At 56.7% G+C, this 57671-nt stretch carries 47 protein-coding genes, 1 tRNA gene and 3 pseudogenes (2 of these 51 only partly in view); 24 read left to right on the plus strand and 27 right to left on the minus strand.

The genetic code is table 11. From position 1 onward, the window contains the following. From aprA to GF1_RS16615, 3 genes and pseudogenes are all read right to left on the minus strand, one after another. On the minus strand, nt 1-1043 hold the 5' portion of the coding sequence (gene aprA / locus GF1_RS11685) for an adenylyl-sulfate reductase subunit alpha (protein WP_267926732.1). The gene continues 973 nt to the left of window position 1, outside the view; 1043 of the gene's 2016 nt are visible here — the first part of the coding sequence; it begins with the start codon at nt 1041-1043; its stop codon lies off the left edge, out of view. A gap of 64 nt (nt 1044-1107) precedes the next feature. After that, nucleotides 1108-1533: an adenylyl-sulfate reductase subunit beta gene (gene aprB, locus GF1_RS11690; RefSeq protein WP_267926733.1), complete on the minus strand. Its 426-nt coding sequence runs from the start codon at nt 1531-1533 to the stop codon at nt 1108-1110. Between the two features lie 504 nt (nt 1534-2037). Next, nucleotides 2038-4220: pseudogene (locus GF1_RS16615) on the minus strand (FtsK/SpoIIIE family DNA translocase). A 589-nt stretch (nt 4221-4809) separates the two neighbouring features. Between GF1_RS16615 and GF1_RS11705 the strand changes: the two are divergent. Next, complete coding sequence (locus GF1_RS11705) at nt 4810-5073, plus strand: hypothetical protein (protein ID WP_267926735.1); 264 nt, start codon at nt 4810-4812, stop codon at nt 5071-5073. A gap of 210 nt (nt 5074-5283) precedes the next feature. Here the strand turns inward: GF1_RS11705 and nusB are convergent, their stop codons facing one another. The 8 genes from nusB to GF1_RS11745 all read right to left on the minus strand — a co-directional run bounded on the left by nusB (nt 5284) and on the right by GF1_RS11745 (nt 12654). Then, nucleotides 5284-6045: a transcription antitermination factor NusB gene (gene nusB, locus GF1_RS11710; RefSeq protein ID WP_267926737.1), complete on the minus strand. Its 762-nt coding sequence runs from the start codon at nt 6043-6045 to the stop codon at nt 5284-5286. Nucleotides 6046-6115: 70 nt separating this feature from the next. Further along, entirely contained in the window at nt 6116-6580 is a 465-nt protein-coding gene (ribH, locus tag GF1_RS11715) for a 6,7-dimethyl-8-ribityllumazine synthase (RefSeq protein ID WP_267926738.1), read from the minus strand. Between the two features lie 378 nt (nt 6581-6958). After that, a complete protein-coding gene (locus GF1_RS11720; RefSeq protein ID WP_267926739.1) occupies nt 6959-8179 on the minus strand; it encodes a bifunctional 3,4-dihydroxy-2-butanone-4-phosphate synthase/GTP cyclohydrolase II in 1221 nt (406 codons plus the stop codon). An 80-nt stretch (nt 8180-8259) separates the two neighbouring features. Further along, nucleotides 8260-8916, minus strand: coding sequence for a riboflavin synthase (locus GF1_RS11725; protein ID WP_267926740.1), 657 nt, complete (start codon nt 8914-8916; stop codon nt 8260-8262). A gap of 118 nt (nt 8917-9034) precedes the next feature. Continuing rightward, on the minus strand, nt 9035-9652 hold the full coding sequence (locus GF1_RS11730) for a tetratricopeptide repeat protein (RefSeq protein ID WP_267926741.1): 618 nt from the start codon (nt 9650-9652) through the stop codon (nt 9035-9037). 110 nt (nt 9653-9762) lie between these two features. Beyond that, nucleotides 9763-10896 carry a DVU0298 family protein gene (locus tag GF1_RS11735; protein WP_267926742.1) on the minus strand — a complete coding sequence of 378 codons (1134 nt, stop codon included), beginning with the start codon at nt 10894-10896 and terminating at the stop codon, nt 9763-9765. Next, nucleotides 10896-11531 carry a tetratricopeptide repeat protein gene (locus GF1_RS11740; RefSeq protein ID WP_267926743.1) on the minus strand — a complete coding sequence of 212 codons (636 nt, stop codon included), beginning with the start codon at nt 11529-11531 and terminating at the stop codon, nt 10896-10898. The genes GF1_RS11735 and GF1_RS11740 overlap by 1 nt, the downstream gene beginning before the upstream one ends. A 160-nt stretch (nt 11532-11691) precedes the next feature. After that, nucleotides 11692-12654 carry a bifunctional riboflavin kinase/FAD synthetase gene (locus tag GF1_RS11745; protein WP_267926744.1) on the minus strand — a complete coding sequence of 321 codons (963 nt, stop codon included), beginning with the start codon at nt 12652-12654 and terminating at the stop codon, nt 11692-11694. A 258-nt stretch (nt 12655-12912) separates the two neighbouring features. Here GF1_RS11745 and GF1_RS11750 point away from each other — a divergent pair. The 6 genes from GF1_RS11750 to hflC all read left to right on the plus strand — a co-directional run bounded on the left by GF1_RS11750 (nt 12913) and on the right by hflC (nt 17785). Continuing rightward, nucleotides 12913-12999: transfer RNA gene (locus GF1_RS11750), tRNA-Leu, on the plus strand. Between the two features lie 272 nt (nt 13000-13271). After that, a complete protein-coding gene (locus GF1_RS11755; RefSeq protein ID WP_267926745.1) occupies nt 13272-13481 on the plus strand; it encodes a hypothetical protein in 210 nt (69 codons plus the stop codon). A 282-nt stretch (nt 13482-13763) separates the two neighbouring features. Then, nucleotides 13764-14543 (plus strand): esterase/lipase family protein, encoded by a 780-nt coding sequence (locus GF1_RS11760; RefSeq protein WP_267926746.1) that lies wholly within the window; start codon nt 13764-13766, stop codon nt 14541-14543. Continuing rightward, nucleotides 14540-15493 carry a rhomboid family intramembrane serine protease gene (locus GF1_RS11765; RefSeq protein WP_267926747.1) on the plus strand — a complete coding sequence of 318 codons (954 nt, stop codon included), beginning with the start codon at nt 14540-14542 and terminating at the stop codon, nt 15491-15493. The genes GF1_RS11760 and GF1_RS11765 overlap by 4 nt, the downstream gene beginning before the upstream one ends. Nucleotides 15494-15629: 136 nt before the next feature. Beyond that, nucleotides 15630-16742, plus strand: coding sequence for an FtsH protease activity modulator HflK (gene hflK, locus GF1_RS11770; protein WP_267926748.1), 1113 nt, complete (start codon nt 15630-15632; stop codon nt 16740-16742). A gap of 95 nt (nt 16743-16837) precedes the next feature. Further along, a complete protein-coding gene (gene hflC / locus GF1_RS11775) occupies nt 16838-17785 on the plus strand; it encodes a protease modulator HflC (protein WP_267926749.1) in 948 nt (315 codons plus the stop codon). A gap of 381 nt (nt 17786-18166) precedes the next feature. Here the strand turns inward: hflC and GF1_RS11780 are convergent, their stop codons facing one another. Together GF1_RS11780 and thiE are read right to left on the minus strand one after the other, a co-directional pair. Beyond that, on the minus strand, nt 18167-18838 hold the full coding sequence (locus tag GF1_RS11780; protein WP_267926750.1) for a hypothetical protein: 672 nt from the start codon (nt 18836-18838) through the stop codon (nt 18167-18169). Further along, nucleotides 18831-19421 carry a thiamine phosphate synthase gene (gene thiE / locus GF1_RS11785; RefSeq protein WP_267926751.1) on the minus strand — a complete coding sequence of 197 codons (591 nt, stop codon included), beginning with the start codon at nt 19419-19421 and terminating at the stop codon, nt 18831-18833. Before thiE ends, GF1_RS11780 begins: the two co-directional genes overlap by 8 nt. Before the next feature lie 413 nt (nt 19422-19834). Between thiE and GF1_RS11790 the strand changes: the two genes are divergently transcribed. Then, complete coding sequence (locus GF1_RS11790; protein WP_267926752.1) at nt 19835-21139, plus strand: citrate synthase; 1305 nt, start codon at nt 19835-19837, stop codon at nt 21137-21139. A gap of 27 nt (nt 21140-21166) precedes the next feature. On the opposite strand, the gene GF1_RS11795 is transcribed toward GF1_RS11790, so the two are convergent. The 4 genes and pseudogenes from GF1_RS11795 to GF1_RS11805 all read right to left on the minus strand — a co-directional run bounded on the left by GF1_RS11795 (nt 21167) and on the right by GF1_RS11805 (nt 25459). After that, the gene (locus tag GF1_RS11795; protein ID WP_267926753.1) at nt 21167-21520 is read right to left on the minus strand and encodes a PilZ domain-containing protein; all 354 of its coding nucleotides are present in this window, start codon (nt 21518-21520) and stop codon (nt 21167-21169) included. Nucleotides 21521-21962: 442 nt separating this feature from the next. Next, nucleotides 21963-23354 carry a DNA polymerase I gene (polA, locus tag GF1_RS16240; RefSeq protein ID WP_326491554.1) on the minus strand — a complete coding sequence of 464 codons (1392 nt, stop codon included), beginning with the start codon at nt 23352-23354 and terminating at the stop codon, nt 21963-21965. 47 nt (nt 23355-23401) lie between these two features. Continuing rightward, nucleotides 23402-24799 (minus strand): annotated as a pseudogene (locus GF1_RS16245) (5'-3' exonuclease H3TH domain-containing protein); the annotation flags it as partial. 117 nt (nt 24800-24916) lie between these two features. Further along, nucleotides 24917-25459, minus strand: coding sequence for a cold-shock protein (locus GF1_RS11805; protein ID WP_267926754.1), 543 nt, complete (start codon nt 25457-25459; stop codon nt 24917-24919). Between the two features lie 333 nt (nt 25460-25792). Between GF1_RS11805 and hemH the strand changes: the two genes are divergently transcribed. Further along, the gene (gene hemH / locus GF1_RS11810; RefSeq protein WP_267926755.1) at nt 25793-26758 is read left to right on the plus strand and encodes a ferrochelatase; all 966 of its coding nucleotides are present in this window, start codon (nt 25793-25795) and stop codon (nt 26756-26758) included. Nucleotides 26759-27063: 305 nt separating this feature from the next. Here the strand turns inward: hemH and rodA are convergent, their stop codons facing one another. From rodA to GF1_RS11835, 5 genes are all read right to left on the minus strand, one after another. Next, the gene (gene rodA, locus GF1_RS11815; RefSeq protein WP_267926756.1) at nt 27064-28173 is read right to left on the minus strand and encodes a rod shape-determining protein RodA; all 1110 of its coding nucleotides are present in this window, start codon (nt 28171-28173) and stop codon (nt 27064-27066) included. 204 nt (nt 28174-28377) lie between these two features. Beyond that, the gene (mrdA, locus tag GF1_RS11820) at nt 28378-30360 is read right to left on the minus strand and encodes a penicillin-binding protein 2 (protein ID WP_267926757.1); all 1983 of its coding nucleotides are present in this window, start codon (nt 30358-30360) and stop codon (nt 28378-28380) included. 8 nt (nt 30361-30368) lie between these two features. After that, nucleotides 30369-30902, minus strand: a complete 534-nt coding sequence (locus GF1_RS11825; RefSeq protein ID WP_267926758.1) for a hypothetical protein — start codon at nt 30900-30902, stop codon at nt 30369-30371. After that, entirely contained in the window at nt 30899-31759 is an 861-nt protein-coding gene (gene mreC, locus GF1_RS11830) for a rod shape-determining protein MreC (protein ID WP_267926759.1), read from the minus strand. Before mreC ends, GF1_RS11825 begins: the two co-directional genes overlap by 4 nt. A 71-nt stretch (nt 31760-31830) precedes the next feature. Next, nucleotides 31831-32868 carry a rod shape-determining protein gene (locus tag GF1_RS11835; RefSeq protein ID WP_267926760.1) on the minus strand — a complete coding sequence of 346 codons (1038 nt, stop codon included), beginning with the start codon at nt 32866-32868 and terminating at the stop codon, nt 31831-31833. Nucleotides 32869-34001: 1133 nt separating this feature from the next. Here GF1_RS11835 and GF1_RS11840 point away from each other — a divergent pair. From GF1_RS11840 to GF1_RS11860, 5 genes and pseudogenes are all read left to right on the plus strand, one after another. Continuing rightward, a pseudogene (locus GF1_RS11840) lies at nt 34002-34385 on the plus strand (GAF domain-containing protein); the annotation flags it as partial. Between the two features lie 8 nt (nt 34386-34393). Continuing rightward, nucleotides 34394-36316, plus strand: a complete 1923-nt coding sequence (locus tag GF1_RS11845) for a sensor histidine kinase (RefSeq protein ID WP_337833067.1) — start codon at nt 34394-34396, stop codon at nt 36314-36316. Continuing rightward, nucleotides 36285-36647 carry a response regulator gene (locus GF1_RS11850; protein WP_267926762.1) on the plus strand — a complete coding sequence of 121 codons (363 nt, stop codon included), beginning with the start codon at nt 36285-36287 and terminating at the stop codon, nt 36645-36647. The genes GF1_RS11845 and GF1_RS11850 overlap by 32 nt, the downstream gene beginning before the upstream one ends. Nucleotides 36648-36663: 16 nt before the next feature. Further along, entirely contained in the window at nt 36664-38691 is a 2028-nt protein-coding gene (locus GF1_RS11855) for an ATP-binding response regulator (protein WP_267926763.1), read from the plus strand. Nucleotides 38692-38799: 108 nt separating this feature from the next. Continuing rightward, nucleotides 38800-38955 carry a hypothetical protein gene (locus GF1_RS11860; protein WP_267926764.1) on the plus strand — a complete coding sequence of 52 codons (156 nt, stop codon included), beginning with the start codon at nt 38800-38802 and terminating at the stop codon, nt 38953-38955. Nucleotides 38956-39004: 49 nt separating this feature from the next. On the opposite strand, the gene GF1_RS11865 is transcribed toward GF1_RS11860, so the two are convergent. After that, entirely contained in the window at nt 39005-40588 is a 1584-nt protein-coding gene (locus GF1_RS11865; RefSeq protein ID WP_267926765.1) for an AAA family ATPase, read from the minus strand. Between the two features lie 291 nt (nt 40589-40879). Between GF1_RS11865 and GF1_RS11870 the strand changes: the two genes are divergently transcribed. The 3 genes from GF1_RS11870 to aat all read left to right on the plus strand — a co-directional run bounded on the left by GF1_RS11870 (nt 40880) and on the right by aat (nt 43893). Next, on the plus strand, nt 40880-42520 hold the full coding sequence (locus GF1_RS11870; RefSeq protein WP_267926766.1) for an acetolactate synthase large subunit: 1641 nt from the start codon (nt 40880-40882) through the stop codon (nt 42518-42520). 145 nt (nt 42521-42665) lie between these two features. Further along, nucleotides 42666-43028 carry a PilZ domain-containing protein gene (locus GF1_RS11875; RefSeq protein WP_267926767.1) on the plus strand — a complete coding sequence of 121 codons (363 nt, stop codon included), beginning with the start codon at nt 42666-42668 and terminating at the stop codon, nt 43026-43028. 172 nt (nt 43029-43200) lie between these two features. Next, nucleotides 43201-43893, plus strand: coding sequence for a leucyl/phenylalanyl-tRNA--protein transferase (gene aat, locus GF1_RS11880; RefSeq protein ID WP_267926768.1), 693 nt, complete (start codon nt 43201-43203; stop codon nt 43891-43893). 293 nt (nt 43894-44186) lie between these two features. On the opposite strand, the gene GF1_RS11885 is transcribed toward aat, so the two are convergent. After that, nucleotides 44187-46292: a RelA/SpoT family protein gene (locus GF1_RS11885; protein ID WP_267926769.1), complete on the minus strand. Its 2106-nt coding sequence runs from the start codon at nt 46290-46292 to the stop codon at nt 44187-44189. A gap of 261 nt (nt 46293-46553) precedes the next feature. Here GF1_RS11885 and rnr point away from each other — a divergent pair, with 261 nt between their 5' ends. From rnr to GF1_RS11910, 5 genes are all read left to right on the plus strand, one after another. Further along, complete coding sequence (rnr, locus tag GF1_RS11890; protein ID WP_267926771.1) at nt 46554-48773, plus strand: ribonuclease R; 2220 nt, start codon at nt 46554-46556, stop codon at nt 48771-48773. A 31-nt stretch (nt 48774-48804) separates the two neighbouring features. Further along, complete coding sequence (locus GF1_RS11895) at nt 48805-49587, plus strand: metal ABC transporter ATP-binding protein (protein ID WP_267926772.1); 783 nt, start codon at nt 48805-48807, stop codon at nt 49585-49587. Further along, nucleotides 49572-50438, plus strand: coding sequence for a metal ABC transporter permease (locus GF1_RS11900; protein ID WP_267926773.1), 867 nt, complete (start codon nt 49572-49574; stop codon nt 50436-50438). The genes GF1_RS11895 and GF1_RS11900 overlap by 16 nt, the downstream gene beginning before the upstream one ends. A gap of 181 nt (nt 50439-50619) precedes the next feature. Then, nucleotides 50620-51141 carry a hypothetical protein gene (locus tag GF1_RS11905; protein WP_267926774.1) on the plus strand — a complete coding sequence of 174 codons (522 nt, stop codon included), beginning with the start codon at nt 50620-50622 and terminating at the stop codon, nt 51139-51141. A gap of 38 nt (nt 51142-51179) precedes the next feature. Continuing rightward, nucleotides 51180-51938, plus strand: coding sequence for an RNA methyltransferase (locus tag GF1_RS11910; protein WP_267926775.1), 759 nt, complete (start codon nt 51180-51182; stop codon nt 51936-51938). Nucleotides 51939-52009: 71 nt separating this feature from the next. Here the strand turns inward: GF1_RS11910 and GF1_RS11915 are convergent, their stop codons facing one another. Together GF1_RS11915 and GF1_RS11920 are read right to left on the minus strand one after the other, a co-directional pair. Beyond that, on the minus strand, nt 52010-52654 hold the full coding sequence (locus GF1_RS11915) for an endonuclease III domain-containing protein (RefSeq protein ID WP_267926776.1): 645 nt from the start codon (nt 52652-52654) through the stop codon (nt 52010-52012). Between the two features lie 28 nt (nt 52655-52682). After that, the gene (locus tag GF1_RS11920; RefSeq protein WP_267926777.1) at nt 52683-53768 is read right to left on the minus strand and encodes a 6-phosphofructokinase; all 1086 of its coding nucleotides are present in this window, start codon (nt 53766-53768) and stop codon (nt 52683-52685) included. A 304-nt stretch (nt 53769-54072) separates the two neighbouring features. On the opposite strand from GF1_RS11920, the gene GF1_RS11925 reads away from it, so the two are divergent. Continuing rightward, complete coding sequence (locus GF1_RS11925; protein WP_326491555.1) at nt 54073-54408, plus strand: IscA/HesB family protein; 336 nt, start codon at nt 54073-54075, stop codon at nt 54406-54408. A gap of 117 nt (nt 54409-54525) precedes the next feature. On the opposite strand, the gene ltrA is transcribed toward GF1_RS11925, so the two are convergent. Further along, nucleotides 54526-55794 carry a group II intron reverse transcriptase/maturase gene (gene ltrA / locus GF1_RS11930; RefSeq protein WP_267926063.1) on the minus strand — a complete coding sequence of 423 codons (1269 nt, stop codon included), beginning with the start codon at nt 55792-55794 and terminating at the stop codon, nt 54526-54528. A 1011-nt stretch (nt 55795-56805) separates the two neighbouring features. On the opposite strand from ltrA, the gene clpB reads away from it, so the two are divergent. Further along, nucleotides 56806-57671 carry the start of an ATP-dependent chaperone ClpB gene (gene clpB, locus GF1_RS11935; RefSeq protein WP_267926778.1) on the plus strand. The gene runs 1726 nt beyond the window's last position, so 866 of the gene's 2592 nt are visible here — the first part of the coding sequence; it begins with the start codon at nt 56806-56808; its stop codon lies beyond the right edge, outside the window.

Below are 57671 nucleotides of genomic sequence, written 5' to 3' on the forward strand. Positions count from 1 at the left end.
GTAGCCATGTAGATCGGACCACGACCAGCCTTCAGCTCATTGAGCATCAGGTGGTTACGCAGGCAGGTCGGGGTAACAGCGGACTCACCGTACGGCATGTACTTCTTGAGCTCTTCCTTGGCTGCATCGGAACCAGCGTAGAACTCGCCCAGACCGTTGGATACCTTGGCCTTGAACAGCAGGAACCATGCACCAACCGGTCCGTAACCATCCTTGAAGCGGGACGGGGTGAAGCGGTTTTCCATCATGGTCAGGGTAGCACCTACCTGAGCACACATGGTGTAGGTGGAACCAGCATTCCAAACCGGGTACCATGCACGACCCTTACCTTCACCGGTGGACCGCGGACGGAAGATGTTTACAGCGCCACCGCAGGCTACCAGAGCAGTCTTGCACTTGAAGACATGTACTTTGTTCTCACGGGTGGAGAAGCCGACAGCACCGGCGATGGTGTTCTCGCGGTTCTTGTCGAGCAGCATCTTCACGATGAAGACACGCTCCATGATGTTCTCCTCACCAAGGGCGGTCTTGGCCGGCTCGGCCACGATGCACTTGTAGGACTCACCGTTGATCATGATCTGCCACTTACCGGTACGTACCGGGGTACCACCCTCACGCAGGGAAGGAGCAGGCTTGGCGCCGTCCAGGTTGGATCCGTCCTCAGCTTTCTTCCAGATGGGCAGACCCCACTCCTCGAACAGCTTGACAGACTCGTCAACGTGACGGCCGAGATCGTAGATCAGGTCCTCACGAACAACACCCATCAGGTCGTTACGTACCATCTTGACATAGTCTTCGATGGCGTTCTCGCCGATGTAGGTGTTGATAGCGGACAGACCCTGGGCAACAGCACCAGACCGCTCGAGAGCAGCCTTGTCTACCAGAATGATCTTCATATCCTCGGGGGCCCACTTCTTGATTTCGAAAGCGGTACCACAGGCGGCCATACCACCACCAACGATAAGAACATCACACTCATGCTCTACAACTTCAGGATCCACTACGGCGGGCAGCTCGCCTTTCGGCTTATTCGGTAATGCCATATTTCTATCTCCTCTAATAGATATTCAGAATAGAATTTTTACAGGTATTCAATTACTGAAAAACTTATGCCAGCTTGGTCGGGCTCGGCAGTTCACCCTCGAGGAGCAGACGCTCGTCGTCCAGGTTCTCGCCCCTCTCGCCGACATAGGCATTGGCAGCACCCTCAGCCGTGGTCCGGATCGGGAATTTGAAACGTTTGATGTTACCATTACGGAACTTAACGGTCCACATAATGGAGTCAGAACTCCGCATGGGATGCACCTGACCGCCCATGGGTACGAAGTCATCGTAACCACGAACCATGATTGCACCCTGCGGGCAGATCTTCACGCAGGAGTAGCACTCCCAGCATGCGTCCGGCTCCTGATTGTACGCCTTCATCTCTTCCTTGTTCAGGACCATGAGATCGTTCGGACAGATGTACATGCAGGCCGTCTTGTCACCGCCCTTGCAACCATCGCATTTTGAAGGATCTACAAAACTTGGCATTAATCTACCTCCTCACTTTGATTTTCCTTTATGGCTGCGCCCCTGCGAAGCCAATTACCCCAGTTAACAGAACCAAACAGTACAGGTCCGGAATCCCTGCGAAATCCGCAAAAACACCCTCCCCGCAACTGCATGTGACCAAAAAGACAACTTATTCATCTTACTACCTTTTTTCGCCACTGCTCACTGAGGCGTAAAAAATGAATAATCACTCATTTTTAGTCGAATAACCTTATAATTTGTTGCCTACTCAATGTCAAGCAAAAAGGTTGCAACCCACCTGACTGAAATTTTGAATTATCTGATCAATTAAATTCTTTAAAACAGATCCCGGCTACCCTCTTTGCCGAGCCGGGAACTGCAGGTGCACATCCGTGACGACAAGAGGTCGGCGCAAAGGACTGGTGGTCAACGTTTTCAGCTTTTTTCACCCTGACAGGATGCGTCGATGAAACCAGGCATTTTACCTGGAAGGGAATTGATTCTAGAGTATTGCTTCCCCTGTCACTCCGAATAGGAATTTCTGACCAGTACCTCACGGGGCCTCGAACCATCGGCCGGCCCTACAATACCCTCCCGCTCCATCATTTCGATCATCCGCGCCGCCCGGTTGTACCCAACCCGTAGCCGCCGCTGAACCATGGAGATCGAGGCCTGACCGGTCTCGGTGACCACAGCCACAGCCTCGTCATACTTTTCATCATACTCTTCGGGAGAACCGTCTTGACCAGGCTCCTCTTCCTCCACCACCTTGAGCACGGATTCATCATACTCGGCACTACCCTGCCCCTTGAGATACTCGATGATCCGTTCGGTCTCCTCCTCGGAGATAAAGGCACCGTGGATCCGCTGTAGCTTAGCGGCCCCTGGCGGCAGGAAAAGCATGTCCCCGTTGCCGAGAAGATGTTCGGCCCCGGAACCGTCGAGAATGGTCCTGGAATCCACTTTGGAGGACACCTTGAAAGAAATCCGGGTGGGGAAGTTGGCCTTGATGAGCCCGGTCAGGACATCCACCGAAGGTCGCTGGGTGGCAAGGATGATATGCATGCCTGCGGCTCTCGCCATCTGGGCAAGGCGGGCAATGGAAGACTCCACGTCCTTGCTGGCCACCATCATCAGGTCGGCCAGCTCATCGACAATGATGATGATATAGGGCAGTTTCTCCTCGGCCACCTCGTTGTAGGTAAGGAAGGACTTGACCCGCTTTTCCTCCAGTAGCTTGTAGCGGCGCTCCATCTCGCGCACGGCCCAGATAAGGGCCCTGGAGGCCATTTTCGGCTCCACCACCACAGGATGGAGTAGATGGGGAATCCCTTCGTACACCGAGAGCTCGATACGCTTGGGATCCACCATCAGAAGCCGCACTTCTTCCGGGGTAGACTTGAAGAGAATCGAAGCGATAAAGGCATTGATGGCCACCGACTTGCCGGCACCGGTGGCCCCGGCGATGAGCAGATGGGGCATTCGGGCCAGATCAGCGACCACCGGCCTGCCGATCACGTCCACGCCCAGGGCGAGGCTCAGCTTGGAGGCCGATTGCCGGTAGGTCTCACTGAGAAGAATATCGCAGAGAAACACTGTTTTACGTTTGGGATTGGGAATCTCAATGCCAATGGCCGCCTTTCCGGGAATGGACCCGACGATACGGACCCGGTCCACCTTGAGAACCATGGCCAGGTCATCGGCCAGGGACACGATCTTGTTGATCTTGATCCCGGGGCCGGGGCAAACTCATAGGTGGTGACCACAGGACCGGGCGAGATGCCCTCCACCGAGCCCTGGACTCCGAAATCGCGCAGCTTGTCGGTGAGGATACGGCTGACCTTGTAGTAATGCTCCCGATCCACTTCCACCTCGCTGGGTTCATGCCGATCGAGCAGAGTCAGAGGAGGCAGATGGTATTCCCCGCCCTTGAGGGGCTGAAGTGCAAATTCCTCTTCCGGATCCGGCAGTTCTATCCGGGCCGGGGCATGCACGTCAGGCTTTTTCCCTTCCTGCAACTGCGGGGGTGCGTCGTCTTGAGGGACTTCCACTCTGACCACTGGCTCCTTTCTGGACCGTGCCGGCCTCTTTCCCTGCCCGCTCCGTCCTTTTTTCAGGGACAGACGGCGCAAAGCGCCACGCAAGGAACCACGCAGCCAGTTCCACAGACATTGTCCGGCTGCGGTCGGTGAAAATCGCACCGCGGCCATGAGAGAAAAGAGGAGCACCAGAAGGAGGATAAGAACCGACCCTACCGGGCCGGTAAACGTCCCCAGCAACCGCCAGACTATCTGGCCGAGATAGCCGCCCGGGGTAATGAAGCTGGCCGGAAAAAGAAGCTGATGCACGGTGGCCAGCAGGCCGGAGGTGGAAATGAGGATCCCGGTGATCCCGGCGACAATAGCGGGAATTCTATTGACGGTCTCGCCCGGCACAAAGGTGGCCACTGCGGTATAGAGCAGAATCGCCACCGGAAAAAACGCAGTCAGACCGAAAAAGGAAAAGAGGTAATGGGCCACATAGTAGCCAAAACTACCGCACCAGTTGGCAGATGGATCCTGCAGACCGGGCTCTTCCCCCAGCAGAGGGAGACTGTAACTCAGCAGACAGAGAAGCAGAAAAGCTGCCAGGAACAGGCTGACCAGGGCCGTGGCCTCCTCGCGGAACCGGTACCCTGTATTTTTTTTTGCGGCAGGAGATGCCATAATTTCCAGAGAGATACTGCCGAGCGGCGCATGAATTTCAGGTTGACGGGAAACAGGGCCTCACGGCGGCCACCACAGCCGCTCCCCCGACAAAAAAATACCTGGATGCCCGGAAAAGACCAGAAACGCTCAAACCCTGCTGCCCAAGGATTTAGCCAACTGTGCCAACTATGTACACCAGCCGGCGAGAAAAAGCAAAGCAGAGTATTTCCCTACCGTAACTTGACCACCCCACATCTCGTTGATACCATAGAATAAACCGGCAGTACAAACCAGCCCCTGAACCACCGGGATCATGACGATATCACCCGCCCCGCCAGAGGGCCTCCTGCCCGAATTTTCCGCGCTTCTGAAAAGCAAGGACATACCGGGTTATATCCAGCGACTCGCCCGCGAAGGCCCGGACTGGTACATGGACCTGCAGCTGCCAGTGCTGAGCATGCACCTGCAACCTGTCGCCAGCCTTCCTGGAACAAGTCTTCCACCCCGGATCCAGTAGTTGGTTCGCACTCCCGGTCACTACCGGATCCCGGTGTAATCCCAGGAGAATCTGACACCCGTACCTGGGCCATGACAAATACTGCTGAACATGACGAAAATTGGCGTCAATGGCCGGATCGTCGGACTATGGACTTTTTCCCTGCCAGGCGAAAACATAATGGAGCAAAACTGGCTCAGGCTCACAGCGGATGGAGCTTACCGAGTATCAGCTACCATGGAACTGGCATTTGGCGCCAATACAGCCACAGACAGCGGCGATCCCACCAGGGGGTCACCGTCAGATTCCACGCAAGCTTCTGAACAGGCAGATAAGACAAAAGAAATTCTGATTACCATCAATCTTCAGCATTGAAACCGGTGTCGACCTCATCCGTTTCACGGGACGCCATAAACCCGTCCCTGGGGGCTTGACTGTGGCCATCCAGGCCACAGACACCCGTGAAACAAGTGAGGCCGACACCTTCAGGCATCGGTGGCTGAATTTCAGTGGTAATCACAAAAGAAATTATGCTGGCACTGAATGTCGACAAAGAACTGACAACCCGTGGTTGCCGTGCGCTGGTTATTCCGCCGCGGCGGCGTCGAGAATGCCGTTGATGAAGGCGACCGAGTCGGGGTTGGAGTAGTGCTTGGCGATCTCCAGGGCCTCGTTGATGGCGACCCGGGTGGGGACATCGTCACTTGCGTTCATCTCCAGAAGGGCGATGCGAAGGATATTGCGATCGACGATGGACATGCGTTCAAGACGCCAGTTATGGGAGTGGGTGGTAATCTGCTGATCGAGATCCTCGAACTGGCGGCAGACCCCCTGACCAAGAAAGCGGACATAGGCAAAGAGCTGGGCCAGCGATTGCAGGCAACCCTGGAAATGGTCCAGGCCCTCCACCAGCTGCGCGACGTCAAAACCGCACTGGTCGAGCGCCGGAGAACTCAGTAGAACAAGGGCCTGGTGGCAGAAGGAGCGCAGCTCGTTTTTCATCTGCCGGCTGAGCCGGGTGCTTTCATCCAGCTCATGCAGACTGTAGTACTCACTGACCGTAACACAGAAGCGGCGCAGCTCACCATACAGGGGCTGGTCATCACCCTGCTTGTCGATGTCGGCATGGGCCTGCAGCCGCTGGACCAGGGTCCGCAGTTCAGGAACCAGAATTTCCGGTTCATTGCAGCAGCCGAAGATGCCCTGGGTCACCAGCCGCTCCAGGGACCAGGCGACAAACCGCTCCAGTTCCGTGTCGACCTGCTCAGCGGTTCGGGCAAGTCCCTGGAAATCGTGTTCAAAGAGAAACTGGAGCGCTATTTCCCTGGATTTACGTCGAAGACCCATAGAAATGTCGGGTAGTAGGAATTAGAATTCAAAAAAGAGACGATATTGCCTGAAGGCGGCCGGAGGTCGATCAGATGGCATCCATGAGGTCGATCATCTCCAGGGCGGCAATAGCCACCTCGGCTCCCTTGTTACCGGCCTTGGAACCGGCCCGTTCGATGGCCTGTTCAATGGTTTCGGTGGTCAGGACACCGAAAAGCACCGGGATACCGGCATCGAGCATGACCTGGGCCGTGCCCTTGGCCACCTCACCGGCCACGTAATCAAAATGCGGCGTTGCCCCGCGGATAACCACGCCCAGGGTAATCACGGCATCGTACTTGCCTGATTTCGCCATCTTCTGGGCGACCAGTGGAATCTCGAAGGCTCCGGGAACCCGGGCCACGTCGATATCGTTGTCGCTGACCCCGGAGCGAACCAGGGCATCAATGGCTCCTTCCAGCAGTTTTTCCGAGATAAACGAATTGAAGCGGGCAACTATAATACCAAGCTTCTTTCCATCGCCACGCAGGTTTCCTTCAAAATAATTGGCCATGAGTCACAGTTAGGCTGAGGTTATTCTTTTACCTGGATCCTGTAGTTATCCGGCATTCAAACGTCGATACAGGCACATCTGCGGCGTCGGCATCACCGGTTCCGTATTCGACGTACCGCAGGTAAGCGAAGACTCCGAGTACGCCTACGCTGGAATCGACTCGGAGGCTCGCAGGCTCGCTTACCTGCCTCCTTGCATCCGCACCTGTCTCGACGTTCTCGGTGCACGAACAGTGATGCGGCGAGACCGCATGACGACTGCAGGATTCAGGTTATATTATTTTTCTTCAGACAGGGTGAGAGCACCCTGCACCATTTGCCCCGGCAGAGACCGGAGTTCCGCGGCAGATCCTGCCCAGCAGGCTGCAGTCGCTCTTTTTCAGGACTGTTCGCCGTACAGCTCCAGGATATGCCCCATTTTGTCGCGCTTACAGCGGAGGTATTCCTTGTTTTCCGGTTCGCAGACCACCTCGATGGGCAACCGGCCGACTACTTCCAGGCCATACCCTTCCAGACCTACGATTTTTTTTGGATTGTTGGTCAGCAACCGCATCTTGCGGACCCCGAGATCACGGAGGATCTGGGCCCCGATACCGTAATCCCGCAGGTCCGGTTTGAAGCCGAGCTGGACATTGGCTTCCACCGTATCAAGTCCTTCCTCGTCCTGCAGATTGTAGGCCTTGATCTTGTTGACCAGGCCAATACCGCGCCCTTCCTGGCGCATGTACAGAATGACCCCCTTGCCTTCCTGGTCCACCATCCGCATGGCGGCGTGGAGTTGGGCTCCGCAGTCGCACCGGGCCGAACCGAACACGTCGCCGGTGAGACACTCGGAATGAACCCGGACCATGACCGGTTCGTCAGGAGAGATTTCTCCTTTGACCAGAGCCACATGCTCATGCTGGTCCACATCGTTTTTATAGGCTATAACCCGGAACTCGCCGGCATGATAGGTAGGCAGCCTGGCCTCGGCAGCCCGATGCACCAGGGTATCCTCACGCAGCCGGTAAGCAACCAGGTCTGCGATGGTGGCAATCTTGAGCCCGTGTTTCTCTGCAAACTTCTCCAGGTCCGGCATCCGGGCCATGGTGCCGTCTTCATTCATGATCTCGCAGATGATTCCCGCGGTCCGCATGCCGGCGAGCCGGGCCAGGTCTACCGAGCCCTCGGTCTGACCCGTCCGGACCAGGACCCCACCCTCACGGGCCCGCAGCGGAAAAATATGGCCAGGGCTGACTATATCGCTGGGCTTGGCGTCGGGATTAACCGCGGCCTGAATGGTACGGGCCCGATCGGCTGCGGAGATACCAGTGGTCACCCCGGTGCGGGCCTCGATGGAAATAGTGAACCCGGTGCCGTACTGGGACTGGTTGTTCTGCACCATCATGGGCAACTGGAGCTGTTCGATGATGTCCGGGCTCATGGCCAGACAGATCAGCCCGCGGCCGTAGGTGGCCATGAAATTGATGGCCTCCGGGGTCACCGCTTCGGCGGCCATGCAGAGATCGCCTTCGTTTTCCCGGTCTTCGTCATCAACCAGGATGATCATCTTGCCGGCTTTGATATCTTCAATTACTTCTTCAATGGGACTGACTGCCATTTTTCTGCTCACAGGTTGCGCTTTGCAGCATTCTTTTCTTTTTTACTGCTCCGACCGGTCCTCAAGACCCGGTCAGCAGATTATCGTAAAAATCCGTGTTCAGCCAGAAAGGCGGGGTTGATGCCCCCGGCCTCTCCACCGGTTTCATCTCCTGCGGCAAGCAGCTTCTCCACGTACTTACCGATGATATCCACCTCGATATTCACCATGTCTCCCGGCCCCAGGCTGCCCAGGGTTGTCACCTTGAGGGTATGGGGAATAATGGATACAGAAAACCGGTTCCCCTTGCAGGAGTTCACCGTCAGGCTGACACCGTTGATGGCGATGGAACCTTTCTCAATAACATATTTTGCCAGACTTGGGGGCAAAGAAAATGAAAACAGGGTAAAATCACCGGCTGCCCGCCGCTCTTCCACCCGGGCCCGGGCATCAACGTGACCGGACACCAGGTGCCCGCCCAGCCGGTCGGCCAGACGCAGGGCCCGTTCCAGGTTGACCCGGCTGCCCACCTGCAGCTCACCAAGCCCGGTGCGCGACAGGCTCTCGGGCGAGACATCGACCATGAACCGGCGCCCCTTGATGTCACGGGCCGTGAGACAGGCCCCATTGACAGCAATGGACTCCCCTTCCTCGGGATCGGTCAGATCAAAATCCGCCTCCAGGCAGAAAACCATGCCCCCGCCTGCAGGCCGTTTTTCCACCACTGTGCCAAGTCCCTGAATAATACCGGTAAACATATTTTTTCCCTTTTACTGTTCCGGGGCTTAAGACAGGACTGTCACTTACAGAGAGCTCTTCCGTAGCCCCGGGACCAGGACACCCGCGCGGACGACGCCGGCGGATGCCTGCTTTTTGTCAGCCCTGTCCCTGCTCAACCTGAGCGGCCCGCTCCTCGAACTCCTTTGCCAGCCGCTTATGCTTGAAGTTGGCGTGGATGGAGGCCGCGGTCCGGTAGGCATCGGCAGCGGCAGAATTATCACCCTTTTCCATGAACACCTCGGCCAGGACTTCCAGGATCTGCACGGTTCCCTGGGGGTTGCGGACCATCTTGTAATGATCGAGGATGTCGAAGAGCACTTCCAGGGCCTTGTCCAGCTGACCGGTGCGCCGATAGCAGACCGCCAGCTTCTTGTTCAGGGCCAGGATGGAGAAGGAGTCTTCTTTTTTCTCGCAGATGGCATAGGACCGCAGGTAATGGTCAATGGCCATCTGGTACTCTTCCTTTTCCAGGCAGACATCACCGAGCCGGTCCGAGGCGTTGGCTATCCCCAGTTCATCATTCTGCTCCTCAAACCCCTTAAGGGCATTGTGGAAACAGATCGCTGCCTGGGCCAGTTCACCATTTTTCAGAAAATCGCGGCCTTCCTTGTAATCCCGTTTGGCCGGATCCTTGATAATCTCTTCTTCCTGGCCCGCCGGTTTACCGTCCACGGGACCAAGAGAGTTCAGAGGTTGAATCTGTTCGCTTACCATGAAACTACTCCTGTGTTGTCGGACACCTGCGTTCCGATATTCAAGTTCTTCGCTGTCTTGCCTGTCTGTCCTGCCCAACCTGGCTTCGCCGGGCCAGGCAGAGGGCCTGGTCAGTCGCTGTTTATCAGTTCCACCGCCCGGGTTGCCTGCTCGCCCACCGTGGTCTCCACCGGCCGTCCCTGCTCATAGATGGTTATCGGGGTCTGGTCGCCCTGCAGGCCCATCACCTGGAAGGCTGCCTCCTTTGCCTTGATACGCCCGAGCAGGCGGGCCATGAGTCCGCGCATGGTCGGGCTGTCGTGGCCCAGGAAATGGAAGGTGGAATAAAACGGTGTCTTGCGGATCAGGTCGGGGCGCACGGCGGCAATCTCGCCCAGGGACCAGATCACCGCTTCCTGGGTGGAGCGGTCGCCCATGAAGCCCAGCAGGTGCCGGGTAAAGGCGCCAAAGATATCCGGCCGGGCGGCGACGATGGAGCCAATGGCCTCGATCATCCCCCAAGGGGTGGCGGCCGAATCGGCGCAGGCCTCGAACAGCCGGTGGAGCAGATCGGCGACCTGGCCCGGTTCCCGGGCGGACACCCGGGCCGCGACCTGGCCCATGATCCAGGCGGTATGATACCGGCTGGCCTCCACGGGATCATAGAGTAACCGCTGGAGAAAACGCAGGGTACGGCCATCGTCCAGGCAGAGATCCACCAGCACGTCGATCTCTTCCTTGGCGGCCAGTTCCCGGACCTGCTGCTTGCTGGCCCGCATTTTCCGGCGCTTGGGATCCCGACGTGGTTCCGGAGCCGGCGGCGTTACGGTCTTAGCGGCCGCACCCTCCTGCCGAGCCAGGGCCTCCTGCTTCTCCCGGAATCGCTCGGCAATCTCGGCCACTTCCTTGTGCAACCGGACAAAGTACAGGACCCCGCGAACCGCCCGACCATCCAGGTTGCGCTTGGGCACCACCTGGTGAGTCACATCATCATAATCTTCCACTCGGCCTGTCAGATAATCGTCCTCGGGCATCAGCTCCCAGGCCAGATCCCACTCGTCATTGCAGGCGTAGACCAGGCATTCCACCATGGCGGCACCGATGTTGTGGCCGGTGGCATCGCAGACGTAAATGGCGCCGCAGTCACAGCGGCCGACCGGGAACTCGGTCATCTTCCGCTGGGCCGCCTCGGTGGGCCGACCCACATCCATGCCGCAGAACGGGCACCAGGGCTTGAGGGTTTCCCCGCTTTCCTTGCTACTCATCAGCCAGCCAGTTTGTCTTCCAGCGCCTTGGCGAACCGGGGATCCACCGAATAGCCCAGTTCACGCGCCTTTTCAAGATTCTGCTTCGACTCCTGATACTCACCCTTGAAATAGAGCGCCACCGCCAGATTGTTGCGGGCCATGGCCGAGTCGGGTTCCAGGGTCACGGCCTGCCGGGCTGCCTCCACGGCCTTGTCGTCTTCCTCGTTCATGGTGTAGGCCGAGGTCAGGTTGATCCAGGCGGTGACCAGTTCCGGGTCGATCTGGGTGGCCCGGGTGAAGCTCTCTATGGCCTCGGAGAGTCGCTGCTGCTGCTGGCGAATCAGGCCGATGTTGGCATGGGCCTCGGCCATGTTGGGCGCTATCTCCAGGGCCTTTTCATTGAGCTCCAGGGCTTTGTCCACCTCGCCCCGGTCAAAGTAGATCGCTCCGAGATTGATATAGCTCTCAACGGCCTGCTCATCGAGTTCGATGGCCCGCTCCAGTTCGCGGATGGCGTCATCGACCCGGCCGGCCTGGCGGTAGACCAGGCCGAGCTGGTGATGGGCGATCACGTTTTCCGGCTTTTCCGCCACCACCTTTTCCAACTCTTCGATAACAGTGTTGAGATCCACTGTTTTCTGTACATCAGACATAAGTTATCCCTTTATTCGAAATTCCTTCCCTTGAGGTGGATGCGGGCAACCCTCACCACCCTTTCATATCCGGTTCAACTGTTTAACTGAAATATTGTAATCATCAACGCACCCGGGGCAAGGCAAAAACTGGTCCGGCCGCTGAACCCGGGCATAGAAACTATCCATCTTCACAGCTCAGGATACGCTCCCGCCGCACCTCTTCGAGAACCTGGTGGGCGCTTTCGATGTCCTGGCGGATCTGGGCGGCAAGCTCCGAAGGACCACTGAATTTCTTCTCTCCCCGCAGATGCTGGAGCAGATTGAGCTTGATGGACTTGCCGTAGATATCTTTACTGAAATCGAAGATATGGGTTTCGGCCACCAGTGTGCTGTCTCCAAAGGTCGGATTATATCCGATATTTGAGACCCCGCCATACATCTTGCCGTCATAGACCACCTGGGTCACGTACACGCCCCGTTTCGGACAGAGGTCCTCCTCGTTGAGCTGGAGATTGGCGGTGGGAAAGCCGACCACCGGCCCGCCGCGCTGTTTTCCCCGCTGGACGGTACCTCGGATCTGGTAGCAGCGGCCGAGCAGCTGACGCACATCCTGCATCCGTCCCTCCGCAACCAGCTCCCTAATCTTGGTCGAGGAGACCAGCATGCCGTTTTCGTAATGGGCCTCGACCACCGTGACCGGGAATCCCTTGAGCCGGCCCTGCTCCCTGAGAAAATCGATGTTCCCCTGCCTCCCCTTGCCAAAAGCATAATCGTAGCCGACCACCAACTCGCTCACGCCGATGGTATCCACCAGGATCCGGTCCACGAAATCCTGGGCCGTGGTGGTGGCGAACTGGCGGTCAAAGGGAATGATGAGCAGCACATCGATACCGGCCTGGGCGATCAGTTCCTTTTTCTGCTCCAGAGTGGAGATCAGTTTGATCCCCTCGGGTCGCAGAACTTTCAGGGGATGGGGATCAAAAGTCACCACCACGCTGGTTCCCTTGCTGCGGAAAGCCCGGCCCATGACCTCGGCGAACAGTATCTGATGCCCGATATGCACCCCGTCGAAATTACCTATGGTCACGCAGGCCCTGGGAAAGGGCTTTTGTATCTGGGAAAGATCAGTATATATTTCCATGGGATGTCCTGAACATACCTTCCAGGTTGAAAGAGCAGGTAGCGCCGGGCCCGGAAACCGGTCTCCGGATGCCGCCCCTACTATAATCCACGTTTCTTCGAAGACAAAGCGGGATATGTACCCTTTCTGAAGAAAACTCGCAAACAGTTCATGCGTAACTGATCCGGCCGAAAAGACGACAATGTGTTTTTTCTGGCTTTTGCCCCAAAGAAATACTTGACAAAAATGGCCGGGAAGTGCATATTCGCAACCGTCAGTGCCGAAGTGGCGGAATTGGTAGACGCGCTAGGTTCAGGGTCTAGTGGGCGTATGCTCGTGGGAGTTCGACTCTCCCCTTCGGCACCACCGGAAAAATACAGGGCCGCAACCATCCAGGTTGCGGCCCTTTTTCGTTGCAGGACTTCCGGCCCATGCCTGCCTCCTGAATCAGTGACGGATGAGTTATTGTTTTTTGTGATTACCACCAAAGCTCAGCTTGAAGAGAAGATACCAACGCCTGGCGCCACGGAGCCGGGCAGCAATAAAAAACGCCTGGACTTCTCGTTCCTCCGCTCCTGCGGTGAACGTTCCATCACCCCAGGTACCGCTCCCGCGGTACCCTGATGTACCTGGCAGGGATGGCCCATGGTTCGCAAGGCCCGCAGACAACCATTGCAGAGACCAGAAGCTCCGACACCTGTTTCGGGCATCACCCCGCAGAGCGGGGCATTGCCTGCTGCCACTTCGTCGGCTACCTGGTCACCTGCGTGACACCGCAGAGCGGTGATCACGAGTTTTCCACAGGTAGAGAGAAGAAGCGATGTTGTCCCTTATATGGTGACAGCTGAGCTTTGGTGGTAATCACATTGTTTTTTTGTTATCTGATTTGAATCACAATCAAAAAGGACAGGTACCATTGGGTGTGGCAAATCATCTGTCGTAATGGGGCCGCCCTTCGGGAGCTGGAATTTCACCGCATCCGCTGCGTCATCAACGATTGATAGAGCGTCACTCTCATCAATGGGCCTCTTCCTTGCCTATGCGGCGAAATTCCAGCTTCACTGATTCAGGTGCCTGTTTTTTTCGCCGATCTTCCGGCAAACGGCCTCAGAATGCTTATAGATTATGGCATGTCCCATGTAAGGTCGCTTCATATCACCTCTTTCCGTGCCAACAGTCCTGTGCCCGGTCGAGCCGCGAGGTGGCTGGATTCCAGCGAAACCGGGGGCCGGGAGAGGGTCCTTCTTCTCCATGGCCTGGCCCGGACCTCGCGATCCATGCGCCGACTGGGACAGCGTCTTGCCGAAGCAGGATACCTGGTGAGCACGGTCGGCTATCCCTCGCGCAGAAAAAGTGTTGCCGCATCCGCCGTCACCGTCCGGCGGGTCATTGCCCGCTACCGGGCCACGGAGAAGACAACCCTTCACTTCGTCACCCATTCCCTGGGCAGTATTGTCCTGCGCCTTGCCTTTGCAGAGCAGCTGCCGGACAATCTTGGCCGGGTGGTCATGCTCAGCCCACCCAACCAGGGCAGCGAGATCGTCGACCGTTTCCGTGACTGGTGGCTCTTCAGGGCCATTAACGGACCGGCCGGGGCTGAACTGGGTACCGGGCCGGACAGCCTGCCAAACAGACTGGGGCCGGTCCGCTGGCCAACCGGGGTTATTACCGGCAACCGACCTGCCATGTACGATCGATGGCTCGCCCGGCTGATCCCGGGCGAAAATGACGGCAAGGTGGCGGTCGAACGGGCCCCGGTGGAGGGGATGAACGACTTCCTGGTTGTCCCGGCCAGCCATTCCTTTATCATGAACAACAGGGAAGTGATCCGCCAGACGATCTTTTTTCTCAAGCATGGCCGGTTCGACCATTCCGGCCCTTCTCCGCCTCCGGGCGATGCAGGAACATGAACCAGAATCACTCCCCCCTGCCGGATAAAACCGGTGAAGAACAAGATACGTACGAGAACGAGCTGGTACCGGTCTGCACCGGTCCCCCTGAGTACCTTCTGGACTGCTCCCTGGTCCTCAGCGCCACCTCCATAGCTCACCAGGTCGATCTCCAGGACCGGACCATACTGGTCTCGCCTGCGGACGAAGCCTGGGCCAGGCACCATCTCCGGCAATGGCTCGAAGAAAACAGGGACTGGCCCCCGCCTCCCAATAACCTGCAGCAACAGCCCCGGACAACCGACAACCCGCCTACCCTGCTGACCATCGGAGCGCTGGCCATTTTCCACTGGATAACCGGTCCCTGGCAGGCCGGGTCCACATGGTTCAGGGCCGGCGCCATCGACAGCCAGGCCATCCTGGAGGGCAGCCAGTGGTGGCGCCTGGTTACGGCCATGACCCTGCATGCCGACCCCAACCACCTGCTGGGTAACTGCCTCATCGGCGGTTTCATGGTCCACCTGCTCTGCCGGACCATCGGTTACGGTTCGGCCTGGGCTCTCATTATCCTCACGGGAACCGTGGCCAATTACTTCAATATCGTCCTGCGTTCCACCCCGCATTATTCGGTTGGTTTTTCCACCGCCGTGTTCGCTACCATCGGCATCTTCAGTGGCCTGCAGCTCATGACCGGCCGCTGGGGCTGGGTCCGGGGCCTGATCGTACCCCTGGGGGCCGGGGCGAGCCTGCTTGCCTTCCTGGGCACCGAGGGAAAACAGACCGACCTGGGAGCCCACCTGTTCGGATTCGCCTGCGGCCTGGCCGCAGGCATCCTGGTCCAACGCGCGCTGCCGTTTCTGCCCGGCTGGAGCAACCGCTCGTCCACCCAGCTCATCATCTACCTGGCCTCCATCGGCCTGGTCCTTATCTGCTGGACCCTGGCCCTGCACTCGAGCGGCGGACCGCCCTGATACGAAAATCGACAGGGTCATACCGTTATTCGTTGTACGTTTGACCCATCCATGTCAAAATTACACTCAGATGACAACCGGGATGGCCGGCGTCATCCCAACCTGACCATCACAACCACTAAGGATACGTATCTCCATGAATGGACAACAACCTCCCTGGGGCCAGAAGAAGGGACCTTCCTCGCCGGAAGACATCCTCGCAGCCCTGATCCAGAAAATCCGTGACAACTTCAGCGGGTCGAAACAGCCGCCCGGCAACCAACCGGACAGCGGTTCCTCTCCTTCGGGCAAGGAACCCAACTTCTTTGCCGGACTCAGCAAGGTCGCCATGCTCATCGGTGCCATCATGCTGGTCCAGGTCGTCTACTCATCGTTTTTCACCATCAACCCCGGCGAGGTGGGCGTGATCCTGCGCTTTGGCCAGTACAACCGCTCAACCAACCCGGGCCTGCACTTCAAACTTCCCTACATGGAAGAGCTGATCAAGGTCGACGTGGAGTCGGTCCGCAAGGAGGAGTTCGGATTCCGGACCAGGAGCCCGGGCAAGACCTCCATCTTCAACAAACGCGGTTTTGACATGGAGTCGCTCATGCTCACCGGTGACAAGAACGTCATCGACGTGGCCTGGATCGTCCAGTACAAGGTCGCTGACCCGGTCCAATTCCTGTTCAAGGTGCGCAACGTCCCCCAGGCGGTCCGCGACGCCTCGGAGATGGTCACCCGGCGAATCGTCGGCAACATGGACTTCGACTATGTCCTCTCCAACCGTGAAATCCTGGCCGCCGATGCCAAGCGTGAGCTGCAGGGCGAACTGGACAACCTGGAATGCGGGGTCATCATCGTCACCCTGCAGCTCCTGGACATCAACCCGCCCGATCCGGTCAAGCCCGCCTTCAACGAGGTCAACGAGGCCGACCAGGACATGAAACGGCTGGTGAACGAGGCCGAGGAGACCTACAACCGGGTGATTCCCAAGGCCCGGGGCAGTGCCAAGCAGATCGTTGAAGAGGCTCACGGCTACGCGGTCCAGCGGATCAACGAGGCCAAGGGTGAAACCGAGCGTTTCAAGGCCATTGTCAAGGAATACCTGCAGGCCAAGGAAGTCACCCGACGCCGGATGTATCTCGAGGCCATGCGCGACATCCTGCCCGGCGTCGACCATGTCTACGTGATGGACAAGAAGCAGCAGAACCTGCTGCCGTTTCTGAACCTGTCCGGATCCGGCATGAAAGAGGCCACCGGTAAATAAGCCCCGGCGTTGTGACCCGCACCCCAGCCGGCAGTCGCAGCCCCTGGAGACCGGGTGGCCGTCCTTACAACAAGAATGGAAAAAGAAAGAATATCATGAAACAGCTCGTAAAAGTCTTTGTACTCATCCTCATCGGTGTTCTCATCGCCACAGTCTGGGATGGTTTCTACATCCTCAAGGAGGGCCAACAGGCCGTCCTGACCCAGTTTGGCCGGCCCGTGGGACAACCGATCACCGAAGCGGGGCTGAAGCTTAAAACCCCGTTTATTCAACATGTTCAGTATTTTGAGAAGAAAATCCTGATCTGGGATGGCGACCCGAACCAGATTCCCACCAACGATAAAACCTTTATCTACCTCGACAACACCGCCCGCTGGCGGATATCCAATGCCCTGCGCTTTCTCCAGGCGGTGGGTACTGAAAACCGGGCCCAGAGCCTGCTCGATGACATCATCAACGGTACGGTACGCGACCTGGTGAACAAGAACAACCTGATCGAGATCATCCGCAGCTCGGACTGGTCCCCGGATTACATGGTGTCCAGCGTCCGGGCCGGAGACGCCGTGGTTCAGCCGCCCAAGTACGGCCGGGACAAGATCAGCGAGATGGTTCTGGCCGCAGCCTCCAAGGTCACCCCGCAGTACGGGATCGAGCTGATCGATGTCATGTTCAAGCGGGTCAACTATATCGAATCGGTACGAAAGAAAGTGTATGACCGAATGATTTCGGAACGGAAAAGGATAGCGGCAGAGAAGCGCTCCCTGGGAGAGGGACGCAAGGCGGAGATCCTGGGCCGGGTGGATCGGGAACTCAAGGAGATCACCTCGTCAGCCCAGCGTGAAGCGACGGCCATCCGGGGCAAGGCGGACGCCGAGGCCACCCGTATTTACGGCGAGACATTTTCTAAATATCCGGAGTTCTATGCCTTTCAGCAGACGCTGGAAAGCTACCGAGACATTATCACCAGCAATACCTCTCTGATATTGTCGTCTGACTCGGATCTGTTCCATTATCTGGAAACCATTGAGCCGGACAAAAAATAACAGAAATCGACAGGCGGATCGAGAAACCCTTTTTTCTGTTCCCGGCTTCGGCCGGGAACAGTTTTTTTTTGTGATTACCACTGAAATTCAGCCACCGATGGATGAAGGTGTCGGCCTCACTTGTTTCACGGGTTTCTGTGGCCTGGATGGCCACAGTCAAGCCCCCAGGGACGGGTTTATAGCGTCCCGTGAAACAAGTGAGGTCTACAATGCCAAAGATTGATGGTAATCAGATGTTTTTTGCTTTTCGGACCGGACAGAGGAGCGGTCAATCCAGAAGCCGGCCAGGAAATCCGGCCCTGGTGTCTGTCCATAAATGATATTTCGGAGTCTCCGCTTACCTGATCTCGAACGAAAATCTCCGTTTATGGACAGACACTATCACTCGATCACCACCCCGGGGCCCTCGTCGGCAAAGAAGGGCCGCTGCTCGGGTCCGTAGGGTATCCGGCCCTTTTCCTCCACCAGCTTCAGAAACCGGTCCAGGTCCTCTTCTGAAACCAGCTCGTCGATCTCCAGCCTGTCAAAACGGCAGTTGCAGTGGATAAGCTGCCCACCGCACCAGGGACAGACCTCCACCGGGCAGCCGAACTCATGGACCTCGCCGGTGACGGCGTGACAGGCCGGGCACACATCACGGTCCATGCCCAGCGGTTCGTAGCGCGGAAAGGAACCCGGTTTGGCACAGGTTCGCTTGAAGTCCTCGGGCCCGGGAAGGCTGAAGAACTCCAGCAGTTTCCGGTCGACGAAACCATCGGCCAGTCTGCCGTGAAACTCGATACCCTCGCTGGAAACCAGGTAGAGATAGCCGCTGTGACCGGTGATAAGGGCCAGCAGAAATACTCCCCGGGACCGCCCCACCAGGCGGATATCCCGGGCCCAGTCATCCCGGGCCTCGGGCAGATAGCTGTAGAACTCGTGCAGGAGATCCAGGGCGATCCGGTCGTCCCGGTACTCGTCCAGAAGATCTCTGGCCTCGCGCAGCCGCTCGTCAGGAACCGCGTATTCCATCAGCAGACGGATTTTTTCCCGCTGCTCTCTCAATTCATCCATCTCGTTCCTCCAGGGCCGTGGTGATCCGGCTTATCAGGCGGGCGGTCTCTGCCGCCATGTCTTCGGCGTCGGTGACGGCGGTAACCACCGCGATACGCCTGGCACCGGCACGGACAAGGTCTTCGACGTGATGCTCCTTGATCCCTCCCATCACCGTGAACGGGAGCGAACAGTGCCTGGAATAGGCCTCTATGGCCTCCGGGCCGATAAACTCCGCCAGCCCGTCCTTGGTCCCGGTGGGATAGATCGGACCGATATTGTAGTACGAAAGGACCAGTTCGCTTCGCTGTTCCTGCTGGCCAAGGCGTCTGGCCTGCTCCTCGGTGTTGCACGACTGACCGATGACCAAGTCCGGAGCCAGGCGGCGGATCTCTTCCGGGGGCAGATCGTTCTGACCCACATGCAGTCCGTCCGCCCCGGACATCAGGGCGATATCGAGCCGGTCGTTCACCAGGAAAAGCGCCCCGGCCTCTGTGGTTCTCCGGCGAAAATAGCGGGCTTTTTCCAGCAACCGGCGATCGGAAGAGTCCTTATCCCGCAGTTGGACGATCTTCGCCCCCCGGCCAGCACGCTGTCGAGCCACTGCTCGTCGCTCCGCCCGTGGGCCAGCCGTTCACATGAAACCGGATAGAGGGTGACATCCTCGATAAACTGCCGCATTCGGCGGTGATACAGTTCACTGTTCATGGATATAATAACACTGTCTTTCAGATGGGGAAAGGAGGGTCGACCCCATTGATCTTGATTTTTTTCTGAAAACCGGATAAATTGAGTACTGCAGTTTTTCTCAGGAGACACTACTTCTACCTGGACCAGGAAACCTCTGCAGTCGGCTCTGCCCTGCTGCCGTGCCGCCTCACTGTACCCCAACAGGTCATCTCGCGCATCGTTTTTCCTGGCTTGCCCCTCTTATCCGAACCGGCCGCTGCAAACTCATATCCCGACTCTTTTGACCGCCGGCTCGACACCGTGACACCCATTGACAAGGACAACGCCATGACCCGAAAAATTCATACTGAACGTACCGCTGAGCTGAAAATCGATGGCAAAACCTACACCCTGCCCATCATCGAGGGATCCGAGGGTGACCGGGCCATCGATATAAGCCGGCTGCTCCAGGAGACCGGCTACATGACCCTTGATACCGGGTACAAAAACACCGGTTCCTGCGCCAGCACCATCACCTATCTCGACGGCAACAAGGGTATTCTCCGCTACCGGGGCTACGCCATCGAAGAGTTGGCTGAAAAATGTTCGTTCGTCGAGGTGGCCTACCTCCTGATCCACGACAAGCTGCCCAATACCGAAGAGCTCAATGCCTTCAAATCGCTACTGGAACGCTTTGCCCTGATCCACGAGGACATGATCCACTTCTTTGATCATTTTCCCTCCCATGCCTCGCCCATGTCCATTCTCTCGGTCATGGTCAACTCGCTCTGCAACTACTACCCCGAGATGAGCGATGACCCGCTGGAGAACATCGACATGACCGCGGCCCGTCTCATCTCAAAGATCCGGACCATTGCCGCCTTTTCCTACAAAAAATCCATGGGTCATCCGCTGGTCTATCCGCGGCACGACCTCTCCTACTGCGGTAACTTCCTGAACATGATGTTCGACAAGCCAGTCAAGCCCTACACGGTTCGGCCCGAGGTCGTGGCCACCCTCAACAAGCTGCTCATCCTCCACGCCGATCACGAGCAGAACTGCTCCACTTCCACCGTCCGTCTGGTGGGCAGCGCAGGGGTCAATCTGTACGCCTCCATCGCCGCCGGCATCAATGCCCTGTGGGGCCCTCTGCACGGCGGTGCCAACGAGGCGGTTATCCAGATGCTCGAGGCCATCCACGCCGACAACAATGATTTTGAAAAGTATATCAACAAGGCCAAGGACAAGAACGATCCTTTCCGGCTTTCCGGCTTCGGGCACCGGGTCTACAAGACCTATGATCCACGCGGAACCATCATCAAAAAGGCCTGCGACGAAATACTCACGGTCCTCAACATCTCCGACCCGCTGCTGGACATTGCCCGCAAACTCGAGGAGATCGCGCTCAGCGACGAGTATTTCATCAAACGCAACCTCTACCCCAACGTGGATTTCTATTCAGGAATCATCTACCGCGCCATAGGCATACCCACCAACATGTTCACGGTTATGTTCGCCCTGGGCCGGCTGCCGGGCTGGATCGCCCAGTGGAAGGAAATGCGGGAGGACCCGAGCACCAAGATCGGCCGCCCCAGGCAGGTCTATGTCGGCGAGCCGGAACGCCCCTTTATCCCACTGGAAAAACGGGATTGAAACATCCGCGGCTGCGGCAAGAAAAACTCAGGCCTCGCTGACGGTATTGTGGAGGATGAAATATCTCAGGGAGGATTTCTGCTGATCCGAAAGCTCGCCGAATCGCAGGGAGAAACGTTTGACCTGGACCGCCCTAAAGGGCGCGTCCGGGTCAAGCGTCGAGTCGTTGACAATGGAGGCGGGAATATCCTTGAGTAGAAAGTCATCACTGCCCAGGAAGATGTCCAGGCGAAGGTTGCGGTCCGGCTCCCGGCCGAACACCGCATAATGGACGGCCATGCCGCCTTCGCTGATATCAACAATAGCGCCGGGAACAGCACCGATAAAGGCCAGCGCCCCATCCTTGACCCGGTACCTTGGAAATCGACGGCGGTCAGTCACAGACGGCACACCTTGGTGTTGTCCAGTCAATAGCTGCCCCCTGCTCAGTCAAGCGCATTATAGCTCTGGTTAACAATCTGACAGTACTCTTTAACCAGCTGCCATCGTTCCGCGGGTCGCATCCGAAAATAAAACGGACTCAACATCAGTATGCGAATGGCTTCTCTTGGACTCATGCTCTGCTCCGGAATGGTTTCTCTTACCCTGACTAACTGCAAGAACGGGGCCAGAAAAACCCTCAACGTATAATCAGCAAGTTACGCCGTATCTCGCCAAACACCAACACCGCCCGGGCTCCTTTTCCCGCATAGCGGAAAAAAGGGTGGCAGACGATCGGCTTTCCGGAAAATAAAGCGCGTATCCCGCTGATTATCTGTAAAATTCAGATTTTGAACGTTCTACAACAAATTGACTCTTTTGCAAGGAAAAATCTGCCCGGCTCCTAAGCTTTGCCAAGATTTTGACTGACCGTCAGGTTGACCGAAAGAGGAACCGCCAGCTCCATGACCGTTTCCATGGCCTGTTGCAGAAGATCCCGGGTAACGTCGAGCTCCTTTTTCGGCACTTCAAGTACCAGTTCGTCATGGATCTGCAGGATCATCCTGGCGGCCAGCTTCTGCTCGCGCAACTCCCGGTCCACCCGGAGCATGGCCAGCTTGATGATATCGGCCGCCGTCCCCTGGATGGGAGTATTGATGGCCGTCCTCTCGGCGAACTCCCGCTTGGTCCGGTTGCGGCTGTTGATTTCAGGCAACTGTCGCCGACGGCCGAGCAGGGTGGTCACATAGCCCTGTTCATGGGCCCTGGCAATGATCTCCTCCATGAACTTTCTGACCCCGGCATAATGTTCAAAATACCGGTCTATGAAGGTCTGGGCCTCCTTGCGACTGATCTGCAGCTGGCTGGCCAGGCCGTAACTGGACATGCCGTAGACAATACCGAAATTGATCGTCTTGGCCACCCGCCGCATCTCGGGGGTGATTAATTCCGGAGAGACGAAAAAAATCTCTGCAGCGGTCCGCCGGTGGATATCCTCGCCGTTGCGGAAGGCCTCAAGCAGGGCCTCATCGCGGGAATAATGGGCCAGAACCCTGAGATCTATCTGCGAATAGTCTCCGGAGAGCAGCAGACAGCCGCCGGCAGCCACAAAGGCAGAGCGGATCCGCTGCCCCTCCTCGGAGCGTACCGGAATGTTCTGCAGATTGGGATTACTTGAGCTGAGCCGACCGGTGGCGGTACCGCACTGGTTGAACGAGGTATGGATCCGTCCGGTGTCCGGATGCCTGAGCCTGGCCAGCTTGTCGATATAGGTGGACTTGAGCTTGGCCAGGTTGCGGTACGCAAGTATCAGTCCCGGCAGCTCGTGCTGGGCCGCCAGCCGCTCCAGCACCTTGACGTCGGTGGAGTAGCCGGTCTTGGTCTTGCGCCCCCGGGGCAGTTTAAGTTTTTCAAACAGGATCTCGCCCAGCTGCTGGGTCGAATTGATATTGAACTCCTCACCGGCCAGAGCATAGATCTCACCCTTGAGCTTTTCCAGTTTTTCGGCAAATTCAGCGGACAGGGCGGAGAGCAGGTCCATGTCCACCTCGATTCCGGCACGCTCCATCCGGGAGAGTACCGGGATAAGCGGTCCCTCCAGGTCGGCAAACAGGGACCAGAGCGCAAGCTTCTCCAGCTGGGGCTTCTGCAGTTCAAAAAGCTGCAGGGAGCCGTAGACATCCTCGCAGCTGTAGTTCTTGGCCTGCTCGAGCCCCACCCGGGCAAAAGCGTCCTCACGTTTATCCCCCCGACCACGTCGGCAAAGGAGGTCATCTGCAGATCGATCTCCTGGCACAGGTCATCGAGCCCATAGGACCGCCGGCCCGGATCCAGCAGCCAGGCACCCACCATGGTGTCATAAAGCGGACCCGCAAGCTCGACACCGCCGTTTTTGGGGTCGGCCAGCACCGAGTAGTCGTATTTGAGATTATGGCCCACCTTGGGCAGCTCGGGATCCTCGAAAAAAGGCCTGAGCGCCTTCAGGAGTTCTTCCTGGTCCAGTTGACCGGCCACCGGTTCGCCGTTTTCGTCCCGGTGGCCGCAGGGCAGATACCAGACCCTGTCAGCGGATATGGCAAGCGATATCCCCACAAGCCTGGCCCGCAAAGGATCAAGCGACGTGGTCTCGGTGTCCAGGACCAGAAGATCGGCCCGGCCAAGCTCGGCGACCACCCGAGCCAGCTTTTCCCTGTCCTGCACCAGCTGAAAATTTCCCGTATCCACGGCCACCGCCGGCGCATCCGCCTTGAGCAGGGTATAGAACTCCAGTTCGGTGAGGAGTTCGCGCAGCCGTTCGGTTTCCGTGGCCTGGACACAGTAGGCCTCGGGATCGGCTGGTACCTCCACATCATGGCGCAACCGGATCAGATCCCGGGAGAGGAAAGCGTCCTCGCGGTGAGCGATCAGCCGTTCCTTGAGCTTGGACTTTTTCATGGAATCCACCGCCGCATAGACTCCTTCCAGGGTCCCGTATTCGCGGATAAGCTTCTGGGCGGTCTTGGGCCCCACCCCGGGCACCCCGGGAATGTTGTCCGAACTGTCGCCGGTGAGGGCGAAATAATCGAGCAGCTGATGCGGCTCGAGGCCATATTTCGCAAGGACCGCGGCCACGTCCATGAGCTTATCGCTCATGGGATCCCACATCACCACCTGCTCGGAGACCAGCTGCAGCAGGTCCTTGTCCCCGGAAACGATCACCACCCGGCAGCCGGCCGCCACCAGGTTGTCCACCGCCGAGGCGATCAGATCATCGGCCTCCATGTCGTCATGTTCAAGAGCTGGGATGTGATAGGCCTTGACGATTTCCCGCACATAGGGAATCTGCGGCTGCAGATCATCGGGCATGGGCGGACGGTTGGCCTTGTACTCGGGATAGATGCGGTGCCGGAACACCGGGCCTCTCGTATCAAAAGCCACCGCCAGGCACTGGGGCTGCTTTTCCCGGATGATACGGCGAAGAATGGTGGTAAAGCCATAGACGGCGTGGGTGGGCAGACCGCTGGAGTTGGCCAGGGGGCGGATGGCGTGATAAGCCCGGTAAATATAGGCAGAGCCATCGACCAGATAGACCTGCCGGAAGTTTTCCTGAGAGACCATGAACTGTATTGTCTGTGAAAAAGGCTGGCAGCATTGTCCACTGCCGGATATTGCACCGATCCTGGTACTGATATTTCGAAGCTCGACTGGCTGACCGGGGACCGGGGCAAGAGGATATGGACGACCTGTGGCTGGAATCTTCATCCCCGCTCGGTTGCCGGACCGGTCAGGACATGATTAAACCTGTTTTTTCCACTGCCTACAACAAAAAAACCCCTGCCTTGCGGCAGGGGTCCATCTTCAATCCGGTATGTAACTCAATCAGGCCTTGGCCATCCGGACCCAGCTTGCCTGGGGCCCCTTGTCTCCACTGGTGATCGCCAGCATCACGGCGTCACCTTCGCTGAGCTGATGCATGGAAACATCGCGCAGCACATTCTCATGAAAAAACACCTCATCGTCATCCGGGGTGGTGATAAAACCATAGGCATCCTCGGGAAAAAGTTTTTTGATGGTCCCGGACACATTGCCGGCCACAATGGCCTCAGACACCTTGACGTTCTTGTGGTTCTGTTTCTTGCGGACGATTTCCTTGAGCCTGAGTCCTAAGACATCAAAGGCTTCCACCAGTATCGGACGCACCTTCTCACCCCAGCGCTTGACCACTACAGTGTCATTGGGCACAGAAGCGACCAGCCGGACTTCATAACCACCCTCCTTATAGCCGGGGGTAGCTTCGATGGTCACTCGAAGATGAAGAACGAAGTTGGCATAATGGCGAACAAGTTTTGCCTTCTCCTCTTCAATCTTTTCCAGCCATCCTTTCCGCATGTCGAGATTTCTGGCCTCAACTTTCAGTTCCATACAGATCCTCCACTGTTATCAAGCGTCAGTGGCACCATGCCACTGCCTAAACGCAAAAATAGAGTGAATCGCCCCTCCGGACCCTGTATTTCCCGCTGTCTTTCCTGGAGAATAAAAATCTGCCGGCCGGGAGCTGAACAACCAGGATATCTTTTCGAACCGGCAGAAGGCCCGGATACGGGCAGAGGAGAGGTGAAAGGAGAAAGAAAAAAGGGCATTATCAGAAGAACATCTTTTAACCATGCCTTAATTATAGTCACAGGCCCCCGGTGAAATCAAGGTCAGCATGACATTTTCTTGACGCCCGTGGATCAATCCGGGTACTCTCCGGCCATGCATACGAAAAAGACAGCCGTCCTGCTGCTCAACCTCGGTGGCCCGGGAAAGCAGGAGGATGTGGAACCCTTTCTGTACAACCTGTTTTCCGACCGGCAGATTATCCGTCTTGGCCCCTGGTTCCTGCAAAAATTCATCGCCCGCAGGATCGCCCGCAAAAGGGCGCCCAAGTCCAGGGAAAGTTACCGGAAAATCGGCGGCGGCTCCCCTATTCTGGCCATCACGAAGCAACAGGCCAGAGCCCTGGAAGAGGCCCTGGGGAACAGTGGCGACTATCTGGTGCGGAGCTGCATGCGGTACTGGCACCCTTTTGCCAGCGAGATCCTGCCGGAACTGGCCCGGGAAGGTGTCGGCGAGATCATCGCCCTCCCCCTCTATCCCCAGTATTCGGTGGCCACCACCGGCTCCTCCCTCACCGACCTGAACCGGACCGCCGATAGACTGAAGCTGCCCTTCACCATCCGGGAGATCCGTTCCTGGCCGGACCAGCCGCAATACATCAGGTGCCTGGCAGGCCGGATCCGGGAAGGGCTCGGCAGATTCAAAAGCACGCCCGAGGTGGTGTACAGTGCCCACAGCCTGCCGCAGAAATTCATCGACGAGGGCGACCCCTATGTCGATGACCTCCACAAAACCATCTCCGCCCTGGAGAAGATCACCGGCATCCAGGGTCATCTCTGCTACCAGAGCCGCAGCGGGCCGGTTGAATGGCTTGAGCCATCCACACCCGACATGCTCCGCCGACTTGCCTCCTCGGGCTGCAGGAACATCCTCATGGTGCCGATATCCTTTGTCTCGGACCATGTGGAGACCCTGTACGAGATCGACATGCTCTACCGGGACATGGCAGCAGAACTGGGCATGGAACTGCGCTCCACCCGGGCCCTGAACGATGACCCGGAATTCATTGGCGCGCTGCGGGACCTGGTGCTCAGCCAGCCCAGCGCTCCAGCTGCGATGTGATCCCTCCCGGGGACACCATCGCTCGCCAGCCACGGGACGCCAAGTATTCCCCCGCCGCAGGACCGCCGACCGCGACCGCAACTTATACGCCCCAGGCGTCACCCCGCAGGAGCGGGACTGGACCGTCAGGGGTCTGGCACTCCCTGTCAGAATACATGACACCGCAGAGCAGAGGTCACGAGATCAAGTAAAGGGGAAGAACACTCCGGAGCGGCGAGCACGGAATCGGGAAGGTGCAAGGGCCTGTCCCGGTGCGGTAAAAAGCCGGAGGACGGGAGACACTGTCTTCTTAAGGCAGCCCGGATTTATTTTTCCTGGAAACGGCGCATCCGGATATTCATCAGGATGCCAAGGCTGATCAGGGTGGTGAGCAGGGAAGAGCCGCCGTAACTGAACATAGGCAGAGGAATGCCCACCACCGGCAGAAAGCCCATGATCATGAACAGGTTGATGACCGCCTGCCAGAAAATGAGCATCACCAGGCCAAAGGCCAGCAGCACGCCGAACTTGTCCCGGGCAGTGAGGGCGATGTTCAGTCCCCAGAGCAGCATGAAAAAATAGCAGCTCAGAAAAAACAGACTGCCGGCAAAGCCCCATTCTTCGGCCCAGACCGAAAAGGCAAAGTCCGTATGCCGCTCCGGCAGAAAATGGAGATGCCCCTGGGTGCCCTCCAGGAAGCCCTTGCCGAAGATCTGGCCACTGCCCACAGCGATTTTGGACTGGGTGATCTGGTAGCCGTGGTTCATGGGATCGGACTCTGGATTGAGAAAAGTTTCTATCCGTCGGCGCTGGTAGGGTTTCAGCAGGAAACGGTAGATGATCAGCCCGGCTGAAATCCCGGCACCGCCAAGAATACCCACGGTTGTCCAGCGCAGTTTCACAAACAGGGTCATGGAAACAAAGATAATCCCCAGCATCAGCGCGGTCCCGAGATCCGGCTGGATCATGATCAGGACAAAGGGCAAGGCCGTGAGCAGAGCCGGACGGATCAGATCCCGTACCCGGTAGCCGTTCTGATTTTCTGTCTGCGAGTAACAACTGGCAAGCACTATCACCAGCACCAGTTTGGCAGGCTCCGAGGGCTGGAGGTGAAAAAATCCCAGGTTGATCCAGCGCTGGGTCCCGGCCACGGTAGAGACAAAGAAATCGGTATAGAGCAGGAGCAGCAGTACCGCCCCATAGAGGACATAGCCCAGCTTTTCCAGCTCCCGGTAGTCAAAACTGATCAGGATGGTGATCAGTCCCAGCCCTGCCCCGTAGAAGAGCAGCTGCTTGTAGAACGTGGACGACGGATCCGGCCCGCCGTTCCAGGTGGAGCTGTACAGGTTGGCCAGGGCCATACCGGCGACCAGCAGCAGCATGACCAGCATGACCCAGTCGAAATGATGAATGAGACGACGATCAAAGCGCAGCATGAGCGATATATTTAAACTCCTGAAATCAATGTCATTAACTTAACAGATCATAGTACTACGAAGCGCACGAAGAACACGAAGTTTTTCCTAAATTGAGGTTTTTCTTTTTTCTTCGTGCACTTCGTATCCTTGGTGGTTCAGAAACAAGCTGATAATCGGCTGAACATTTTCTTAAGTTGATGACATTGTTTCTGAAATTGACGGTTAGGGTTTAGCCATATCGGCTACAAGCCGGGTCGGCAGAACCACCATGCTTATCTTGTCCGGATCCTGCAGACGGTCCTGAAAATATTTTTCCAGCAGTGCCCTGGCCACCGGGGCGGCCGCCGAACCTCCGTGCAGGCCATGTTCCACCAGGACGGTAACCGCGATTTCCGGATTTTCCGCCGGAGCAAAGCAGGTAAACCAGGCGTGGTCACGGTACTTGTAGGGAATATCTTCTTCCTTGAGATGCTGGTACTGCTTGAGGCGCACCACCTGGGCGGTTCCGGTTTTTCCGGCCACGGTGATATTTGCCAGCCTGGCCCGCCGGCCGGTGGCGTGCTTGCCGTTGACCGCCTCGACCAGGGCCTGACGGATCAGACGCAGGTTCTTGCCCTGACCGGCGAACCGGGCCCGGACCTCGAGCTCGAACTGCTCCAGCACGTTACCCTCCGGGTCAACAACCTGTTCGATCAGGGCGGGCTTGTACTGCGTCCCTCCGTTGGCCACAGTGGCGGTCATGACCGCGATCTGCAGCGGTGTGGCCAGGTCAAAACCCTGTCCTATGGCCACCGACAAAGTTTCCCCTTCCTGCCAGTTCCTGCCGGTCCGCCTTTTTTTCCAGGCCGCGGTGGGAATGAGGCCCGGGCGTTCATGCTCCATCTCCACCCCGGTCTTTTTGCCCAGCCCCAGCCGGACGGCATAAGAGGCCAGCCGGTCCACCCCGAGCCGCTGTCCCACCTGATAGAAGTAGACATCACACGACTCGGCCAGGGCCCGCTTGAGATTCACCGCCCCGTGCCCGGCTCGTTTCCAGCACCGGTAGGTCCGGTTGCCGAACCGGTAATAGCCGGGACAATAGATAATGGTATCCTGGCTGATCACCCCTTCGGCCAGCCCGGCAATGGCGGTGACGATCTTATACGTCGAGGCAGGAGGATATTCTCCCTGGACCACTTTGTTGAGCAGGGGTTTGTGGGGATTTTCGAGCATCTCCTGCCAGTCCTTGTGGGAAATACCGCCGATAAACTTGTCCAGGGCCAGGGCCGGGGAGCTGGCAGCAGCCAACAGACGGCCCGAATTGACCTCGATGACGACCACGGCTCCGGAATAATCCTGGCTTTCCATAACCTCCTCGGCGGTCTGCTGGAGATCCACATCCAGGGTCAGGTGAAGATCATTACCGGGCAGCGGTTCGATCCCCTTGAGATTCTTCTGTTCAAACCCCAGGGCATTGACCTCCATGTAGTGACGGCCTTTTTCACCCCGCAGATCCTTTTCCCGTATTTTTTCCAGCCCCATCTTGCCGATCAGGTCACCACCCCGGTAGACGCCGGGTTCGGACCGGGCCAGCTCCTTTTTGTTGATTTCCCCGAGATAGCCGATGATATGGGAGGCCAGGTTGCCGTAATGATAGACCCGCAGAGGCACCACCTCGATCTTGATTCCGGGCAGCTCCAGTCGGTTGTTCTCGATATAGGCCACCTTTTCCCAGTCGATATCCTCTGCCAGCCGGATGGGGATATGGCCGGGTGCCGCCGCCATCCGCCGAACCCGCTTGAGCAGTTCCGACGAGTCCACCTCCAGGATCCGCGAGACCTTTTTGAACAGCTCATCATCGATGGTGTTGTCTTCCCGCAGCCATACCACGTTGAACGACGGCCGGTTGGTGACGATCTCCCGTCCCTTGCGGTCAAAGATATTGCCTCGGGGCGCGGCCACCTCCACATAGCGGACCCGGTTGCTGTCCGCCATCCGGGCATACTCCTCGCCTTTCTGGATCTGCAGATACCAGAGACGGGCAATAAGAATGGAAAAAAAGGTGATAAGCACAACCGAGGCGACCAGGGTTCGCTTGCGGAGAAAATCCAACTCTCCCTCGTCCCGGGGCGTGATCTTACCCAGCGGTGCGTCACGCCTGCGGGCCGCCTGCTTCAGTGGATCGTCCCGTTTCTTGTTTTTCCTGCTTTTTCTGAGATTTTTCATGACAGAATTCAGCGGTACCGGTTACCGGACCGGACCCGGAGCTTCTGAAACGGATTCAGCCCCCCTTCAAGGCGACCCTTGATAAACTCGAAGAAGCGAAACAGCGGCAGGGCGAACAGGGCCACCAGAGTAGCCCGCAGGAGCATGAGCAGCCAGGACCAGGGAATCAGGGCATCGGGTTCAAAGAGGTTGAGCATCAGATAGACAATCCAGGAGACAAACAGATAGACCACGCCGATCAGCGGAATGCGGTACAGGGATTCCTTGACTGGCATACGCTCGGACATAAAACGAAGCAGGAAAAAACCGCCAAGACAGATGCCGGGATAGGTACCGATAACCACACCGGAAACCACATCAAGCATCCAGCAGAGCGGCAGAAGAACGATCAGCCCCCGCAGCAGGTCAACCCGGCAAGCCAGCCAGGCGACAAGGACAAAATAGAGATCCGGGGCGGCCGGCCAGGTGGGACCGGTCATGAACACCGTGGTCTGCAGCGCAACCAGCAGCAGCCCGATCCCTGTAAAGACGACGACGCTCATGGCTGCTCGTCGACAAATGGAGTGTCCTTCTCAATAACCAGCAGCTCTTCCAGGGTCGAGAAATCCGCCGCCGGCCGTACCTCTATCTCCAGGAACATGCCCCGCCGACGACGAACCACCTTGGACACCACACCCACAGGCAGACCGGGCGGAAAAAGGCCGCCATAGCCAGCGGTGACCACATGGTCCCCCTCCTTAACGTCCACGGTCTTCAGGATATAGTCGAGCCGGTACCTCAGCGAGCCGGTTCCCTTGAGAATCCCCCGGACCCGGGATTCCTGGAGCAGAACATCCAGGGCACTGGAGGGGGCAATGGCCAGCAGCACCTTGGAATAGTTGGGCGAGGTGGTGAAGATCTGCCCGACAATACCGTCTCCGGTCACCACCGGCATCCCCTTCATCACCCCATCAGAGGTCCCGCGGTCAATCACCACGGTCCGGAACCAGAGCGAGGGATCCTTGCCGACAACGGTGGCCGCCACCATAGGCAGGTCATGGTTCATCTTGAAGTCGAGCAGTTTACGGAGCCGGGCATTGGTGGCCACGGCCTCCCGACTGCGATAGGCGGCCGCCCTGCATTCCCGCAGCTCGGCCCACAACCGCTCATTTTCTTCCCGGACCCCGATCAGGTCCACGTAGCGGGACTTTAGATCACTGAAATAACCGGTCACCCCGGTCAGGTATTTCTGAACCGGACCGGTGGTCTCGGCCACCAGCTTGTGCAGCAGGCCGAAACGCTGGGGACCCAGAGTGGAGACAATGAGAATGAGGGCAAGCGTCAACAGCAGTCCACTGAGGACAACTATCCTGATTGTCCTGGAACGACCATTACGTTTCCTGCTCCCCTTTTTACGCATCGGGTCAGGTGACTTAAATGATAGTGAAAAGAAGCGGGCAAGGCGGCTTCAGGCTTTGAAAAGGCACCGGGTCAGTCAATGGCGATTTCCTTGAGGATCTCAAGGTTATCCAGGGCCTGGCCCGACCCCAGAACCACCGACGAAAGCGGGTCGTCGGCGACGATGATCGGCATGCCGGTCTCGTCCATGAGCAGCTTGTCCAGATTCTTGAGCAAGGCGCCGCCGCCGGTCAGGACAATACCCTGATCGACGATGTCCGCGGAGAGTTCGGGCGGGGTCACCTCCAGGGCGACCCGGACCGCATCGACGATCACTTCCACCTGCTCGGCGATGGCGGACTGGATTTCCTTGGAAGAGATGGTCAGGGTCTTGGGCACACCAGAGACCAGGTCGCGTCCCTTGATCTCCATGGTTTCGTAGGGTTCTTCAGGCTGCACATTGCCGATGGTGGTCTTGATCAGCTCGGCGGTACGCTCGCCGATGGCGAGATTGTGCTTGCGTTTGATATACTGGAGAATGGATTCATCCATCTTATCGCCTGCCACCCGGACCGACTTGGCATAGACAATGCCGGCAAGCGAAATCACCGCCACCTCGGTGGTACCGCCGCCGATATCAACGATCATGTTGGCAGTGGGTTCGGTGATGGGAAGGTCCGCGCCAATGGCTGCGGCCATGGGCTCCTCGATGAGGTACACTTCCCGGGCGCCGGCGGATTCGGCCGATTCCCGAACAGCACGTTTTTCCACCTGGGTGATGCCGGAGGGAACCGAGATGATAATCCGCGGATGGACCAGGGTCCGCCGGTTGTGCACCTTGTTGATAAAGTAGCGCAGCATGGCCTCGGTGACCTCGAAATCAGCGATAACGCCGTCCTTCATAGGCCGGATGGCAGCGATATTACCCGGCGTCTTGCCAAGCATCTCCTTGGCCTCTTTGCCCACGGCCAACACCTTGGAACCACGGATGTCCTGGCGCACGGCCACCACCGATGGTTCACGCAGCACTATCCCCTTGCCCTTGACGTAGAGAACAGTATTTGCTGTGCCCAGATCTATGGCCAGATCGTTGGACATCCAGCCAAACAAAAAATTAAACGGAGAAAACATCCGAAATCACCTGTAAAAAGCCAAATATGGTACGAGGCCTCCTGCTGAACCTTATACGCAGAAGTGTCGTTTTGCCGGACTACGGCCACATCGAGAACCGATTACAAAAAATATATTGTACCAATGGGACTCGGTGTTGGCAACAGATATACCCGCCCGAAGAGAAAAGAGACGATTAACACTTGACAGCCAGGCTCGGATCATGGTAATTGAGTCGCTGTCCAACACATGGGCTATAGCTCAGCTGGGAGAGCGCTTGAATGGCATTCAAGAGGTCAGCGGTTCGATCCCGCTTAGCTCCACCAAGAATTACAAAAGGTTACGAGACACATCTCGTAACCTTTTTTTTGGTCCAGAGGTTAGGCCGAAGTTTTGCTCTAATGGTTGACAAATCATATTCAATCACAGTGGATGCGTTTGAGGAAAGCTCTGCTTGCCTTGAGGTTGCATCGCCGTCTTGCCCCCTTGTTCCATAGCCGGTGTCTCACCAATAATATTCTTGAACTTCTGTACAAAATTACACATTGACATTCCGGCGGGTATCCCCTAACCTGAAACCAAGACACAAAGGTCTCGGGTCAATCATAGTGCATCTCCTCCGACCAGCCCGCTGACACATTATGCCCTCTTCTCTTCTGGTCTCATTCTTTATCACCTCTTCTGGTTTCAACAAGCCAACGAGCTGATTTCATATCATCGACCCTACAAAGAAGAGCCCTGGAAGAAGGAAGCTCTTCCATGAATGCAGATAACCTGCAGCGGTCATCAGCTCAGACTTCCTCCTTTTCTCGAACATACTCCGCGAAAAGCGACACCCCTTGCGATGTCACTCCGGACAGTCTTTCCCTTTCTACTCCCATAATGAGTAACTTCCTGCTGACTCATTGTCTTTTTTACATGAGGACGAAAATATCATGAGCCTGACTCTCATCGTTTCCTTAGCTATACGTCTCATGGCCATGGCCTGGTCCATTGTCCTGCTGCGCCGGATGAGAGACTGGCGGATGAGCTTTTTGACCGTGATGCTAGGGTTGATGGCCCTGCGCCAGGGACTCACCCTGATGACAGGGAACCACTGGACTGTCTCCGGCATCGGCCATTTAACCGAGCTTCCCGGACTGGTAGTCAGCTTCATGGCGCTGCTGACTGTTTTTTTCCTGGAACGCATTATCACCGAACAAAAACGAACAGAGAATCATATTCAGCATCTGCAGCGTGTTCTGAAGGCGATCCGAGACGTCAACCAGCTCATTGCCAGACAAAAAGACCAGAAAGAACTGCTGCAGGAGACCTGCGAGATCCTTGCTCGAACCAGAAATTACAAGTTGGTATGGATAGGGCTGGTTCAAAAAGGTACAAAAGAGATTCTGGTCGCCGCAAAGGCCGGTCTCGAAGAAGGGTATCTGCAAAACATAAAGATAACCTGGGACGATTCAGCAACCGGCGAAGGCCCCACCGGTACCGCTGTCAAAACAAAAAAACCCTGTACAATGCGCAACATCACAAGGGATCCCCGATACCTGCCCTGGCGGAAGAGGCACTCAGGCGGGGCTATGCCTCATCGGCTGCCATTCCCATGGTTCATGAAAACAGGGTATTTGGTGCGCTCAATGTGTATTCATCTCTTCCGGATGCCTTTGACGAAGAAGAGATGGCTCTGCTGATCGAGGTTGCCGGGGACATTGCCTTTGCCCTCCAGGCTATTGAACTGGACCTAAAACGCAGACAGGCCGAAGCGCTGCGCCACAAAAGCGAGGCGCGCCTGGCTACCATTCTCGATATCGCTGTCGATGCCATCGTCTCGGTGAACCAGGACCAGCGCATCACCCTGTTCAACCAAGGCGCAGAGAAAATTTTTGGCTACCAGGCAAAAGAAGTTCTGGGGCAGTCGCATGATATCCTCCTCCCTGAACATATGATTGCAACACACCGGCAACTCATCAACGACTTTGACGGGATGATTTCCTCCACCCGTCAGATGGGGAAATCGAGACCGGAAATTCTCGGCAAGCGGAAGGACGGCAGCACGTTTCCTGCCGATGCCAGTATCTCAAGGCTGGTATTTGGAGAAGAGACCACATATACAGTCATATTACGTGATATCACTGAGCTCAAAAAAGCAGAGGCGCTCCAGGAGGGACGGAACATGGTCCTTGAAAAACTGGCAAAGGGCGCCTCCCTGGAGGAAGTACTTTCAATCCTGGTTGCAATTTCCAGGAAATATAATCCTGGAATGTTCTGTTCGGTATTGCTCCTCGATCAAGAGAAGAAACATCTCTTCCATGGAGCGGCATCCGGCTTGCCAGACTTTTACAATGAAGCCATTCATGGCCTCAAGATAGGCCCCGGTGTCGGTTCCTGCGGAACTGCTGCATACACGGGCAAACGAGTGATTGTCGAGGACATCATGACCCACCCCTACTGGGTTCCGTTCCGGGAGCTTGGCAGAAAAGCCGGATTGAGAGCCTGCTGGTCCGAGCCCATTCTGTCTTCCACGGGCCAGATATTGGGGACCTTTGCCCTGTACTATAGTGAACCGCTGGCACCTAACTCCGCGGACCTGGAATTCATCAAGTCAACGGCACACCTGGCGGGTATCGCAATAGAAAAAAAACAGACAGAAGACGCGCTGCAAAGGGCGTACGATGATTTGGAAATCAAGGTGGCGGAACGAACCAGGGAACTGGCCCTGGCCAACAGCCAGCTCAAGGAACTGGACCGGCTCAAGTCTGAATTTCTTGCCACCATGAGCCATGAACTCAGGACCCCGCTCAACTCCATCATCGGCTTTGTCGGCATCATACTCAAAGGCATAGCCGGAGACATTAACGAGGAGCAGAAAAAACAGCTTTCCATGGTGTATACCTCAGCCAAACATCTTCTGGCCCTGATCAATAATATTCTGGATCTCTCCCGGATTGAGTCCGGCAAATATGAAACCTCCCTGGAGACCGTCAGGCTTGAAGAGGTTGTTGCAGAAGTGGAGCAAACATTGTCGCCAATGGTTTCGCAAAAGGGTATACAGCTCATCAAGGAACTGCCCCGGGAGATGCCGGAAATCTACACTGACCGGCAGAAGGTGCTGCAGATCCTCCTGAATCTGGCCAACAATGCCGTGAAATTCACCGATAAGGGCGAAGTGAGAATTACCTGCACGATAGATGACAACACAGTGAAAATAAGCGTGTCCGATACGGGCACAGGAATCAAAGAGGAAAATATGGTCTATCTTTTTGAGGCGTTTCGGCAGATCGACGGCACGGCACGGCGCAGATATGAGGGGGCTGGACTGGGGTTGCACCTATGCCGGAAGCTGGTGACTCTGCTTGGAGGAGAGATATGGGCGCAAAGCGAATATGGAAAAGGTTCCATATTCACGTTTACCCTGCCTGTCAGATTGCAGGAAGGAGAACCGCATGAAAAAAAAGATCTTGATCGTAGAGGATAACGAACAGAATATGTATCTGGCAACGTTCCTACTGGAACGAAGCGGCTACGAGACTATCCAGGCCTGGAACGGGCTTGAAGGACTGGAAAAGGCACAGACAGACAAGCCGGACCTGATACTCATGGACATCCAGCTTCCCGAAATGGATGGGTACGAGGCCACCAGAAGAATAAAGAGTATGGCAGACATCAACCAGATTCCCATCGTGGCCGTAACCTCCTATGCCATGCCGGGAGACCGGGAAAAGGCCCAGGCATTGGGCTGTGCAGGCTACATAGAAAAGCCATTTGATCCGGAAATCTTTGTGTCAGAAATCGAGAAATATTTTTAAGTTACAAGGTGTATTAATGAAAATTCTGGTTGTCGATGATCTCAGCGAAAATCGCTATATGCTGCAAGTGCTGCTGCAGGGATATGGGTATGAAGTGCAGACCGCCACAGATGGTGTCGATGCCCTGAAAAAGGCCTGTCGGGATGACTTTGACATGATTATTTCCGACATCCTGATGCCCAGAATGGATGGTTTTCAGCTCTGCAGGGAGGTGAAAAAAGACAAAAAACTTAAGAAAATAGCCTTTCTCTTCTACACCGCCACCTACACCGAACCCAGCGATAAGGAGTTCGCCCTGAGCCTGGGTGCGGAACGGTTCGTTGTCAAACCTACCGAGCCGGACGAGTTCATCAACATTGTGCTGGATGTCGTCAACAAACGCAGGATAGGAGCCCTGAAAGCGCCCAAAGAACCGATTGAAGAAGAGGAAGTTTATCTGAAGGAATATAATCAGCGGCTGATCAGGAAACTCGAAGAAAAAATGCTGGACCTCGAGCAGGCGAACAAGGGGTTGAGAGAATCGGAAGCAAAGTACAGGGATCTGATAAACAATGCCAGCGATGCAGTAGTGGTTTTTGAAAAAACCGGCACAATACATTTTGTCAATCCGAGCTTCTACGAGATGACAGGTTACACTGCTGATGAAGTAAAAAAGCTGCACTTCAGCGACCTGATTCATCCCCGTGATTTAAAAATGTGTTCTGAGAATTTCAGAAAAAGAATGGCCGGAGAAGATATTCCCAGAAATTATGAGCTGCGGATTCGGAGCAAATCAGGAAAGACGATATATATAGACAACAATGCCAGTACCATAAAAAAAGAAGGCCGGATCACAGGGATATTGAGCATCATGCGGAACATCACCGCGCGAAAGCGGGCCGAGGAAGAAAAAGAAAAGCTGAAAACACAGCTGCTGCACATGCAGAAACAGGAGGCTCTTGGTACGCTGGCGGGTGGCATTGCCCACGATTTCAACAATATCCTGACCGCTATACTGGGATATGCTACACTTGTCAGAGACAGTTTACCCGAGAATGGCCGTGCGCAAAGAGACCTGGGTCAGGTCCTCAAGGCCGGGGAGCGCGCCAAAAATCTGGTTCAGCAGATTCTCACATTCAGCCGGCAGGCTGAACAGGAATGCCATCCGGTTCAGGTCCACCTGATCGTGAAAGAGGCTCTCAAGTTATTGCGGGCCTCCATTCCGAAAACCATAGAAATCCGCCAGCGTATCTGCACAGAAGATACAACCATCCTGGCTGACCCCACAAAAATCCATCAGGTAATGATGAATCTCTGCACCAATGCCTACCAGGCCATGCGCGATCACGGCGGTGTCCTGGAGGTGCGGCTTGAACCTGTTGCCGTTAATGCCGATCTTGTCAGGATGAATCCAGAGCTAAAGACCGGACCGTACCTGAGGCTTACCGTCAGTGACACAGGCCACGGCATGGACGACGCCACGCTGAGACGGATTTTTGAACCATATTTCTCGACCAAAAAAAAGCAGGGCGGGACCGGCCTGGGCCTTGCCGTGGTCCATGGGATTGTCTCCGGTCTTGGCGGGACGATTTCCGTAGAGAGCAAACTGGAGACCGGGACCACGTTTCATGTTTATTTTCCGCTGGCTGATCAAGCGGAAACATCTAAGGGTTTTCCGGATCCAGAACCTGTTCCCGGAGGCACAGAGAGTATTTTATACGTTGACGACGAACAGCCAATAGCCCATCTCGGCCAGCGGATGCTGGAGTCCCTTGGCTACGATGTCACCTCCTGCACCAGCAGTGTTGAAGCACTGGATATCTTCAGTCGCCGGCCGGATAAATTTGACCTCGTAATCACCGACCAGACCATGCCGACCATGACCGGAGTGGATCTGGCCATGGAACTGATGCGTATCCGCCCTGAGATTCCGGTAATCCTTTATACTGGTTTTGACGAAATGGTTACTCCGGAACTGGCCAGACAAATAGGCATACAGAAGCTTATGATGAAGCCTGTTGCGAAAAACGAACTGGCATCTGTTATCAGAAAAATTCTGGACTGACAGGGACGATCCATGAAGTGACAGAAACAGTGGACACAAATTGACGATCCATTAAACTGTTCGGAGAGGGATTGATTTTCTGGTAAAAAAATAGAGAGGAGAACTTCCTTGGGCAAAAAAAATATCAAACGGGATCTACTCAAGCTTGCCGTTGCCCTGATTGCATTTGCTGCCCTGTGCTACGGCATTTATTATGTCAGTAAAGGGGTAGACAGGGAGAACAAATATACCCATCCGATCACCCGGCCCGGCGCGAGCTGGTAGGAGCCGACCAGCCGGCCGATGACTTTTACGCACTGAGCGCCAGGCAGGATCAATCCTCGGTCTTTTTCAGGGCATCACCAATAGAAAGCGCGTAAGGATGATGTTTGCGAAGGAAAACGGGCATCCTGTTCCGAGCCTGTCGAGCCTGCTCCATGGTGTCGTAGGTTCCATAAAAGACAAAGAGCACCGGTGGCGTGGTCTTCTTGCGCAAGATAAAGAGCTGATCCATGATGGCATAATAATCGTCCCTGGCAAGCATCTGCTTAAGATTTTCTTCTGCCTGCGCCGACGTCAACATCATCAGCTGAATGGTATACTTGTTGCGATAGGCACCTGCCACCCAACCGGCAGTGGCTCCCAGGCGCTCTCGGAACAAATTTTCTCCGCTGCGGTCTGCAACCGGCGCACCGGTCTTTTCTTCAGCTTGCTTCGCGCCAGCCGTTTCTGGCGAAACAGGCTGCGCACTTTCCGAACGCGGCTGGAGCGTGGCGTCCATTTCAGCCGGCTTTGCCTGGTCATTACCCTGTCCGCTGTTCCCACCTGATTCTCTGACAACGGATTCCTGCTCTGCCCTGCCCTTTTCCTCTGGAGCAGGCTCTTCAGGCGTGAGGGTTTGTCTTTCACTGGTTGCTGAAGGTACAGCAGGGGCTGCCGGTCCCCTGGAAACCAGGCTCGCATCATCTCCCCCACGAAACAAAAGCAGAAGCAGAACCAGCACAAAAAGTGCTGCCCCTGTGCCCCATACCATTTTTCTGTCCTTGAAAATTTCCGGCGGCAGGGAAAGTGGAAGAGCAATTTTCTTCCCGTCCTTTTCGCTCCGCGTCCCTTTTGCCGGCCCGCTGTCATCATCTTTTACATGATCAAGCAACACGAGAAACGATTTTTCCGTGCACGAGGTCTGCAGCGCCTCTTCGGCGAGGATATTGGTCAGACGCAGGTTCCCTTTGGCAGCAGAAAATATCTTATCAACAGCTCCCTCTGTAAAAATATCCTGATGCGCTTCATCAGGCAGCCCTGCGGCCTGCAGGCGAAATTTCAGATACTGTCCTGTCTCTTCCCGGGAGAGAGGCTCCAGAAAATACCCACCATTGGTATCAATGCCCGAACAAAAAACAGTAAGCTGCTCAAGGTTGATATCAAGTCCTGGCCGGCCAGCCAGCAAAATGGTGAGAACTCCGCTCTCTTCTGTCTCGCAGAGAACCTTGAGCAGCCGCTCAAGGGTGGCAAGAAAAAGCTTTTCCGCCTCATCGATAATGACAACGACCCGCTGACCTGCCTTGTGCCGGCGCTCAAGCTGGGCGCGGAACTCCCGGGTCAGACTGCGATCCGGATCTTCGGCCGGTGGCATCCCCAGGTCATAACAGACAACCCGCATCAGGTCGTCAAAGGAACCAACGGGATTGTCGAGATAAACCACATCAACCCTGTCGCCAAGCCGCGTTGTCAAAATCCTGCAGATCAGCGTTTTCCCGGACCCTTCACTGCCGACAAGCTTGATCAGCGGCCTGCCGGATTCGATATCAGTCACCAGGGAATCCAGGATGGCGTCCCTGCCGGCGCCGGGGAAAAACACTTCTGGATCAGGCGGTTCCTGAAATGGCGACTTATTCAGATGAAAATGTTCAAGATACATGACAACAACACACCTTGCTCCAGTTTGCAGCTTTCTTCCAGGAAGATCCGGCCCCGGCAGCTGCCGGAACCTTACCTGCCAAAACAGGCAGTTTATGGGTAATTATCAATAAATTATCGTATCCTGTAAACCATTTTCCACAGATTTCTGTTTTTTACCCACTCTCCGGGCCGGGGACCGTAAAATGAGATGTTTATTCCTCCCCCGGTTTCCGTTCAGCCCATTTCCGTGTAGAATGATTTTTGAGAATGTATCCTGGGAAAAACCACAGTTTATGACTGGAGATAGTGAATGAATGGCGCCCAACTGCTTGTCAGGTCCCTTGAAAACGAAGGAGTTACCCATATTTTCGGTATACCCGGCGAGGAGAATCTCGCCTTTCTCGATGCCCTGCGCACGTCATCGATCAAACTGATCCTGACCCGCCATGAACAGGCTGCCGGTTTCATGGCCGCGACCTGGGGCCGGCTCACAGGACGTCCCGGAGTCTGCCTGGCGACCCTGGGTCCCGGGGCAACCAACTTTGTAACATCGGTCTCCTATGCCCTGCTGGGCGGCATGCCGGTCCTGTTCATCACCGGCCAGAAACCGATCAAGAAATCCAAGCAGGGCCGGTTTCAGATCATCGACGTGGTGGGTATGATGGAGCCCATCACCAAGATGACCAAACAGATCGTCGGTGCCGACTCCATTCCAGCCCTGGTCCGGGAGGCTTTTCGGGTGGCGGTGGAGGAAAAACCGGGTCCGGTGCACCTGGAACTGCCCGAGGATATCGCCGCCGAGTCTTCCGAGTCCGAGGTCTTTCCTGTAACCTGGCCCCGGCCGCCCCAGGCCGGACCGGAGGCGCTGGCAGAGGTGGCGGACATTATCCAGCAGGCCAAAAATCCCCTGCTCCTGATCGCGGCCGCGGCCAACCGGCGCGTGACATGCGGTGCCCTCGAGGACTTCATAGAACGGACCGGGATCTATTTTTTCAGCACCCAGATGGGCAAGGGCGTGGTCAACGAATATCATCAGCGCTCCCTGGGCTGCGCGGCTCTCTCTGACCAGGACTATGTCCACTGCGCCATCGACCATGCCGATGTCATCATCAACGTCGGCCACGACGTGGTGGAAAAGCCGCCCTTTTTCATGACCAGGAACGGTGTCCGGGTCATCCATCTCAATTACTTCACTGCGGCCCTTGACCAGGTCTATTTTCCCCAGCACGAGATCATCGGCGACATCTGCACCACACTGACAGGGCTTGGTGCGCTCATCCGCCCGGATTCCCTGGGCGGAGACGGTTATTTCGAGCGTATACGCCGGGCCATCGAGAAAAATGTCTATCAGGAACAGCCACCCTATCTTTTCCCCTATACCCCGCAGCACCTGGTGGCGGAGATCCGGGCCATCATGCCCGAGGATTCCATTCTTTCCCTGGACAACGGCATGTACAAAATCTGGTTTGCGAGGAATTACCGGGCCACCTGCTCCTGCTCGGTCCTGCTCGACAACGCGCTGGCCACCATGGGAGCAGGGTTACCGGTGGCCATTGCGGCCAAGATGCTCAACCCGGACCGGAAGGTGGTGGCGGTCTGCGGGGACGGTGGCTTCATGATGAATTCCCAGGAAATGGAGACCGCGGTCCGGCTGGGACTCGACCTGACGGTCCTCCTCCTGCGCGACGACGGACTCGGCATGATCCGCTGGAAACAGGCGGGCATGGGTCTGACTGAATTTGGCCTTGACTTCGGCAATCCAGATTTTGTCCGCTACGCGGAAAGCTATGGGGCCCAAGGGCATCGGGTGACCAGGGAGGGGCAACTCGGCACCCTGCTCAAGCAATGTCTCAATTCCCCCGGGATCCATCTCATCGACCTGCCGGTGGACTACCGGGAAAATAAAACCGTTCTCATCGAGGAACTGCGACAGAAGAGCTGCATCATATAAGATCACAGCGGGCAAGAGGCAAGAGACTTCAGCCAGTTGACAACCATGGCCCTGGCAGGTATATAATAGATAACTTCTATAAGTATTATATAACTTCCAGAATGTTCTGCCCGACAACCGTCCCCCAGCCCCAAGGAGAACAGGTATGCAACCGGACCAGGAACGCCGTCGTCACCCTCGGTTTCTTGTGAAGGAGGGAACCCTTGCCATCAATGACCAAATTGTCGGTCCGGTCATCAACATCAGTCTGGGCGGCATGGCATTCGAGTACTACGACAACGACATGCGGGATGCCCAGGAGATGGACATGGGCATCTTTTTCAGCGAAACCGGTTTTCTGCTTACCAACCTGACCAGTGAAGCGGTCTACGAGGAAACGGTTGATTCCAGTGTCAGCTTTCTTCCTCTTACCCGCAAACGCACCTCGATCAAATTTGTCGATCTCACCCCGACCCAGCGCCAGAAGCTGCTGCGTTTCATAGAAAACCACACCTGTGGACTGGCCTGAGCCCCGAGACCACCGGAATTACGGGTTCTGCGGCCGAGACGCCAAAGAGTGGTCCGGAAGGATTGCCCGGCCCCCAACACCCGGCCCGAGCCCTACGCCAACCCAGGCAACAGCGTCCTGACATCCGGCCGAGCCGGCTTCTCTGATTCCTGAACAGCCTTCACACACGACCATGCCTGTATTTCAGCTGCCACGGGAACCTCTCTTTCCGTCCCCCGATCTTGCCGAACCCGGCGGCCTTCTGGCCGTAGGTGGCGATCTCTCTCCAGCCCGTCTTCTGGCCGCCTATCGCGAAGGTATTTTTCCCTGGTATTCAGAAGGGGAACCGATCCTCTGGTGGTCACCGGCGCCTCGCCTGGTGCTCTTTCCGGAAAAGTTCCACCTGCCCCGCCGCCTGGCCCGTACCATACGCAGGAAAACCTTTCGGGTAACCGCGGACACCGCTTTCCGGGATGTGATCAGTTCCTGCGGCACCCTGAGGGAGAAATCCGGTGAGGGAACCTGGATAACCAGGGACATGCTTGAGGCCTACTGCCGCCTCCATGAACTGGGATACGCCCACTCCATCGAATGCTGGCAGGACGATACCCTGACCGGCGGGCTGTACGGGGTCTGCCTGGACCGGGTTTTCTTTGGGGAATCCATGTTCACCAGGGTCCGCGACAGTTCCAAAGTTGCGCTGGCAGCCCTGATCGAGCATGCAATCGCCACCGGGATTGCCATGATTGACTGCCAGATGACCACCGATCACCTGCTCCGCTTCGGGGCCCGGGAAGTATCAAGGGAAAGATTTCAGGAGTTGCTTGACAGGTATATTGACGGGTTGCAGCCACAAAAAAAATGGCGCCTGCACTCGACCGACTAGGAGGAAAGTCGGCTGCTACAGGCGCCCGCCAGGAAGGAGGAGGTTCGCTGGTATTGCCTCTACCCTTGAAAAAAGTTGGCAACACGTTTCCGAAATTCCAGGCCGCTCCAGCAACTGGCCCGGCTCCTGTCTTTTCGGAATCGATCAAGGGGGAAGAACACCTGTACCGGCGCTGATATTTAGTGCCGTTACATATCCGAACTCACCTTTACTATAACTACCACATTGTGTCTGTCAAGCGAAAAAGATAACTTTTCCCACCAGACAAAAACTAACCTAGTGATTTCAAGATATTATTGTTCGAGATCGAACTCATAGGGAAGAGTTGAACGGCGAAAATGCTTGATGATTTTCTTCAGAGATTGAAGATTGCCCACCCGGAAATTTACCTCCCAGGCCTGCTCGCCGCCGGGGGTGCCGCCCAGGGCGACAATATCGTCGATCTTCATCTCCTCCGGGGCCACGGAAAGGAGCATGAACAGCCGATGCCTGGTGGCGGCCAGGATAATGAGCTTCTGCGGTTTGGTCACCCTGGTTTCCCGCATTTTCCAGCGCACCTCCACCGCATCTTCGCGCTGGAACTTCAACTTCTGTAACCGGTGACAGTCCTTGCGGTGGAGAGAGAGTCCCCGTTCGCTCAACAGGCCGATAACCCCCTTGTCCAACGGTGACGGCTTGCAGCAGGCGGAGGACTTGACAACCACCGGATCCACGGTGGACAGCTCGATCCTGTTAAACACGCCCGTGGGCAGCTGCAGGGTCTCGCGGCCGGCATACAACCCGTGGCGCATCTCGTAGATAAGTTCCCGCAGCCGGACTCTCCCCTCGCCCACCTGGAGATAGAGGTCCTCCATGGAGTCGATCCCGAAATAGGCCAGGATATCAGCCATGCCTTTTTTTTCGATCACCTCCAGAGGCAGGCCGTAGCGGCGCATCTCCTGCTCGAGCACCGAGCGACCGATCTCGCGGGAAACCGCCTGGCGACGCTGACGGAAGGCCTTGGCCAGTTCAGAACGGGCCCGAGGGGTCTGGCAGAGTTTCTGGATATCCGGGTCAAAGCTGACCGGAGTCTCCTGGCGAATGATCTTCACCACATCCCCGTCTTTTAAGACCGTGTCCGGCTCAACCCTCCGGTTACCGATAAGGGCGGCGAGACAGGAGTGGCCAATGGCGGTATGGACCCGAAAGGCAAAATCAAGCACAATGGAATTCACCGGCAGACAGATGAGGTCACCCTGGGGGGTGTAGGTATAGATCTCCTTGCGGCCGCTGGCCGCGATCATGTCCCGGTAGGACACGGAGTCCTCGCTGCCGAGGATATCAAACATCTCCTTGATCTCCCGCACAAAACGGCTGCGCTCCTTGCCGCCCGTGGTCCAGTCTCGAACCAGGCCCCGCTGGGCCCGGCGGGCCATCTCCTCGGTCCGGATCTTGAAAAGAAATTTCCGGCCTTCAATGTTTGCCCGGGCATGGAGTCCCTGGTAGCCGGAAGGTTTGGGGTTAGCGATGAAGTCTCGGATGGTGCGGGGAATGGGCGGATAGATGCTGTTGAGTGTTCCCAGAGCCTGGTAGCATTCGCCCCGGCTGGCGGCAACGATGAGAAACTCCTGGGGGTTTTCGATCTCTTTTATCAGGATCCGGTGGCGTATATCATAATAGCCCCACAGCCCCTTGGTTCGCAGGGTCACGGTGGCATTGATCCCCTCGCTGTCCAGGGCCTTCTGGACCTGATCCCGAATGGTCAGGGCCTTGGGATCGCTGCGCAGCTTATTGATATGAAGCTGGAGCTTGTTGCCCTGCCGGGGAAACTTGTAGGCCAGGGCCAGATTATAGAGCTCGCGCTTGATGGCAAAGAGCCCGAGGATGGTGGCCAGCGGTGCGTAGATATCCAGGGTCTCGTCGGCTATCTTCTGGCGCTTGTGCCGGGGCATGGATGACAGGGTCCGCAGGTTATGCAGCCGGTCGGCCAGCTTGACCACCATAACCTCCGGTTTGGCTGCGGCCCCGGAAAATATCTTGCGGTGAACCAGCTTTTTGAAGGTCTGCTTGTCGCCGGTATAATGGGTGACCTTGGTACACCCCTCAACGATGGCCTCCACATTGGCCCCGAATTTCCTGCGCAGCAACTCAGCGGTCACATACTCCACATCCTCCATGGTATCGTGGAGCAGAGCGGCGGCCAGGATCTCCGCGCTGCGGATATCGAGCTCCTCGGCCAGGATCTTGGCCACATGGCAGGGATGCATGATATAGGGATCACCGGAGCGGCGCCATTGATTTTCATGGGCCTGACAGGCAAAATCCAGCGCCTCCCAGAACACGCTGGTCTCAGGACCGGTGCCGATAAAAGACGCCATCTCCTGACGATATTTCTCTATATCAAATTTCCGATACTGCATACTCTGCCATACATCCGACTTGATGGAATAACCATCATGCACCAATCAACCGGTGGCCACGGTTTTGCCCCGGAAAAATTCCTTCTGCATGATTTCTATCAATGGTGTACAATAGACACGAACAGTACACCACGCAACCTGCCCACTGTAGCAGAAGAGCGGTGGTGAACAAAGAAAAAACAGGCCGGTTGCCGGAAGATTCCCATAAGCCCCATTTCCTGCCAGCAGATAAAAAAAAATCAAGAGAAACAACATCCCTACATGCCAAGAAAAAGATCATCACGTCGTAAAACCGCCCATACTTCCTCCAAAATCAAACATTCCGGCAAAACAGCCTCCGGACAGATCCAGCTTGCGGATCAGATTCTGGCCTTTCTCAGTTCCTTGAAAAAGGGAGCCTCACTGGCCCATATCCTGTCGGCCCTGGAACTGCCCCGCATGCAGCGACAGGCGGTTCGCGACCTGCTCGACAGCCTGGTCCGCTCCGGCAAGCTGGAACAGCAGGGCAAAAAGTTCCTGCTGGCCAGCGATGCCGGACTCCTCACCGCCACCCTGGACGTCACTGCCCGGGGGTTTGGCTTTGCCACCGTGGAAGATACAATACCGCGGGAAAATGACATCTTCATTGCCCAGTCCCACATGAACGGTGCCAGCCACGGAGACACGGTGCTGGTCCGGATCATCGGCAAATCCCGGGGCCGCCTTGAGGGTCGGGTGGTCAAGGTGGTCAAACGTGGCCTGACCAGGCTCTGCGGGGTCTACACCGCGGCCGGCAAGATGGGCCACGTGACGCCGGACAATGAAAAACTGCCTTTCACGGTCACCGTCCGCCGCTCCAATACCCACGGCGCCCGCGACGGCGAGGCAGTGCTCCTGCAGATCATCGATTACGGCACCGGCAGCCATCCTCCCGAGGGCAAGGTCCTCGAGGTGCTGGGCGACCCGCTTTCTGTACCGGTGCAGATCCGGATGGCCATCGAACAGTTCGAGCTGGACCGCATGTTTCCCCGGGAAGTACTGGAAGCTACAGCAGCGCTTGAACCCCTGACTACCTGTGACGAAGGCCGGGCCGACCTGCGTCATATTCAGCATGTCACCATTGATGGCGAGACAGCCAAGGACTTCGACGATGCCATTGCTGTAGAGGAGACAACCAGTGGATACCGGCTCTATGTTTCCATTGCCGATGTCAGCCATTATGTCACCCCCGGTTCGACGATCGATAAAGAGGCCTATAAACGGGGCACCAGTGTCTATCTGCCAAACCTTGTCCTGCCCATGCTCCCGGAACGGCTCTCCAACGATCTCTGCAGCCTGGTTCCTGATCAGGACCGGCCCGCCTTCACCGCAATTCTCGACTTTGACCGGGAGGGAAACCGGATAGGAGAAAAATATACAAAATCCATGATCCGCTCCCACCAGCGGTTCACCTATAACACGGTAAACGCCATCCTGTACCTGCGGGACAACCAGGTGCGCAACCGGTACCGGCACCTGCTGCCCATGCTGGACAATGCCAGACGGCTGGCCACCCTGCTCTTTGATCGCCGCATGCGCAGGGGCAGTCTCGGCTTCAACATCCCGGAACCTTTCGTCCTGCTCGACGGCGACAGGATAGTCTCCATCACCCGGGCCGAACGGAACCAGGCCCACCAATTGATCGAGGAGTACATGCTGGCCGCCAACGAGGCCGTGGCTCAGACCATGGCCGAAGCCGGGGAGCCGGTCCTCTACCGGGTGCACGAATACCCGGACCCGGCCAAGGTGGAGCAGTTCACCGAGGCGGCCCAGTCCCTGGGTCTGGAACTGCCGAAGACCTCCAACGAACCGGCCTGGTTCGCCCGGATCCTGGACGAGGCCCACAAATCACCGGCCGAGTATGTCATCAACAATCTCCTCCTGCGCACCATGCAGCAGGCCCGTTATTCACCGGAAAATCTCGGCCATTTCGGACTGGCAGCGGAGTATTATCTCCACTTCACCTCGCCCATCCGCCGCTATCCCGACCTGGTCGCCCACCGGGCCCTGCAGCATCTCCTGACCAGGAAAAAGGGGGAAAGGCAAAAACCGCTTGTTCCCAAGGGCACCACCCTGGCCGATGCGGCCCTGTATCTCTCGAAACGGGAGCGGATCGCGGTAAATATCGAGCGCAACGTCCAGTCCCGGCTCAATGTCCTCTTTCTTAAAGACCGGGTTGGCGAGACCTTTGATGCCATCATTTCCGGGGTCACCCCCTTTGGCCTGTTCGTGGAACTGCTGGAATATTTCATCAGCGGCGCGGTCCCGGTTCGTGAAATGCAAGACGATTATTACATCCATGACAGCCGGGCCAACCGGCTGATCGGCGAACGCACCGGTATCACCTACCAGCTGGGTGACCTGCTCCGGGTTCGGCTCGATCATGTGGACATACTGGCCAAACGTCTCACCTTTTCCATCTCTGCCGAAATGGCCGACACCGCCGAGGGACAGGCGGACTGACCCGATTCCCAGCCACCAGCAGAGGATCTCCATGACCAAGAAGAACGCCCGGCCGGGAAAGTCGGTTATCGTCATCCGGGATCTCAGCTTTTCCTACGGGGAACGGCTGATTCTCGAGAACGTGAACCTGGTCATCCATGAGCGGGAGATGATCGGTATCATCGGCCCCAACGGCGGCGGCAAGACCACCCTGCTCAAACTGATTCTCGGCCTGCTCAAACCGGACCGGGGCTCCGTCCTGGTCTTTGGCCAGCCACCGGAAAAAGTGGCCCACCGGATCGGCTATGTGCCGCAGCACATGCAGTTTGATGACCGTTTCCCCGTCTCGGTTCTTGACGTGGTACTCATGGGGCTGGCCGGCCGCGGCGGCCTGGGGCCCCTGCCCGGAAAGATGAAGGAAAAAGCCCTGCAGACCCTGGATCGGGTCGAACTGAGTGCATATGCGCACCATCCCTTTGCCGGCCTTTCCGGCGGCCAGCGCCAGCGGGTCCTCATCGCCAGGGCCCTGGCCGGGGAACCCGAGATGCTCCTTTTTGACGAACCCACGGCCAACGTGGACTCCAGGGCCGGGGAAAAACTCTACGCCATCCTGCACCAGCTCAACCAGGAGATGACCATCCTGGTGGTGTCCCATGACATCGGTTTTGTCAACCAGCAGATAACCTCAGTGGTCTGTGTCAACCAGCAGGTTCAGATCCATCCGACCAGCGAACTGGCCGGCCACAACATCATTGATCTCTACGGGCGGGACATTGCTCTGATCCGCCACGACCACCGCTGCTCGCCGGAGGGACACTCATGCTCCAGTTCCTGAGAGACTTTCAGCAGTTCACCTTCCTCCAGCACGCCCTGCTGGCCGGCATGCTGGCCTCGGTGGCCTGCGGCGTCGTCGGCTCCTATGTCACGGTCCGGCGCATGACCTATGTCACCGGCGCCATTGCCCACTGCACGCTGGGAGGCATGGGTATTGCCCGCTACCTGCAGAAAACCCGCGATATTGACTGGTGCAGCCCGCTGCTCGGCGCCATTCTGGCGGCCCTTGCGGCGGCACTTGCCATCTCCTTCATGCAGCATCGGACAAAAGCACGGCAGGACAGCGTTCTGAGCGGTATCTGGGCCGTGGGCATGGCGGTTGGCATCCTCTTTATCGCCCGGACTCCAGGATACAACGAGGACCTGATGAGTTATCTCTTCGGAGACATTCTTATGGTTTCCAGCACCGACCTGCTGCTGATCACTCTGCTCGACCTGCTGGTCCTGGGAACCATCTATCTCTGCTATCCGCGCCTGCTGGCCATCAGCTTTGATGAGGAGTTCGCCCGCCTCACCGGTATCCGGGTCGAACTGTACAACACCCTGTTTCTCTGCCTGGTTGCCCTGACCGTTGTGCTCCTGGTTCAGGTGGTGGGCATCGTCCTGGTGGTAGCCCTCCTCGCCCTGCCGGCGGCAGCCGCCTCAAGGCTCACCTTCCGGTTACCGGCCATGATGCTTGTCAGCGTGTTTTTTTCCATGCTGGCCACCAGCGGGGGGCTGGCCCTGAGTTATGGACCGGACCTGCCCACCGGGGCCACCATCATTCTTATCTGCGCGGCCATCTTTGCAACCAGCGGCCTCCTGCAGCGTCTTGGCCTCTGGTCCGGCAACCGCTCCGGATCTTTGCCTTGACGAAAATCCGCTTTTCAAATAAAGATGAAGGTGATTTTCCGCCTGATTTCTCAGAAGCGGAGAAACGGCCTGTTCCGGAGCGGAGCTTTTTTGCTCAGAGCCGCGGCTCCCAGGAAAAAGAGCACCGCTCCCGCCCGGACACGCGCATGATTATTTTCCTTTTCCGACAGAGGTACTTCCCATGGAAGAGACAAGCTGGATCACTAAGATCATTACCAACCCCTATGCCCTGGTGCCCACCCTGCTCCTTTTATTTGCACTCTTCATGTGGCTGCGCAGCCAGCTGACCATCAGGAAACTGCACAGAGACATCAAGAAACTGCGCGAACACCTGCACACCAAGCTGGAAATCGACTCGGAAGAGATGGAACGGCGCAAGAAAGAGATGGAGCGCCTCAAGCAGGAACGGGACAACCTCCGCAATATGGTTCAGGTACTCAACCAGAAACCGGGCAAACAGGAAATCCGCCAGGCCCATATTTACCAGAAGGCCATCGACATCATGTTCGAGAAGGCGCCCGGCTTTGCCCCGGCCTGGCAGATCACCCTGAAGGAAGCTGAAGAAGAGATGAAAAATGCCGAAAAAGGCATTATTCCCTTTTTCAAGCGGTTCAAGGGCTCCACGGGTCTGCCCAGCGGCGACTCGGACAGGTCCAGGGACAGGAAATCCACCCTTGAACTGGAAGACCCTGCAGCTTCCTGAAATCCCATCTGCCAGAAAGACCACTCCCCAGACCTGCCATGGAACCTGATGCACAGCAACCCGGCATGCTGCCCGGCTCGGCCCTGATTCTGGTCGGGCCGCGCTACCCGGAAAACATTGGCGCTTCGGCACGGATTGCGTGCAATTTCGGTATCGAGCAGCTCATCGTTGTCAGCAGGGAAGAACCTGACCAGGAACGGATGCTCAAGATGGCCACCCACAAGGCCGCCCATCTCATCCATTCCCTGCAACGCGTTGAGACCACTGCGGCCGCGGCCGAGCCATTCCAGTTCATAGTCGGGACCACTGCCCGCCAGGGCCGACACCGGGTCCTGGAAAAGACGCCCCGGGAGGTCATGGATGAACTGGCGCCCCTGGCCAGGGGCGGTAACCGCATAGCGCTCATGTTCGGGCCCGAGAACACCGGGCTCACCAACGAGGACCTGGATCTCTGCCAGTTCCAGTCCACCATTCCCACGGTCAACTTTTCCTCACTCAACCTGGCCCAGGCCGTGGCCATTCACTGCTACGAACTCTCCATGGCCCTGACCGGAGCCAAAAGCCATCCGCCCGCGGATGCCGAGTATGCCAACTCCTTTGAACTCGAGGGCATGTATGAGCATATCGAGGAGGCCCTGACCAGGATCACCTTCATCCACGACACCAACCGGACTTACTGGATGCGCAATATCCGCCAGTTCCTGAGCCGGGTCAAGCTGAAGAAAAAGGAAGCCAGCATGATCCGCGGCATCTGCCGCAAACTGCTCTGGCATGAAAAGGAATCAGTGGAAGGATAGACGGGAGGTGCGCTCCCTCTGCCGGGGAGAAAGGTTGAGCCCCCTGTCCGGAATGCCCCTGAAAGGTAAACCTACAGTCCCTCCAGGGGGCAGGCGGCACAGTTCGGCCTGGACTTTTTGCAGAATTCTTTCCCCACCCGCACCAGCAGGGCGTGATATTCGTTGAACAGCGCCACGTCTTCCTCCAGATTGTCCATGAACAGTTCCTGGAGCTCGTAATAGCCGAAACTCTCATCGACCAGCTCATGCCGGAAAAGGATACGGTGGGTATAGGCGTCGATAACGAACACCGGCTGACCGGCAGCATAAAGGATAATGGAATCCGCGGTTTCCGGACCGATGCCCTTGACCGCGAGCAGTTCTTCGCGCAGGCGTTCCCTGGGCAGGGAGAGAAAATACGCCAGGTCCCCGCCCCAGTTGTCCCTGATATGGGCAAACAGATTCTGCAGCCGACCGGCCTTGATATTATAATAACCGGACGGACGGATATACCCGGCCAGGCTTTCCCTGTCCAGGGCTGCCATGGCCTCAAAGCTCATCAGACCGGCATCCTTGAGATTGGTGATGGCCTTTTCCACATTCTGCCAGTTGGTATTCTGGGTCAGCACTGCCCCCACCATGACCTCGAACGGAGTATCACCAGGCCACCAGTTCTGCGGGCCGAAATGATCCAGGAGACGGGTATATATTTGCTCAAGAAGCCGGGCTGTAGTCATGGTACCATCCTGTTTTTTTCAACCGGGTTCAGTCTCCCAGACAGATACCGATTTCCCGAGCGGTCATGACCTTGTCGCTCTCCAGATCAACCATCTTGCGGGAGCTGACCGCCTCGGCCAGGGGCACTGCCGACATGCAGGGGGGCGTCCAGGCCACCATGTGATCAAAGGTGCCAGCTTCAGCCATCCGAACAGCTGCCGCACCAAAACGAAGGGCCAGCAGCCGGTCAAAGGTGGTCGGCGAGCCGCCACGCTGCAGATGCCCCAGAACCAGGGAACGGGTATCCTTACCCAGTTTTTCCCGGATCTGCCGGGCCACCCGTTCGCCGATCCCGCCCAACACTACCTCCTGGCGTCCCAGTTCCCCCTTTTCCTTGACGACAACCGTGCCGTCCTTGGCCTTGGCCCCCTCGGCCACCACGACAATGGAGTAGTGCTTATCGTGGAGTTCGTTATCGGTTATCTTTTCGCAGACCTTATCGATATCAAAGGGAACCTCGGGGATGAGGATAACATCGGCCCCGCCGGAGATTCCTGAGTAGAGCGCGATCCAGCCCGATTCCCGCCCCATAACCTCCACCACCATGACCCGGTCGTGGGACTTGGCGGTGGAGTGGAGCTTGTCCAGGGCCTCGGTGGCGGTGGCCACCGCGGTATCAAAACCAAAGGTCCGGTCGGTGGCCTTGAGATCGTTGTCGATGGTCTTTGGTACCCCGATGACCGGCATACCCTTCTGGGCAAACCGGTGGGCTATCTCCAGACTGCCATCCCCTCCCACGGCAATGTGGCAGTAGAATCCCATCCGTTTGAAGTTTTCCAGCACCCGGTTGGAGACATCCACCACCTTGACCTCGCCGGCCAGGTTGGTAATCGGCATGGCAAAGGGATTTTCCTTGTTGGTGGAGCCGAGAATGGTACCGCCGATGGGAGTAATGCCCTCCACTTCCTTGGGAGTCAGGCGGACCAGGTCATCGTAGTCAAGCAGGCCCCGGTAGCCGCTGCGGCTGCCATAGACCTCCCAGCCCCGCATGGAAGCCGACTTGACCACCGCATAGATGACAGCGTTGAGGCCCGGCGCATCGCCTCCACCTGTGGAAATAACTATCTTACGCATGCTTCCCCCCTGGGTGTTCTGTGAAAAGTACCTGATACCGACTGGTTGTCTCAATTGTAGGGAGTAGTACCCCTTTTGGCAACCTCTTTTGCTCCGCCGTGGCCCTGCCCCAACGCCACCTTCCCAGCAAAACAACATCCCGAAAGAGGAAATTTCGTGGACCTCACCCGGACACGGCAGGAATCATTTTCATTTACAGTTGACTTCCGTGGCGAAGTGTCGTATTCTATTTAAGATAAAATAGAGACAACTACATCCTGAACCAGGATGTTGGGATTTTTTTCAATACTGCAAGGAGGATGTCATGCTCGAAGTGACAAGTTCTGCAATCCAGAACTTAAAAAATTATCTCTCACAAAATAACATTGACTCGGCGGTCCGGGTCGCCCTGATGCAGGGTGGCTGAGCTGGTCCCTCTCTGGGTCTGGCTCTGGATGAGCCTAAAGAAAACGATCAGAAGTTTGAAGAAGACGGCCTGACCTTCCTGGTGGAGCAGGGACTTCTCTCTTCGTGCGGCAATATCAAGATCGACTTCATCGATGCCGGTTACCGTTCCGGATTCTCCATCACCTCGACCAACCCGGTTGGCGGTGGAGGAGGATGCAGCTCGGGTTCCTGCGGTTCAGGATCCTGCGGCTGATCACCCTGCCACAACTCGTCAGATCGAGTAGGGTGAGGCAAGGTAATTAAGCTTGCCTCATCCCTCTCACAGAACCGTACGTACGGGCCTCGTATACGGCTCCTGTTTATTTTTCCTTCATACTGAAACAGAAATTCCGGTCTGTACAGATGCGAGGTCAAAGAGCCCCATTTCCCCATGCAGGCAGCTGTTGGGAAGGGCATAATGGCTCAGTGGACTTGCTGCATTGGCCCAGGAGTTCATCTTGATACTTTTGAACTCTCCTCTATAGCCCAGCTGTCTCAGTCTGCGGTGTAGCCTGCACGGCTTTTTCCACAGCTTCAACTGAACAGCACGCAGCCGTCTTCTGATCCACCTCATCAGCCGAGAAAACTCACCCTTGCAGTTCGCTATCCGAAAGTAGTTGGCAAAACCCCTCAGCAACCGGTTGAGGTCGGCTATCACCTTCTCAAGGTTCACCGGGGAGTTACGCCGGGTCATCGCCTTGACCTTTGCCTTGAAGGCCCTCACCTTGCCTCGCTGTATTCGGGTCATCACGGAGTGGATACAAACTCCAAGAAATTTAATCCCTTTGAGGCTGTGGCTTATATGGGTCTTTTCCTGGTTGACGGTCAACAGCAGTTCTTCTTCAAGATAACGACTGGCCTGGTTCAGTGCATTTTCGGCTGCGCTCTTTGACTGGCACAGGATCAGGATGTCGTCCGCATAGCGGACGATGCGGTGGCCACGATTCTTCATAAACTGATCGAAGGAATCAAGGTATACGTTGGCAATCAACGGGCTGATAACTCCGCCCTGCGGACTGCCGACCTCGCTGGCCTGCCAACCATCTCCTGTCAGAACACCGCTTTTCAAAAACTTCTCCAGCAGACCAAGAATACTTCCATCGCTGACCCGGCGACGGAACGAGGCAAGGATCAGGTCATGGTTCAACGTGTCGAAGCATTTCGACAGATCCATGTCCACTACCCATTTCCGCTCGTACGTCCGGATGAACATCGTGGCTTTGCTGATTGCCTGGTGACAACTCCGACCAGGACGGTAGCCGTAGCTCGACGGATGGAAATCGCGGTCAAATATTGGTTGAAGTATATCCAGCAGGGCCTGCTGTACCACACGGTCACGGACTGCAGGTATGCCGAGTAGCCGTTTCCCGCCGTTCGGCTTCGGGATCTCCACCCGTCGCACGGCCAGCGGCTGGTAGCTCTTGTCCTGCAGTTCCGTCAGGAGATGATCGATATTGGTCGCAAGTGATCCGGCAAAATCATCGATGGACTGGCCGTCTATACCGGCAGCTCCTTTCGAGGATTTCACCTTGTAGAATGCCTTGACCAGGTTCTCCCGGCTCAGCATTCGATCATATAGGCTGTACCAGACGTCAACCATGCTCCTGTCCTGCGTTTCCCTTCCTCTATTTCCACGTGGAGACTTCGGTTCTTCAATGGGCGCGACCGCTTTCTATCCTCATGGGCAATATACGATCAACACTCCCATCTACTCCGATGAACGGCCAAAATCGGCAGAGGACCTGTCACGGCATACCGCCGATAGCGTGCCCCGTCCCGTCGGACGGCTTGTGTTCAGTCTGCCAGGTGTCCATAGATTCCGGAAAACCTTCAAATAAACTTCATCCCTTCGCAACAGATATGGCTTTTGGCTCATAACTGCCCCCAACGAACCAGGCCGTTGGGTCATCCCGGTTTTATCCTCCACACTGTTACCAGGCTTCACAGGCCGGAATTTCATCACTACTACGGAATCATCTGCCACCTCACACCGCTTCGATCCGCCTTGGATTTCTCCTTGTGCTTCTCTTTTTCCGCTTAATGCGGAAACAGTGCAAGGCTTCCCCGGTTAAGGCGAACTCCCTGTGAGCGACCACATCCTCAATCACGTATCAGGACTGACCAGGTATCGGGCTTCGCGCTATTTAGGACGCTTACCCTCCTGATACGCCGAATCAGGTTCGCTTGCGCTATGTGCCGCTCACTTCCTATCGCTTCCTTCAGACCCTGCCGTTACCAGCAACGCCCTTACGATTCGGATTGTCTTCCCCCTGGTCAGGGTGACGCCTGCTTAACACAGGCTGGGTTTGCCCGCCATGCCGGGCAAACTACAAGGCCCCTGCCGGAAACGGCAGGGGCTTTTTTTATCCCTTCCATCCCAGCCAGCTTCACGGCCAACCAAGCAATTTTCCTGCCATATTCTTGACACCCCGAAAAACAGACTTATTTTCTCCTGTGAACAAAATTCGAATACACAAATCCTTGTTCTTAAACCTGATTCATGGCGCAGGCACGTAAAGTGCCCGATATATTCCAAACTATGGACAATGATACATGAAAGAAACGGGCAGCGTTGCCCCAACATGGTTGAGAACAGGAGAGGAGGAAACATATGCAACTTGATAAATTTACCCTGAAATCCCAGGAGGCCATCCAGACGGCCCATACCCTGGCCCAGAACAACTCCAACCAGGAGCTCCAGCCCGAGCACCTGCTCAAGGCAATTCTGGAACAGCCCGAGGGTGTGGTTGTACCGGTCCTGCAGAAAATGGGCGTGGAGCCTTCCGTTATCCTTGCTGAGACCAATCAGCTGATCGAGGCTCTGCCCAAGGTATCCGGCAGTGGTGCCGGCCAGGTCTATGCTTCGGCCCAGTTCAAGAAACTGCTGGACGAGGCTTTCAAGATCGCCACCAACATGCAGGATGAGTATGTCAGCCAGGAACACCTGTTCATGGCCATGCTTGCCGACTCGTCGCTCAAGGTAAGCAGTATGCTGGGCCGGCTCGGCGTGACCAGCGACGCCTTTCTCCAGGCCCTGACCACTGTCCGGGGCAGCCAGCGGGTCACCGACCCCTACCCTGAAGACAAATACCAGGCTCTGGAAAAATATGCCCGTAACCTCACCGACATAGCTCGACAGGGCAAGCTGGATCCGGTCATCGGCCGGGACGAGGAAATCCGCCGGGTGATCCAGGTCCTCTCCCGCCGCACCAAGAACAATCCGGTCCTCATCGGCGAGCCGGGTGTCGGCAAGACCGCCATTGTCGAGGGCTTGGCCCAGCGTATCGTCAATGGTGACATCCCGGCAACCCTGGAAGGAAAACAGGTTATCTCCCTGGATCTGGGCGCCCTGGTGGCCGGTGCCAAGTATCGCGGTGAATTCGAAGACCGGCTCAAGGCCGTCCTCAAGGAGGTGGAAGACAAGGCCGGCGAGATCATCCTCTTCATCGACGAGATCCATACCCTGGTCGGGGCGGG

Origin of the sequence: Desulfolithobacter dissulfuricans (assembly GCF_025998535.1) — a bacterium.
Lineage (GTDB): Bacteria > Desulfobacterota > Desulfobulbia > Desulfobulbales > Desulfobulbaceae > Desulfolithobacter > Desulfolithobacter dissulfuricans.

Bases quoted from the DNA above. Each gene is read 5' to 3' on its own strand.
- aprB (WP_267926733.1), bottom strand. From the start codon at position 1,533: ATGCCAAGTTTTGTAGATCCTTCAAAATGCGATGGTTGCAAGGGCGGT.
- GF1_RS11705 (WP_267926735.1), top strand. From the start codon at position 4,810: ATGACGAAAATTGGCGTCAATGGCCGGATCGTCGGACTATGGACTTTT.
- nusB (WP_267926737.1), bottom strand. From the start codon at position 6,045: ATGGGTCTTCGACGTAAATCCAGGGAAATAGCGCTCCAGTTTCTCTTT.
- ribH (WP_267926738.1), bottom strand. From the start codon at position 6,580: ATGGCCAATTATTTTGAAGGAAACCTGCGTGGCGATGGAAAGAAGCTT.
- GF1_RS11720 (WP_267926739.1), bottom strand. From the start codon at position 8,179: ATGGCAGTCAGTCCCATTGAAGAAGTAATTGAAGATATCAAAGCCGGC.
- GF1_RS11725 (WP_267926740.1), bottom strand. From the start codon at position 8,916: ATGTTTACCGGTATTATTCAGGGACTTGGCACAGTGGTGGAAAAACGG.
- GF1_RS11730 (WP_267926741.1), bottom strand. From the start codon at position 9,652: ATGGTAAGCGAACAGATTCAACCTCTGAACTCTCTTGGTCCCGTGGAC.
- GF1_RS11735 (WP_267926742.1), bottom strand. From the start codon at position 10,896: ATGAGTAGCAAGGAAAGCGGGGAAACCCTCAAGCCCTGGTGCCCGTTC.
- GF1_RS11740 (WP_267926743.1), bottom strand. From the start codon at position 11,531: ATGTCTGATGTACAGAAAACAGTGGATCTCAACACTGTTATCGAAGAG.
- GF1_RS11745 (WP_267926744.1), bottom strand. From the start codon at position 12,654: ATGGAAATATATACTGATCTTTCCCAGATACAAAAGCCCTTTCCCAGG.
- GF1_RS11755 (WP_267926745.1), top strand. From the start codon at position 13,272: ATGGCCCATGGTTCGCAAGGCCCGCAGACAACCATTGCAGAGACCAGA.
- GF1_RS11760 (WP_267926746.1), top strand. From the start codon at position 13,764: ATGTCCCATGTAAGGTCGCTTCATATCACCTCTTTCCGTGCCAACAGT.
- GF1_RS11765 (WP_267926747.1), top strand. From the start codon at position 14,540: ATGAACCAGAATCACTCCCCCCTGCCGGATAAAACCGGTGAAGAACAA.
- hflK (WP_267926748.1), top strand. From the start codon at position 15,630: ATGAATGGACAACAACCTCCCTGGGGCCAGAAGAAGGGACCTTCCTCG.
- hflC (WP_267926749.1), top strand. From the start codon at position 16,838: ATGAAACAGCTCGTAAAAGTCTTTGTACTCATCCTCATCGGTGTTCTC.
- GF1_RS11780 (WP_267926750.1), bottom strand. From the start codon at position 18,838: ATGGATGAATTGAGAGAGCAGCGGGAAAAAATCCGTCTGCTGATGGAA.
- GF1_RS11790 (WP_267926752.1), top strand. From the start codon at position 19,835: ATGACCCGAAAAATTCATACTGAACGTACCGCTGAGCTGAAAATCGAT.
- GF1_RS11805 (WP_267926754.1), bottom strand. From the start codon at position 25,459: ATGGAACTGAAAGTTGAGGCCAGAAATCTCGACATGCGGAAAGGATGG.
- hemH (WP_267926755.1), top strand. From the start codon at position 25,793: ATGCATACGAAAAAGACAGCCGTCCTGCTGCTCAACCTCGGTGGCCCG.
- rodA (WP_267926756.1), bottom strand. From the start codon at position 28,173: ATGCTGCGCTTTGATCGTCGTCTCATTCATCATTTCGACTGGGTCATG.
- mrdA (WP_267926757.1), bottom strand. From the start codon at position 30,360: ATGAAAAATCTCAGAAAAAGCAGGAAAAACAAGAAACGGGACGATCCA.
- GF1_RS11825 (WP_267926758.1), bottom strand. From the start codon at position 30,902: ATGAGCGTCGTCGTCTTTACAGGGATCGGGCTGCTGCTGGTTGCGCTG.
- mreC (WP_267926759.1), bottom strand. From the start codon at position 31,759: ATGCGTAAAAAGGGGAGCAGGAAACGTAATGGTCGTTCCAGGACAATC.
- GF1_RS11835 (WP_267926760.1), bottom strand. From the start codon at position 32,868: ATGTTTTCTCCGTTTAATTTTTTGTTTGGCTGGATGTCCAACGATCTG.
- GF1_RS11850 (WP_267926762.1), top strand. From the start codon at position 36,285: ATGAAAAAAAAGATCTTGATCGTAGAGGATAACGAACAGAATATGTAT.
- GF1_RS11855 (WP_267926763.1), top strand. From the start codon at position 36,664: ATGAAAATTCTGGTTGTCGATGATCTCAGCGAAAATCGCTATATGCTG.
- GF1_RS11865 (WP_267926765.1), bottom strand. From the start codon at position 40,588: ATGTATCTTGAACATTTTCATCTGAATAAGTCGCCATTTCAGGAACCG.
- GF1_RS11870 (WP_267926766.1), top strand. From the start codon at position 40,880: ATGAATGGCGCCCAACTGCTTGTCAGGTCCCTTGAAAACGAAGGAGTT.
- GF1_RS11875 (WP_267926767.1), top strand. From the start codon at position 42,666: ATGCAACCGGACCAGGAACGCCGTCGTCACCCTCGGTTTCTTGTGAAG.
- aat (WP_267926768.1), top strand. From the start codon at position 43,201: ATGCCTGTATTTCAGCTGCCACGGGAACCTCTCTTTCCGTCCCCCGAT.
- GF1_RS11885 (WP_267926769.1), bottom strand. From the start codon at position 46,292: ATGCAGTATCGGAAATTTGATATAGAGAAATATCGTCAGGAGATGGCG.
- rnr (WP_267926771.1), top strand. From the start codon at position 46,554: ATGCCAAGAAAAAGATCATCACGTCGTAAAACCGCCCATACTTCCTCC.
- GF1_RS11895 (WP_267926772.1), top strand. From the start codon at position 48,805: ATGACCAAGAAGAACGCCCGGCCGGGAAAGTCGGTTATCGTCATCCGG.
- GF1_RS11900 (WP_267926773.1), top strand. From the start codon at position 49,572: ATGCTCCAGTTCCTGAGAGACTTTCAGCAGTTCACCTTCCTCCAGCAC.
- GF1_RS11905 (WP_267926774.1), top strand. From the start codon at position 50,620: ATGGAAGAGACAAGCTGGATCACTAAGATCATTACCAACCCCTATGCC.
- GF1_RS11910 (WP_267926775.1), top strand. From the start codon at position 51,180: ATGGAACCTGATGCACAGCAACCCGGCATGCTGCCCGGCTCGGCCCTG.
- GF1_RS11915 (WP_267926776.1), bottom strand. From the start codon at position 52,654: ATGACTACAGCCCGGCTTCTTGAGCAAATATATACCCGTCTCCTGGAT.
- GF1_RS11920 (WP_267926777.1), bottom strand. From the start codon at position 53,768: ATGCGTAAGATAGTTATTTCCACAGGTGGAGGCGATGCGCCGGGCCTC.
- ltrA (WP_267926063.1), bottom strand. From the start codon at position 55,794: ATGGTTGACGTCTGGTACAGCCTATATGATCGAATGCTGAGCCGGGAG.